Source organism: Actinomycetospora chibensis, assembly GCF_028737215.1.
Taxonomy (GTDB): Bacteria; Actinomycetota; Actinomycetes; order Mycobacteriales; family Pseudonocardiaceae; genus Actinomycetospora; species Actinomycetospora chibensis.
Window position 1 is genome coordinate 1 of record NZ_JAQZAM010000026.1, and the last position, 56406, is coordinate 56406.

Annotated in this window: 55 protein-coding genes and 2 pseudogenes (1 of these 57 only partly in view); 23 read left to right on the forward strand and 34 right to left on the reverse strand. The window is 72.7% G+C overall.

Annotated features, from left to right (window positions below):
* Positions 1–48: 48 nt before the first annotated feature.
* Positions 49–438 (reverse strand): MarR family transcriptional regulator, encoded by a 390-nt coding sequence (locus PH189_RS27050; protein ID WP_274192022.1) that lies wholly within the window; start codon positions 436–438, stop codon positions 49–51.
* On the opposite strand from PH189_RS27050, the pseudogene PH189_RS30570 reads away from it, so the two are divergent.
* Positions 365–664 (forward strand): annotated as a pseudogene (locus tag PH189_RS30570) (tryptophan-rich sensory protein); the annotation flags it as partial. The gene PH189_RS27050 and the pseudogene PH189_RS30570 overlap by 74 nt on opposite strands.
* 97 nt (positions 665–761) lie before the next feature.
* On the opposite strand, the gene PH189_RS27055 reads toward PH189_RS30570, so the two are convergent.
* On the reverse strand, positions 762–1355 hold the full coding sequence (locus PH189_RS27055; protein ID WP_274191966.1) for a TetR/AcrR family transcriptional regulator: 594 nt from the start codon (positions 1353–1355) through the stop codon (positions 762–764).
* A gap of 72 nt (positions 1356–1427) precedes the next feature.
* On the opposite strand from PH189_RS27055, the gene PH189_RS27060 reads away from it, so the two are divergent.
* The 3 genes from PH189_RS27060 to PH189_RS27070 all read left to right on the forward strand — a co-directional run bounded on the left by PH189_RS27060 (position 1428) and on the right by PH189_RS27070 (position 3729).
* Positions 1428–2021 carry a hypothetical protein gene (locus tag PH189_RS27060; protein ID WP_274191967.1) on the forward strand — a complete coding sequence of 198 codons (594 nt, stop codon included), beginning with the start codon at positions 1428–1430 and terminating at the stop codon, positions 2019–2021.
* Between the two features lie 259 nt (positions 2022–2280).
* A complete protein-coding gene (locus PH189_RS27065; protein WP_274191968.1) occupies positions 2281–3318 on the forward strand; it encodes a TerC family protein in 1038 nt (345 codons plus the stop codon).
* Positions 3319–3414: 96 nt separating this feature from the next.
* Positions 3415–3729: an AsnC family transcriptional regulator gene (locus PH189_RS27070; RefSeq protein ID WP_274191969.1), complete on the forward strand. Its 315-nt coding sequence runs from the start codon at positions 3415–3417 to the stop codon at positions 3727–3729.
* An 84-nt stretch (positions 3730–3813) separates the two neighbouring features.
* Here PH189_RS27070 and PH189_RS27075 read toward each other — a convergent pair whose 3' ends face one another.
* The 3 genes from PH189_RS27075 to PH189_RS27085 are packed head-to-tail and all read right to left on the reverse strand — an operon-like array spanning position 3814 to position 7025.
* Entirely contained in the window at positions 3814–5226 is a 1413-nt protein-coding gene (locus tag PH189_RS27075; RefSeq protein WP_274191970.1) for a wax ester/triacylglycerol synthase domain-containing protein, read from the reverse strand.
* Positions 5227–5266: 40 nt separating this feature from the next.
* On the reverse strand, positions 5267–5479 hold the full coding sequence (locus PH189_RS27080; RefSeq protein ID WP_274191971.1) for a hypothetical protein: 213 nt from the start codon (positions 5477–5479) through the stop codon (positions 5267–5269).
* Positions 5480–5486: 7 nt separating this feature from the next.
* Positions 5487–7025: an AMP-binding protein gene (locus PH189_RS27085; protein WP_274191972.1), complete on the reverse strand. Its 1539-nt coding sequence runs from the start codon at positions 7023–7025 to the stop codon at positions 5487–5489.
* Positions 7026–7586: 561 nt separating this feature from the next.
* Here PH189_RS27085 and PH189_RS27090 point away from each other — a divergent pair.
* Positions 7587–9749: a malate synthase G gene (locus PH189_RS27090; protein WP_274191973.1), complete on the forward strand. Its 2163-nt coding sequence runs from the start codon at positions 7587–7589 to the stop codon at positions 9747–9749.
* Between the two features lie 51 nt (positions 9750–9800).
* Here PH189_RS27090 and PH189_RS27095 read toward each other — a convergent pair whose 3' ends face one another.
* The 11 genes from PH189_RS27095 to PH189_RS27145 all read right to left on the reverse strand — a co-directional run bounded on the left by PH189_RS27095 (position 9801) and on the right by PH189_RS27145 (position 22781).
* Positions 9801–12452: an ATP-binding protein gene (locus PH189_RS27095; RefSeq protein ID WP_274191974.1), complete on the reverse strand. Its 2652-nt coding sequence runs from the start codon at positions 12450–12452 to the stop codon at positions 9801–9803.
* 211 nt (positions 12453–12663) lie between these two features.
* A complete protein-coding gene (locus tag PH189_RS27100) occupies positions 12664–13299 on the reverse strand; it encodes a Dps family protein (protein ID WP_274191975.1) in 636 nt (211 codons plus the stop codon).
* Between the two features lie 54 nt (positions 13300–13353).
* Positions 13354–15078 (reverse strand): FAD-dependent oxidoreductase, encoded by a 1725-nt coding sequence (locus PH189_RS27105; protein ID WP_274191976.1) that lies wholly within the window; start codon positions 15076–15078, stop codon positions 13354–13356.
* Positions 15075–15338: a UBP-type zinc finger domain-containing protein gene (locus PH189_RS27110; RefSeq protein WP_274191977.1), complete on the reverse strand. Its 264-nt coding sequence runs from the start codon at positions 15336–15338 to the stop codon at positions 15075–15077. Before PH189_RS27110 ends, PH189_RS27105 begins: the two co-directional genes overlap by 4 nt.
* Complete coding sequence (trxA, locus tag PH189_RS27115; protein ID WP_274191978.1) at positions 15335–15817, reverse strand: thioredoxin; 483 nt, start codon at positions 15815–15817, stop codon at positions 15335–15337. Before trxA ends, PH189_RS27110 begins: the two co-directional genes overlap by 4 nt.
* A complete protein-coding gene (gene clpB / locus PH189_RS27120) occupies positions 15814–18444 on the reverse strand; it encodes an ATP-dependent chaperone ClpB (protein WP_274191979.1) in 2631 nt (876 codons plus the stop codon). Before clpB ends, trxA begins: the two co-directional genes overlap by 4 nt.
* Positions 18445–18777 (reverse strand): chaperone modulator CbpM, encoded by a 333-nt coding sequence (locus PH189_RS27125; protein ID WP_274191980.1) that lies wholly within the window; start codon positions 18775–18777, stop codon positions 18445–18447. It abuts the gene before it with no gap.
* The gene (locus PH189_RS27130) at positions 18777–19802 is read right to left on the reverse strand and encodes a J domain-containing protein (RefSeq protein WP_274191981.1); all 1026 of its coding nucleotides are present in this window, start codon (positions 19800–19802) and stop codon (positions 18777–18779) included. Before PH189_RS27130 ends, PH189_RS27125 begins: the two co-directional genes overlap by 1 nt.
* Before the next feature lie 3 nt (positions 19803–19805).
* A complete protein-coding gene (locus PH189_RS27135) occupies positions 19806–20360 on the reverse strand; it encodes a nucleotide exchange factor GrpE (protein ID WP_274191982.1) in 555 nt (184 codons plus the stop codon).
* Between the two features lie 10 nt (positions 20361–20370).
* Entirely contained in the window at positions 20371–22275 is a 1905-nt protein-coding gene (gene dnaK, locus PH189_RS27140) for a molecular chaperone DnaK (RefSeq protein WP_274191983.1), read from the reverse strand.
* The gene (locus PH189_RS27145; protein ID WP_274191984.1) at positions 22275–22781 is read right to left on the reverse strand and encodes a YflT domain-containing protein; all 507 of its coding nucleotides are present in this window, start codon (positions 22779–22781) and stop codon (positions 22275–22277) included. Before PH189_RS27145 ends, dnaK begins: the two co-directional genes overlap by 1 nt.
* Positions 22782–23053: 272 nt before the next feature.
* Here PH189_RS27145 and PH189_RS27150 point away from each other — a divergent pair, with 272 nt between their 5' ends.
* Complete coding sequence (locus PH189_RS27150) at positions 23054–23506, forward strand: DUF1931 family protein (protein ID WP_274191985.1); 453 nt, start codon at positions 23054–23056, stop codon at positions 23504–23506.
* A 25-nt stretch (positions 23507–23531) separates the two neighbouring features.
* On the opposite strand, the gene PH189_RS27155 is transcribed toward PH189_RS27150, so the two are convergent.
* Positions 23532–24293 (reverse strand): hypothetical protein, encoded by a 762-nt coding sequence (locus tag PH189_RS27155; protein ID WP_274191986.1) that lies wholly within the window; start codon positions 24291–24293, stop codon positions 23532–23534.
* Positions 24294–24321: 28 nt separating this feature from the next.
* Positions 24322–24915, reverse strand: a complete 594-nt coding sequence (locus PH189_RS27160) for an STAS domain-containing protein (RefSeq protein WP_274191987.1) — start codon at positions 24913–24915, stop codon at positions 24322–24324.
* 275 nt (positions 24916–25190) lie between these two features.
* On the opposite strand from PH189_RS27160, the gene PH189_RS27165 reads away from it, so the two are divergent.
* The 4 genes from PH189_RS27165 (at position 25191) to PH189_RS27180 (ending at position 29641) form a co-directional block, all read left to right on the forward strand.
* A complete protein-coding gene (locus PH189_RS27165; RefSeq protein WP_337994198.1) occupies positions 25191–25622 on the forward strand; it encodes an Hsp20/alpha crystallin family protein in 432 nt (143 codons plus the stop codon).
* A 193-nt stretch (positions 25623–25815) separates the two neighbouring features.
* The gene (locus PH189_RS27170) at positions 25816–27009 is read left to right on the forward strand and encodes a hypothetical protein (RefSeq protein ID WP_274191989.1); all 1194 of its coding nucleotides are present in this window, start codon (positions 25816–25818) and stop codon (positions 27007–27009) included.
* Between the two features lie 812 nt (positions 27010–27821).
* Positions 27822–28049, forward strand: coding sequence for an ANTAR domain-containing protein (locus PH189_RS27175; RefSeq protein WP_274191990.1), 228 nt, complete (start codon positions 27822–27824; stop codon positions 28047–28049).
* Between the two features lie 173 nt (positions 28050–28222).
* Entirely contained in the window at positions 28223–29641 is a 1419-nt protein-coding gene (locus PH189_RS27180; protein ID WP_274191991.1) for a PucR family transcriptional regulator, read from the forward strand.
* A gap of 261 nt (positions 29642–29902) precedes the next feature.
* Here PH189_RS27180 and PH189_RS30370 read toward each other — a convergent pair.
* The 3 genes and pseudogenes from PH189_RS30370 to PH189_RS27190 all read right to left on the reverse strand — a co-directional run.
* Positions 29903–30181, reverse strand: a pseudogene (locus tag PH189_RS30370) (hypothetical protein); the annotation flags it as partial.
* Positions 30182–30293: 112 nt separating this feature from the next.
* Positions 30294–30560, reverse strand: a complete 267-nt coding sequence (locus tag PH189_RS27185) for a GlsB/YeaQ/YmgE family stress response membrane protein (protein ID WP_274191992.1) — start codon at positions 30558–30560, stop codon at positions 30294–30296.
* A 221-nt stretch (positions 30561–30781) separates the two neighbouring features.
* A complete protein-coding gene (locus tag PH189_RS27190) occupies positions 30782–31177 on the reverse strand; it encodes a DUF5997 family protein (RefSeq protein WP_274191993.1) in 396 nt (131 codons plus the stop codon).
* A 42-nt stretch (positions 31178–31219) separates the two neighbouring features.
* Here PH189_RS27190 and PH189_RS27195 point away from each other — a divergent pair, with 42 nt between their 5' ends.
* The 3 genes from PH189_RS27195 to PH189_RS27205 all read left to right on the forward strand — a co-directional run bounded on the left by PH189_RS27195 (position 31220) and on the right by PH189_RS27205 (position 33940).
* Positions 31220–31915 carry a LysR family substrate-binding domain-containing protein gene (locus PH189_RS27195; RefSeq protein WP_274191994.1) on the forward strand — a complete coding sequence of 232 codons (696 nt, stop codon included), beginning with the start codon at positions 31220–31222 and terminating at the stop codon, positions 31913–31915.
* Positions 31916–31974: 59 nt separating this feature from the next.
* The gene (locus tag PH189_RS27200) at positions 31975–32454 is read left to right on the forward strand and encodes a cupin domain-containing protein (protein WP_274191995.1); all 480 of its coding nucleotides are present in this window, start codon (positions 31975–31977) and stop codon (positions 32452–32454) included.
* Between the two features lie 253 nt (positions 32455–32707).
* Complete coding sequence (locus PH189_RS27205; protein ID WP_274191996.1) at positions 32708–33940, forward strand: L,D-transpeptidase; 1233 nt, start codon at positions 32708–32710, stop codon at positions 33938–33940.
* A gap of 30 nt (positions 33941–33970) precedes the next feature.
* On the opposite strand, the gene PH189_RS27210 is transcribed toward PH189_RS27205, so the two are convergent.
* Complete coding sequence (locus PH189_RS27210) at positions 33971–35605, reverse strand: GGDEF domain-containing protein (protein WP_274191997.1); 1635 nt, start codon at positions 35603–35605, stop codon at positions 33971–33973.
* A 246-nt stretch (positions 35606–35851) separates the two neighbouring features.
* On the opposite strand from PH189_RS27210, the gene PH189_RS27215 reads away from it, so the two are divergent.
* From PH189_RS27215 to PH189_RS27225, 3 genes are all read left to right on the forward strand, one after another.
* The gene (locus tag PH189_RS27215) at positions 35852–36913 is read left to right on the forward strand and encodes a TauD/TfdA family dioxygenase (RefSeq protein ID WP_274191998.1); all 1062 of its coding nucleotides are present in this window, start codon (positions 35852–35854) and stop codon (positions 36911–36913) included.
* Positions 36914–37340: 427 nt separating this feature from the next.
* A complete protein-coding gene (locus PH189_RS27220) occupies positions 37341–37583 on the forward strand; it encodes a hypothetical protein (RefSeq protein ID WP_274191999.1) in 243 nt (80 codons plus the stop codon).
* 146 nt (positions 37584–37729) lie between these two features.
* Positions 37730–38098, forward strand: a complete 369-nt coding sequence (locus tag PH189_RS27225) for a hypothetical protein (protein ID WP_274192000.1) — start codon at positions 37730–37732, stop codon at positions 38096–38098.
* A 31-nt stretch (positions 38099–38129) separates the two neighbouring features.
* Here the strand turns inward: PH189_RS27225 and PH189_RS27230 are convergent, their stop codons facing one another.
* Positions 38130–38669, reverse strand: coding sequence for a TetR/AcrR family transcriptional regulator (locus tag PH189_RS27230; RefSeq protein WP_274192001.1), 540 nt, complete (start codon positions 38667–38669; stop codon positions 38130–38132).
* A gap of 65 nt (positions 38670–38734) precedes the next feature.
* Here PH189_RS27230 and PH189_RS27235 point away from each other — a divergent pair, with 65 nt between their 5' ends.
* Both PH189_RS27235 and PH189_RS27240 read left to right on the forward strand, forming a co-directional pair.
* On the forward strand, positions 38735–39610 hold the full coding sequence (locus tag PH189_RS27235; RefSeq protein ID WP_274192002.1) for an alpha/beta fold hydrolase: 876 nt from the start codon (positions 38735–38737) through the stop codon (positions 39608–39610).
* Between the two features lie 54 nt (positions 39611–39664).
* Complete coding sequence (locus tag PH189_RS27240) at positions 39665–40528, forward strand: NmrA family NAD(P)-binding protein (RefSeq protein WP_274192003.1); 864 nt, start codon at positions 39665–39667, stop codon at positions 40526–40528.
* 43 nt (positions 40529–40571) lie between these two features.
* Here PH189_RS27240 and PH189_RS27245 read toward each other — a convergent pair whose 3' ends face one another.
* The gene (locus PH189_RS27245; protein ID WP_274192004.1) at positions 40572–41165 is read right to left on the reverse strand and encodes a TetR/AcrR family transcriptional regulator; all 594 of its coding nucleotides are present in this window, start codon (positions 41163–41165) and stop codon (positions 40572–40574) included.
* Positions 41166–41226: 61 nt separating this feature from the next.
* Here PH189_RS27245 and PH189_RS27250 point away from each other — a divergent pair, with 61 nt between their 5' ends.
* Positions 41227–42426: a cytochrome P450 family protein gene (locus PH189_RS27250; RefSeq protein WP_274192005.1), complete on the forward strand. Its 1200-nt coding sequence runs from the start codon at positions 41227–41229 to the stop codon at positions 42424–42426.
* Between the two features lie 188 nt (positions 42427–42614).
* Here PH189_RS27250 and xylA read toward each other — a convergent pair whose 3' ends face one another.
* The 8 genes from xylA to PH189_RS27290 form a co-directional block, all read right to left on the reverse strand.
* A complete protein-coding gene (gene xylA, locus PH189_RS27255; protein ID WP_274192006.1) occupies positions 42615–43799 on the reverse strand; it encodes a xylose isomerase in 1185 nt (394 codons plus the stop codon).
* 60 nt (positions 43800–43859) lie between these two features.
* The gene (gene ligD / locus PH189_RS27260) at positions 43860–44870 is read right to left on the reverse strand and encodes a non-homologous end-joining DNA ligase (protein WP_274192007.1); all 1011 of its coding nucleotides are present in this window, start codon (positions 44868–44870) and stop codon (positions 43860–43862) included.
* Between the two features lie 60 nt (positions 44871–44930).
* Positions 44931–45380, reverse strand: a complete 450-nt coding sequence (locus PH189_RS27265; protein ID WP_274192008.1) for an SRPBCC family protein — start codon at positions 45378–45380, stop codon at positions 44931–44933.
* An 87-nt stretch (positions 45381–45467) separates the two neighbouring features.
* Entirely contained in the window at positions 45468–46439 is a 972-nt protein-coding gene (locus PH189_RS27270; protein WP_274192009.1) for an AraC-like ligand-binding domain-containing protein, read from the reverse strand.
* A gap of 436 nt (positions 46440–46875) precedes the next feature.
* A complete protein-coding gene (locus PH189_RS27275) occupies positions 46876–47574 on the reverse strand; it encodes an alpha/beta fold hydrolase (RefSeq protein ID WP_274192023.1) in 699 nt (232 codons plus the stop codon).
* A gap of 139 nt (positions 47575–47713) precedes the next feature.
* Positions 47714–49102 (reverse strand): MFS transporter, encoded by a 1389-nt coding sequence (locus PH189_RS27280; protein ID WP_274192010.1) that lies wholly within the window; start codon positions 49100–49102, stop codon positions 47714–47716.
* Positions 49103–49150: 48 nt separating this feature from the next.
* Positions 49151–49795, reverse strand: coding sequence for a dihydrofolate reductase family protein (locus PH189_RS27285; protein WP_274192011.1), 645 nt, complete (start codon positions 49793–49795; stop codon positions 49151–49153).
* An 85-nt stretch (positions 49796–49880) separates the two neighbouring features.
* Positions 49881–51119 (reverse strand): FAD-dependent monooxygenase, encoded by a 1239-nt coding sequence (locus PH189_RS27290; protein WP_274192024.1) that lies wholly within the window; start codon positions 51117–51119, stop codon positions 49881–49883.
* A 387-nt stretch (positions 51120–51506) separates the two neighbouring features.
* Between PH189_RS27290 and PH189_RS27295 the strand changes: the two genes are divergently transcribed.
* Together PH189_RS27295 and PH189_RS27300 are read left to right on the forward strand one after the other, a co-directional pair.
* On the forward strand, positions 51507–51752 hold the full coding sequence (locus tag PH189_RS27295; protein ID WP_274192012.1) for a PASTA domain-containing protein: 246 nt from the start codon (positions 51507–51509) through the stop codon (positions 51750–51752).
* A 57-nt stretch (positions 51753–51809) separates the two neighbouring features.
* On the forward strand, positions 51810–52079 hold the full coding sequence (locus PH189_RS27300) for a DUF2277 domain-containing protein (RefSeq protein WP_274192013.1): 270 nt from the start codon (positions 51810–51812) through the stop codon (positions 52077–52079).
* 57 nt (positions 52080–52136) lie between these two features.
* Here PH189_RS27300 and PH189_RS27305 read toward each other — a convergent pair whose 3' ends face one another.
* Positions 52137–53195 carry an SEC-C domain-containing protein gene (locus PH189_RS27305; protein ID WP_274192014.1) on the reverse strand — a complete coding sequence of 353 codons (1059 nt, stop codon included), beginning with the start codon at positions 53193–53195 and terminating at the stop codon, positions 52137–52139.
* Between the two features lie 168 nt (positions 53196–53363).
* On the opposite strand from PH189_RS27305, the gene PH189_RS27310 reads away from it, so the two are divergent.
* Entirely contained in the window at positions 53364–54308 is a 945-nt protein-coding gene (locus PH189_RS27310; protein WP_274192025.1) for a slipin family protein, read from the forward strand.
* 123 nt (positions 54309–54431) lie between these two features.
* On the forward strand, positions 54432–54848 hold the full coding sequence (locus PH189_RS27315; RefSeq protein WP_274192015.1) for a hypothetical protein: 417 nt from the start codon (positions 54432–54434) through the stop codon (positions 54846–54848).
* 12 nt (positions 54849–54860) lie between these two features.
* Here the strand turns inward: PH189_RS27315 and PH189_RS27320 are convergent, their stop codons facing one another.
* A protein-coding gene (locus PH189_RS27320; RefSeq protein WP_274192016.1) for an AMP-binding protein crosses the window boundary here: on the reverse strand, positions 54861–56406 show its 3' portion. The gene runs 65 nt beyond the window's last position; only the last 1546 of its 1611 coding nucleotides appear in the window; the start codon falls outside the window, past its right edge — the gene reads right to left on this strand; the stop codon is at positions 54861–54863.

The window sequence follows — 56406 nt, forward strand, 5'->3', positions numbered from 1 at the left end:
CGGCGACCCGCGCCAACTTACGAGCGGGGCGCCGGGCCTCCATACGGTCTAGACGTACGACGACCCTGCAAGGTCCGAACGCGCGAAGTGCCGCATGCGCTCGGCGACGAGGCGCAGGTAGCGCCCCATGACCGCGAGCTCGGCCTCGGTGAACTGCTCGGCCGCGTCGTCGACGGCCGCGAACAGCGGTGCGAGCTCGCCGAGGACGCGCGTCAGGGTCTCCTCCCCGAGGTAGAGGGCTACGCGGCGCCGGTCGTGCCCGTCACGCCGGCGCTCGAGATGACCGGCGCGCTCGAGCCGAGCGACGAGCTCGGTCGCCGAGCCGCTGCTGATGCCGAGCCGATGGCCCAGCTCGAAGAGCCCGATGGGGGGCTCGGCGGTGAGCACGTGGTTCACCGCGGTGTGGTCGACGGCGCGGAGCCCGAGCCGCTGTGCCAGTGCGAGTCGACTCGTCGGCCGCGCGGTTGACGTCCCGCAGGGCCCAGGAGAGCTGTTCGCCGCCTTCGCCCCGCTCTACTTCGGCCTGCGCAGTCCTGCGCTGGGCGCCGCCAACACCGTGGTCGGACTGGCCACCACCACCCACGCCGTCGTCACGACCGCCCGGCTCGACACGCGGGCCGCCCGGGCCCTCGCACCCCGACTCGCCTGGCTCACCCTCGCCTCCTACGTCTCGGTCCCGACGGCCGTGCGGTGGGCGGCGCACCGGGCGCTGACCGTCCTGACGTTTGGACGACCCGGCAGGACCCGGGGGCGGTCGGTGGTCAGTCGCCCTGCTCGGAGCTGTGGACGAGCGTGGCGAGATGCGCACGGAGCACCTCGCGCAGATGCTCCGGCGGATAGCGCTCCGGCCAGGTCGCGCCGTGCAGGGCGAGCCCGTCGACGAGGTGGTACGTGGCCAGGCCGGCGGAGGGCATCACGGCGCCGTCCCCGAGCACGAGTCGGACGGCGTCGGCGACGGTCGCGGCGACGAGCACCTCGGCCTGGTCGCGGACGAGGCGCAGCGCGGGGTCGGTGGCGCTGCGGGCGACGAGCGCGAGATAGACCTGGACCTCCTCGGTGCGCTCGGTGTCCAGCGGCAGCAGCTCCTCCAGGATGCGGACGCCGAGCCTCGGGCCGGCCAGGCTCTGGGACAGACGGGCGAACCGGGCGGCGGCGCGGTCGACGACGGCCCGCAGCGCGAAGCCGAGCAGCTCGTCCTGGCTGGCGAAGTAGTGGCGCAGCGCGCCGGGTGAGGTGCCGGCTTCGTCGGCGACGGTGCGCACCGAGACTTCGTGGACCCCGTCGCGGCGCACGACGCGCCACAGCGCTTCCGCAATCTCCTGCCGGCGGGCGGCGTGATCGACGAGCCGAGGCACGGGGATGTTTTAGCACAGTTGTGCTGATACCTTGACGACACAGCTGTACTACAAGGGCGGTGGGAGGTCATCGTGCTCGTCGCGGCGATCGTGGTGTGCGAGGTCGGCTTCTGGGTCGTCCTGGCCGCCGGCCTCCTGGCCCGGTACGGCCTGCACCGGCCGCGCCTCGGGGCGGCTCTGTTGATCTGCGTGCCCCTCGTGGACCTCGCACTGCTCGCGTTCACCGCCGCCGATCTCCGCGCCGGCGGTGCACCGTCCCCTGCCCACGGTCTCGCCGCGGTCTACCTGGGCTTCTCCGTGGTCTTCGGCCACCGGATGGTGCGATGGGCCGACGTCCGGGCGGCCCATCGCTGGGCCGACGGCCCGCCGCCCGAGCCAGCGCCGGCCCACGGGACGTCGGCGCGGGTCCGCCTTGCCTGGCAGGAGTGGGCCCGCGCGACGCTCGCGGCGGGGATCGCCGTCGTCCTCCTGATCACGGCGATCGCGATGGTCGGCGACCCCGGTCGCACCGGCGAGCTCTGGGCCTGGGTCGGACGCATGGGCTGGCTCGTCGCCCTGTGGCTGCTGGCCGGTCCCCTGTGGGAACAGGCGCGGACCTCCTGGCGCTCGCGACGACGCACGTCCGGGCCCCGCTCCCAGGCTGCATGGAGACCACCGGCCCCGTGACCTTCTCCGGTCCCGCGCCGCTCGGGCCGGCCCCACGGACGCGCCGAAAGCCGGCGTCGCGCCCACACTGCTGTTGCTATGAATCGCGAACTGTGCTTCGCTTGTTCTCGGTGGAGGGGAGTATCCCCCGCGTCCCGGGTCGTCATCACGGCGCGCAGCAGATGGCGTGACCCTGCTGTGCTCGCCCGGCCGGGACGGGCCCGAACGTCGGGTCGGGAGAGACCTCCGAGCAGGCCGGCGTGTCGACTCGGAGGTGTGCATGAACGTGTCGTTGTGGATGTGGCTGGCGGTGCTGGCCGGGATCGTGGCCATGCTGGCCGTGGACCTGGTCGCCCACCGCAGCGCCCACGTGATCGGGGTCCGCGAGGCCGCGGCGTGGTCCGCGGTCTGGGTCGCGATCGGCGTCGGCTTCGGCGTCCTCGTCTGGGTCGTCTGGGGCGCCGAGTTCGGTCAGCAGTACTTCGCCGGCTATCTCATCGAGAAGTCGCTCGCCGTCGACAACGTGTTCGTGTGGGCGGTGATCTTCAGCTTCTTCGCCGTACCACCCCAGTTCCAGCACCGGGTGCTCTTCCTCGGCGTGCTCGGAGCCCTGGTGCTGCGGGGCGCGTTCATCGCCGCCGGCGCGGTCCTCATCGCGAACTTCTCCTGGGTGCTCTACCTGTTCGCCGCGTTCCTCGTCGTCACCGGCATCAAGATGGCCGTTCAGCGCGACAGTCACATCGACCCCTCGACCTCCCGGACGCTCACGCTGTTCCGGCGTCTGGTGCCGATGACCGACGCGTATCACGGGCAACGCTTCCTGATCCGCCGCCGCGGGGTCCTGCTCGCCACGCCGCTGCTGGCGGTACTGGTCCTGGTCGAGGTCACCGACGTGGTCTTCGCCGTCGACTCGATCCCCGCGATCTTCGCCGTGACCGACGAGCCGTTCCTGGTGTTCACGGCCAACGCCTTCGCCCTGCTCGGGCTACGGGCGATGTACTTCCTGCTCGCCGACCTGGTGCACCGCTTCCGCTACCTCAAGCTCGGCCTGGCGCTGGTGCTCGTGTGGGTCGGCATCAAGATGGCTCTCAAGGTCGACATCGCCTACATCCCCACGCCCATCAGCCTGGCCGTCATCACCACCATTCTCACCGTGGCCATCGCCGCCAGCTGGTGGACCAGCCGGGGAGAGAGCGGCCACGCTCCTGCGCCCGCCGGGGTCTCCCCGTTCCGCCAGGCCACCGACGCCGAACTCGCCGACCTCGAGCCTCTGTGGAGCCGGCGCCGCCCCTCGCATCGCGCCCGCGCACGGAGGTGAAGCCTCGCTCGGCGGCGCAGGCCCACCTGCGCCGTCGAGCCCGGCCCGTCGAGGCGGCCATCTACGATGCCTGATACACGAACTGTGGGTGAGGCGATGATGGCGGCGGACGACAGCCAGCGGCCCGGCTGGACGTTCCTGACGAACCACGCCCACGTCTTCATCGCTCTGGCCAGGGATCCCGAGCGACGGCTGCGCGAGGTCGCCGTCGAGGTCGGCATCACCGAGCGCTCCACGCAGTCCATCGTGGCCGACCTCGAAGCGGCCGGGTACTTGCGTCGGTTGAGGGTCGGTCGCCGCAACCGCTACGAGGTCCATCCCGACCTCCCGCTCCGCCATCCCGCCGAGCGTGACCACTCCGTCGGGGAGCTGCTCGGGGTGTTCACCACGCGTCACACAGGCGCGCCCTGATCGAGCTCTGGCTCCCGCGGCGCGAGCCCGCCGGACCTCGACCAGGAGCCGGGCGCGGTCTGACGGACGCCCGGCAGGAGCGGGTCAGCGCGCGGGCGCGAGGGCGAGGACTTCGTCGAAGCCGGCCCGCAGGTCCTCGACGAACGCGTCGGGGTCGGTGATGGCCGCGGGATCGAGGGTCACCGCGACGCAGCACGTGTCGCCGTGGGAGGTCAGCGTGATCATCGTGGCGCCTCCCGGCAGCGGCGCGAACGCGTAGCTGCGCACGATCTGCGCGCCCGCCAGGTACGCCGGCCCCGTCATGCCCCGGACGTTGCTGGCCTGCAGGTCGTTCGCGCTCGTCGCCCCGCCCTGGATCAGCGCGAGCAGCGGTGGGGGCAGCACGGCCAGGAGCGGGGCGATGAGCCCGAGGCCGTCGACCACCCGCTCGCCGGTGGTCCGCCGGACGACCTCCCGGACGTGTCGGATGCGCGCGACCGGGTCGGCGTCGCCCAGGGGCGCCGCGAAGCGCGTGCCGGCCCAGTGGTTCCCGCCGACGGGGTCGTCGCGGTCCCGGGTGTTCACCGGCATGCCCATCGCGAGGTGCTCGGGGATCGCGCCGAACCGCCGGTGGTAGCGCCGCATCCCGCCGAGCAGGGCGGCGAGGTACGCGTCGTTGAGCGACCCGCCCGCTGCTCGCCCGGCGGCCTTGAGCGCGCCGAGGTCGACGTCGAGCGCCTCGAAGCGGCGCTCCAGGCTCCGGCCGCGCAGCAGCGGCGATCGGGGCACGACCGGCCCGACGGCGGCCCGCAGCGCCGACCCGAGGAACGCGGAGCCGTCGGACACCGTCGCCAGGGGCCGCGTGACGAGACGCCCGAGCAGCCCCGCGCCGGCGGACACCACGCCCGCCGCCCGCGTCGGCACGCCCACGACGGCCCGCGCCGCCTGCGTCACGGTGAGCCCCCATCGCGAGGGGCCGTGGCGGTCGGGCTCAGGGTGGTCGGGGTGGTCGGTGTGCTCGCGCACCCCGCTGTGCAGCATGCGCAGGATCTGCACCAGCCCCAGGCCGTCGGCGACGCTGTGGTGCACCTTGAGGATGTAGGCCGCCCGTCCGCCCTCGAGCCCGGTGACGATCCTCGCCTCCCACGGCGGGCGCTCGCGGTCGAACGGGGTCAGGGCCATCGACGCGGCGAGGTCGAGGAGCTCACGCCACCCGCCGGCGCAGGTCACCTTCTCGCGGCCGAGGTGGTTCGGGAGCGCGAAGTCCGGGTCGGGCACCCAGGCCGGCGTGCCCCAGTCGCCCCACGGCTCCAGGACGCGTTCGCGCAGGCGAGGCACGAAGCGCGTCGCCCACTCGTGGGACGCGACGACCCGGTCCCAGTCCGGGGCGGTGTCCAGGAGGTCGAGGATGATGACCGGCGACCGCAGGCGCGGGTCGACCTCGGCGCGCCACATCATGGTCTCGAGCGGATTCATCTCGCTCGGAGTGCTGCCCAGCTCGCCGGTCCCGGTCGTCATGCTGTCCTCTCCGGGCCCGACCGCCGCGGGCCGGACCAGCCTAGGCCCCGCGGCGGAGGCCCTCGCGGGTCACCGCCCGGGCGACGTGGCCCCGTGGATCGGCACGAGGATCCGGCCGGTCGAGCGGGGTGATGTCGGCGGGCGTCGCCATGCCGCAGTCGTCGTCGTAGGGCACGGTGCCCGCGCGGCGGGTGGTGGCCAGTGGGACGGGCCGGCGGGTGATCGCCGTCCTCGTCGTGCCCGTCGGCCACAACGCAGGCCTAGTTCACGCCGCGTTGTCGACCGGCCCAGTACGGCTCGCGAAGCCTGAACTTCTGCACCTTGCCGGTTGCCGTGCGAGGGATGGCGTCGCGGAATTCCACTGTTGTCGGGGCCTTGAACCCGGCCAGACGTTGTCTGCAGTGGGCGACGATGTCCTGCTCGCCGATCTCGGCGCCAGGGGTTCGGACAACGAGTGCCTTGATCGTCTCGCCCCACTTCTCGTCGGGCACGCCGATCACGGCCACTTCAGTGACCTCGGCCAGCTGGGAGATGCAGTCCTCGACCTCGATCGACGACACGTTCTCCCCGCCGGTGATGATCACATCCTTCTTCCGGTCCGAGATCGTCAGGTAGCCCTCGTCGTCGATCGTGCCGCCGTCGCCGGTGTGGAACCACCCGCTCGCCAACGCCTCGGAGGTGGCGTCGGGATTCGCCCAATAGCGGTCCAGTACGACGTTCGAACGGACGAGCACCTCCCCGAGGTCGGAGATCTTCACCTGCACGCCGAGGGCCGGCGCACCGGCGCGTCCCAACCGGCGTGCGCGTTCCCGGGCGGGAAGTGCGGTGTCGGCTGCCCGCGCCCGGTTGAAGGTGACGATCGGCGATGTCTCGGTCAGCCCATAGATCTGAAGGAACTCCCAGCCCAGTTCCTCGTCGATGCGCTGGATCATCCGCGTCGGCGGCGGCGCGCCGGCGCACACGATCCGTACGCGTCCCCGGCCCGGGACGTCACCGTCCCATGTGGCGGCCGCGTCGAGCACCGCGTTCCACACCGCGGGGGCTCCGCACATCACCGTGACACCGTGCTCGTCCACGCGCCGAAGAACCTCGGCGCCGTCCACCTTGCGCAACACCACCTGCTTGGCGCCGAGCCCAGCCAAGGGGTAGGGCAACCCCCATCCGTTGGCGTGGAACATGGGAAGCGTGTGCAGGTAGACGTCCCGTTCCCAGAGGCGAAGGTGTATGCCGAGACTCATGGCGTTGACCCAGATGTTGCGGTGGGTGATCTGAACGCCCTTCGGACGAGCCGTCGTTCCCGAGGTGTAGTTGATCGTCGCCGTCGCGTCTTCCTGCGGGTCCGACCACGTGCGGGGCGCGACGTCGAACCGCATGACGTGCTCGTCGGTCTCCCCGCCCAGCACGAACCGATGCCGGGCCTGGACCGTCTTGAGCGGCTCGTCGAGCTCCGGATCGACGAACAGCGCCGACGCTCCAGAGTGCCGGACGATGTAGCCGACCTCCTCGGCGCGCAGGCGGAAGTTCACGGGAACGCAGATCCGCCCGCTCGACGGCACCGCGTACATCAGCTCGAGCAGCCTTGCGGCGTTGTGGCTCACCACGGCGACCCGCTCGCCCTCGCCGACGCCGAGCGCGTCCAGCCCGGCCTGCCAGGCCCGGATGCGCATGAGCAGGTCGGCGTATGTCGTCGTCTGCACGGGAGCCCCGGGCTGGGAGGGCTCGTCGACGACAGCGACGGCGTTCGCGTTGACGGCCTCCGCCCGGTACAGGAAGTCGTTGACCGTCAATGGCACACGCATGGCTGGCCTCCGTGTCGAGCCGAGTCCACGGGTGAGGCAGCCGGTCGGCTCGCCAGGTGTCCCGTCCCGTTCTGCGTGGTCACCGTCCTAGGCGAACGGACACCCTGCGGGCACAGCGGCGTCACCGACCGGTTGCTGTCTCGGGTCCGGACGCCGCCATCACCGCCTCCTGAGGCCGCGACAGCGGGCAGCGGCGAGCGGTCTCGCCCAAGCGTCGGACTCCCTCGCCAAGCTCGACTCCGGGCAGTCTGCCGTGGCAGTTCGGCGCTGCCGCCGCAGCCATCGGCTGGTCCAGGCGTGCCCGTGGATGCCACCAAGCCGTACCGCAGCCCCGTCCGCAGCTCCTCCGGCGACGAGACCCTTCATGTGGCCCCACGTCGGCACCACGGCGCGCGATGTCGTCCTCGGGCTCGTGTCTGCGCCCGCGCTCGCGAAGACTTAGGGTTGCCCTCCCGAGTCGTCCTCAGAGCAACGCGAGAGCACGAGACCCGACGCCGACGCCCACGTCGCGTCGTCGCGGGAGTCCCGAGGGGTCCAGCAGGTGAGAGAGGCGGTCCGCCAGTGTCCGAGACGTCCGAGCGGTCCGGGCTGCAGGTCGACGAGCACCTGCGAGCGTTCGTCGAGGACGAGCTGCTCGCGCAGGTCGAGCTCACCGGCGAGGAGTTCTGGTCGATCCTGGCCCGCCTGCAGGAGCGGTTCGCTCCCCGCATCGCGGCGGCGCTGGACGAGCGCGACGACCTCCAGGGCAAGATCGACGCCTGGCACGCCGAGCACGGCGCGGGCTCGCGGGACGACTACGAGAAGCTGCTGACCGATCTCGGCTACCTGGCGCCGGAACCGTCGGACGTCCCGACGATCGACGTCGACCGGGTCGACCCGGAGATCGCCGAGGTCCCCGGCCCGCAGCTGGTGGTGCCGTCCACGAACGCCCGCTTCTCACTCAACGCCGCCAACGCCCGCTGGGGCTCGCTCTTCGACGCGTTCTACGGCACCGACGCGCTCCCGCAGGACCACGAGCTCGCGAAGGGCTACGACGAGAAGCGCGGCGCCCAGGTCATCGCCGCCGCTGACGAGCTGCTCGACGAGCTGTTCCCGCTCGAGCGCGGGAGCCACGCCGACGTCACCGCCTACCGCCCCTCGACCGATGGGCTGGCCGCCGACACGGCCGACGGCGCCGTCGGCCTCGCCGACACGTCGGCGTTCGCCGGGTTCACCACCCCGGACGCCGACGGCAAGGGCCACGTGCTGCTCGTCCGCCACGGCCTGCACGTCGACCTGGTGCTCGATCCGTCGACCCAGGTGGGTCGTCAGCATCATGCGGACGTCAGCGACGTCGTGCTCGAGTCGGCGGTGACCACGATCGTCGACCTCGAGGACTCGGTCGCGACGGTCGACGGCGAGGACAAGGCCCTGGCCTACCGCACGTGGCTCGGTCTGATGACCGGCGACCTGACCTCGGAGTTCACGAAGGGCGGCGAGACCGTCACCCGGCGGGTCAACCCGGACCGCGAGTACACCGCCGCCGACGGCTCGGAGCTGACGCTGCCGGGTCGCTCGCTGATGCTGGTCCGCACCTGCGGACACCACATGACCACGAACGCGGTGCTCACCGCGGACGGTCAGGAGACCAACGAGGGCGTGCTCGACGCGCTCGTGTGCGCCGTCGCCGGCCTGTACGACCTGCGCGGCCTCGGACCGCACACCAACTCCCGCGCCGGGAGCCTCTACGTCGTCAAGCCCAAGCAGCACGGGCCGGACGAGGTCGCGCTGACCGTCGAGCTGTTCGCGGCGATCGAGGAGGCCCTCGGCCTCGAGGCCAACACGCTCAAGATCGGCATCATGGACGAGGAGAAGCGGACGACGGTCAACCTGTCGGCCTGCATCGGCGCGGCCGCGAACCGCGTCATCTTCGTCAACACCGGGTTCCTCGACCGGACCGGCGACGAGATCCACACCTGCTTCGCCGCCGGGCCGGTGCTGCGCAAGGGCGACATGAAGTCGACGGTCTGGCTGCAGACCTACGAGGACCGCAACGTCGACGTCGCCCTGGCGGCCGGCTTCGAGCACCACGCGCAGGTCGGCAAGGGGATGTGGGCCAAGCCCGCCGCGATGGCCGAGATGCTCGAGCAGAAGATCGGGCACCCGAAGGCGGGCGCGAACACGGCCTGGGTGCCCTCGCCGACCGCCGCGACGCTGCACGCGCTGCACTACCTGCGCATCGACGTGCACGCCGTCCAGGAGGAGATCTCGAAGCGGGACACGGCCGACCGCCGTCACCTGCTGGAGCTCCCGCTCACCGACCCGAGCACCCTGTCGGACTCCGACGTGCGCCGCGAGCTGGAGACCAACGCCCAGTCGATCCTCGGCTACGTCGTGCGCTGGGTGGGGATGGGCATCGGCTGTTCGACGGTGCCCGACCTCGACGGGGTCGGGTTGATGGAGGACCGCGCGACCCTGCGGATCTCCAGCCAGCTCATCGCGAACTGGCTGGAGCACGGCGTCGTCGACGCCGACACCGTGCGCGAGACGTTCGCGCGCATGGCCGCGCTGGTCGACGAGCAGAACGAGGGCCAGGACGGCTACCCGCCGATGGCGCCGGACCTGGAGGGCAGCGAGTCGTTCCAGGCCGCCCTGGAGCTCGTGTTCACGGGCGGCAGCGAGCCCAACGGCTACACCGAGCGCGCCCTCACGCAGTGGCGGCGCAAGGCGAAGGCCCGCGCCTGAAGGCGCGAGCCCCGGGACCGAGCCGTCGATGCGGGACGATCGGGCGGTCGCCTACGGGCGCGGGGTGAGAGGAGCCTCCGTGGCCTCGTCGCGGGACGCGTGGCGGCGCTCCTGGACGACGCCCAGGACCCGGGCCGCGGCGGCGGCCTCGCGGCGGGTGCGGACGTCCAGCTTCGTCAGGATCGCCGAGACGTGGTGGTCGGCGGTCTTCTCCGAGATGACCAGGCGCGCGGCGATCTCGGCGTTCGTGAGGCCCTCGGCGAGCAGGCGCACCACGTCGACCTGCCGGGACGTCAGGCCCGCGGGGTTGGCGCGGGTGCTCGTCCGGGGCCGCGCGGGGATCCGGGTGACGCCGCGCCGGCGCAGATTCCGGCGGACCCTCGCCGCGATGGCGTCGGCGCCGAGGTGGTCGAGGATCTCCAGCGCCGCGAAGATCGCCGCGAGCTCGCCGGAGTCGACCATCGCGAGCGCCTGCTCGTAGGGGCAGCCCAGCGCCTCCCAGCACGCGGCCGCGGCGGAGGACCGCCCGTCGAGCAGCAGACGGAAGGGCGGGGCGACGCGGAGGGACGAGGTGTCGACCTCCCGGCCGAGGCGCACGAGCCACACCGCGAGGTCGCCCGCCGACCACTCGGTGCCGGGAAGGGACGCGGCCGAGAGCAGCGTGGTCGCGTGATCGAGGCGGGTGTCGGCCGTCCCGGTCGTCCAGCACCGCTCGGCGAGCGCGGCGGCGGCCGGCAACAGCCGCAGCGGTTCGCCGAAGCGCTGCGCGAGCTCCCAGCCCCGCTCGAGGTGCTCGCCGGCGCCGGCCCGACCGCTGCGCAGCGCGACCAGGCCGCGGACCAGGCACGGCCACGTGTGGGTCACCGCCGAGCGACTCCCGGCGAGCACCGTCGACGCATCGCGGCTCGCGTCGTCCCAGGCCCCGCGCAGCAGGTGCAGCCGGGCCCGGACACCGAGCTGGAGGCCGTGCGCTATCCGGACGTCGCGTTCCGCGGTCAGCGGCAGGCTGTGCGCGAGGATCTCCTCCGCGTCGTCGAGCCGGCGCTGCTCGACGTCGAGCTCGACGAGGCTGCTGGAGACGGTGGAACGAGCCTCCTCGTCGAACCGGTCGCGCGCCTGCTCGAGGACGTCGAGGAGCCGGTCGCGGGCACCGTCGTCCCCGGACATCACGGCGACCACCGACTCGATCACGCCGAGCCGGATCTCGAACGCGCGGTCCCCGACGCCCTCGGCGACCTCGCGGGCCCGCGCACACCGCTCCCGGGCGCTCACCAGGTCGCTCATCTGCATGGCGAGGAACGCCTGGATGGAGTACGCGTGCCCGAGCGCCGCGCTCTCGCGCGGGGCAGGGTCCGGCCGGGCTTCGAGGACGTCGACGGCCGCGGCCGCGTGCTCCTCGGCGCGGCGTCGGTCGCCGAGGTACCACTCGAGCACGGCCAGCAGCCGACGGCCCGCGCTGACGCCGCCGAGGTCGCCCTCCGTCTGGCGCAGCGAGACGGCTCGGCGGCCGGCGGCGATCGCCTCGCCGAGACGGTCGGTGAGGTAGAGCTCGACGGCGAGCAGCTCGGCAAGCTCGGCGCGGGCGCCGGGGGTGGCGCTCGGGGCCGCGTCCAGGGCGGTCCGGAAGAACCGGACGGCCTCGGTGTGGGCTCCCGACCCGGCCGCAGCGCGCCCGGCGCGGTCGGCGTAGGAGAACACGCGCTCGTCGTCGCCGGCGGCGATCGCATGGTGCACCAGCACCGCGGGGTCCGGGTGAGACTGCGTCTCGAACGCCGCCAGCATCCGCCGGTGCAGGGCCACCTCGCCGCCCGGGGGGATGGCGTCGGCGACGGCGAGCCGGCAGATGTCGTGCCGGTAGGTGATCCCGCGGCGGTCGCGGGCGACCAGCCCGGAGTCGTCGAGCGCGCGCAGGGGGCCGCTCCCGACGCCGAGCGCGGGCAGGAGGACGTCCGGGATCCCGGTGGGCGCGCAGGCGACCAGCTCAGCCAGGTCGCGGGCGGCGGCGTCGAGCCCGGTGGCGCGGGCGAGGACGGCGTCACGCACCGTGGTGGGCAGGACCTCCCCGTCCTGGCTGACGATCTCGGTGACGAAGAAGGAGTTGCCGCGGGTGAGCCGGTGCAGGTGCGCCGGGTCGATGTCGCGCGCCCCGACCATCGTCGTGACCGCCTCGACGCTCAGCGGCGCGAGGTCGAGGCGGGTGGCCGCGGGCGTGCGGGCCACGTCACCGAGCAGCCACCGCAGCGCGTGCTGGTGGTCGAGATCGTCGGCGCGATAGGTGGCCAGCACCAGCGACCGGGTCCCGGAGATCCGGCGCAGCAGGAAGCGCAGCAGGTCGACGGTGGCCTCGTCGGCCCACTGCAGGTCGTCGACGACCAGCAGCACAGGCCCGGACTTCAGGAGGCGCAGGACCTCACCGGAGATCTCGTGGAGCGGAGCGCCGTCGGCCAGCAGCCGGGCGAGGGAGTCACCGAGGTCGGCCGCGACGTCGTGCAGCGGGCCGAGCGGGCGTGGTACGCCCAGCGGGTCGCACATGCCCCACAGGACCTGGCCGTCGTCGAGCCCGTCGACGAACACCCGGGCGAGCTGGGTCTTGCCGATGCCGGACTCGCCGGCCAGGAGGACGATCGACCCCGATCCGGCGAGCGCGTCGTCCCAGGCCCGACGGAGGCACCGCAGCTGGTGGTCGCGCTCCAGCAGGTGCACGGCGATCACGTTACGTGATCGCTTCTCGGTGCGGAACGCCCGATCGGACCACCGGTGACCGGCGTAGATTGAATCGGTGGCGGTAGGACCGGCTGAGTTCCTCTCGTTCCGAGAGCACGACCTCGACGGCGCCAAGGCCGCGGTGGAGCAGGACTTCTTCACGACGTCCATGGACCTCGTGGACCGCCGATCTCGAGGTGCCTCGACCTCGTCACCCGGAGATCGACTGACCTCCCGACTCGTCTCTCGTCGCTTCGTCGCGCTCGCGACCGGTGCCGACGAGGGGTGTGTCGACCAGGTGCTCGGCGAGGAACCACGCCTGCAGTTCCCCGGTGCGGACCACCTCGGAGACGAGGAGATCGTTGCTGCCGTCGTCGCCCAGGGCCGCGACCCGGGTGGCGGCATCGCGGGCCTCGATGAGGATCGTCTCGTGCGCGTCCACCAGGCGCGAGAACATCGCCGGTACGGGCTCGACCCCGTTCGGGGCGCGCGGGATACGGGTGATCTCGGCGATGTGCCTCGGATCGCCCACGGCGACACCACCGAGCGTCTGGACCCGCTCGGCCACCGAGTCGATGACCTGGAGCTGTTCGCCGGCGTGCTTGTCGAGCAGCAGGTGGAGTGAGGAGAAGGTCGGCCCGCGCACGAGCCAGTGGTGCTTCTTGTAGAGCGCATAGAGGATCTGGGAGTCGGCCAGCACACGGTTGAGGCGTTGGCAGGAGTAGAGCCGCGCGTCGCGGGCCAGCCCGAGCGGGAAGTGCCGGACGGTGCCGAACGCCTGCACCTCCCCACCGTGTTCGTGCAGCCGGGGTTGTGAACCGGTCTGGCGGCCGGAGGTGGCGGTCATGGGCCCTCCCGGGCTCGTGGGGACGTTCGGTCCGGTGGTCGGTGGGTGCGTCCGTCAGGTGCCGGCGTGCACGTCCGCGGCGAGGCCCCGGAGATGCTCGTGCACCAGCCGGACGGCCATCGCGCCCTCGCCGACCGCCGAGGCGACCCTCTGGACCGACCCGCTGCGCACGTCCCCGACGGCGAAGACTCCGGGCGCACTGCTCTCCAGCGGCAGCGGGGCACGGCCGATCTCGGAGAACGCCTCGGCACCGGACTCGGCCGCCGAGGGACCGGTCTGCACGTACCCGCCGGAGTCGAGGCCGACGGCGTCGGCCAGCCATCCGGTGCACGGGGCGGCGCCGATGAACACCATGAGCTCCCGGGCCTCCAGACGTCGACGTTCCCCGCTCGCGGTGTCCTCGACGACGACGGCTTCCAGCACCCCTCGCTCGCCGTGGAGTTCCCGCACCTCGGTGTGCACCAGCACCTCGATGCGTCCGTCCGCCAGGATCCGGTCGGCGAGGTAACTGGACATGAACTCGTCGAGCGTGCTCTCCCGGACCACCATCCGGACCGTGCGGGCGTGGTCGGCGAGGAAGAGGCCGGCCTGGCCGGCCGAGTTCCCGCCACCGACCACCACGACGGGGTCGTCGGCGCAGATCTGGGCCTCGAGCGGGGTGGCCGCGTAGAACACGCTGCTCTCCTCGAACTCCTCGAGCCGTGGGACCGGGAGCTTCCGGTACCGGGCGCCGGTCGCGACGATCACGGCGCGCGCCGTGGCCTGTCCACCGTCGTCGAGTCGCACGACGTAGCGGCCGTCGGCGCGCTCCAGCGCGGTCGCGGTCGCCGGGATCCGCGTGCGCGCGCCGAACTTGTCGGCCTGGATCACGGCCCGCTCGGCCAGCTCCCCGCCGGAGATCCCGGCCGGGAAACCGAGGTAGTTCTCGATCCGGGACGACGTCGCCGCCTGACCGCCCGCCGCCACCGCGTCGAGCACGACGGTGCGCAGGCCTTCCGAGGCGCCGTAGACACCGGCCGCCAGACCGGCCGGTCCCGCGCCGACGACGAGCAGGTCGCACGTGGAGGGCGCGTCGTCGGCCGACGCGGGGAGACCGATGGCCGCGGCCAGCTCGGCGTTGCTCGGGTTGCGCAACAGGTGATGCCGCCACACGACCAGCGGGGTGTCGCTCGGGCCGATGCCCAGCTGTCGCAACGTGCGGTCGGCCTCGACGTCCGTCTCCAGGTCGATGCACCGGTGCGGGAGCCGGTTGCGACTGGCGAAGTCACGCAGTCGCGCGGTGTCCGCGGAGAACCGGGAGCCGAGGATCCGGAAGCCGGCCCCGAGCCCGATCGCGAGGCTCCGCCGCAGCAGGTAGGCCCGCAGGATCACGTCGCCGAGGACCGAGTCCTGGGCGACCAGCCGGCGCACCTCCTCCACCGGCACGGCGAGCACCTCACCCGCGACCGCGGCGACATCGGTGAAGAACGAGACCTGGCCGGTCAGCAGGCCCAGCTCGCCGAGGAAGCGGCCGGGACCGTGGACCCGGACCACCTGCTCGTCCGGGGTCTGGTAGCCCTCCAGCACGGCGACCTTGCCCCTCAGGACGACGAAGAACGCCGGGTCCGGCTCACCCTCCACGATCAGGATCTCACCCGGGAGGACGGGGCGGCGGTCGCCGTGCCCGGCCAGCATCTCGATCTGGTCCGGCTCCAGCCGGGGGAAGGCCCCGGAGAGGTCCGGCGTCTCGGCCGGCGCTTCCCCGGTGTGGAGCGACCGGGTCGAGCGTGACGGGCTCATGTCATCCTCTCGTCGACGAAGCACCAGCGCCACGACTCGCCGGGCTCGAAGGACCGGACGATCGGATGGCCGTCCGCACCGGCGTGCGCGCGGGCGTGCCGGCGCGGCGAGGAGTCGCAGCAACCCACGTGGCCGCAGGTGAGGCAGAGCCGCAGGTGGAGCCAGGGCGAGCCGATCCGGAGGCAGTCCTCGCACCCCTGGGTGGTGTGCGGCTCCACGGGGCGGACGTAGGCCAGGTGCGGGTCGGGGGGCAGGGTCATGTCCGCTCCTCGGGCCGCTCGGGTCCATCGGGCGCGGGCGGCAGCGCCCCGTGCACCCATTCGCGCAGGGCGGCGAGCGGCATCGCACCGGGCTGGCGAGCCAGGACCTCGCCGTCACGCTGGACGATCAGTGTGGGCACCGCCTGAACGGCGAACCGCGCCGCGACCCTGGGCGACTGATCGACGTCGACCTTGACCAGCTTCATCCGGCCGGCGAGCTCGGAGGCGAGCTGTTCGAGGGCAGGGCTGACCATCCGGCACGGCCCGCACCACGGCGCCCAGAGGTCCACCAGGATCGGGACGGACGCACGGTCGGCGACCTGGGTGAAGTCGTCGTCGCCGGCGTCGGTGATCCAGGGCAGCGGACGGTGGCAGTGGCCGCAGCTCGGGCTGCCCTCCGCGGCCGCCGGCACGCGGTTGGTTCTCCCGCAGTGCGGGCAGCGGACCGTCGAGGTGCGCTGCTCGGCCGGGGCGCTCATGCCTGGCTCCCCGCCGGCTGCTCGGCGTGCGTGACGACGAGCTGTCCCTCGCGCGCCTCGACGCGGACCACCGCTCCGTCCGGCACCGCGTCGCGCAGGAGCGCCCTGGCGATCCGGGTCTCCACCTCGCGGGCGATGAACCGGCGCAACGGGCGGGCGCCGTAGACCGGGTCGTAGCCCTCGCGGGCGATGAGGTGACGCGCCTCCTCGCTGATCTCGAGCACGACGTCGCGGTCGGCGAGACGACGGCCCAGGTCCTGCACCATCAGCGCGACGATCCGCTCGATCTCGTCGAGGGCGAGCGGCGTGAAGAGCACGGTCTCGTCCACCCGGTTGAGGAACTCGGGCCGGAAGTGCGCGCGCAGCTCACCCATGACCAGCTCGCGGGCGTCGGGTTTGAGCTGGCCGTCCGGGGTGACGCCGTCGAGGAGGTACTGCGACCCGATGTTCGAGGTCATGATGATCACGGTGTTGCGGAAGTTCACCGTGCGCCCCTGCGCGTCGGTGAGCCGGCCGTCGTCGAGGACCTGGAGCAGCGTGTTGAACACGTCGGGGTGCGCCTTCTCGATCTCGTCGAAGAGCACCACGGCGTAGGGCCGCCGGCGCACCGCCTCGGTGAGCTGCCCGCCCTCGTCGTACCCGACGTAGCCGGGGGGCGCGCCGACCAGCCGGGACACCGTGTGCCGCTCCTGGTACTCGCTCATGTCGATGCGCACGATGTTGTCCTCGGAGTCGAAGAGCGCCTCGGCGAGCGTCCTCGCCAGCTCCGTCTTCCCGACGCCGGTGGGCCCCAGGAAGATGAACGATCCGGTGGGCCGCCGCGGGTCCTTCACGCCGGACCGTGCGCGGATGATCGCGTCCGCGACCACCTGGACGGCCTCGTCCTGGCCGACGACCCGCTCGTGCAGCACCTCGTCGAGGCGCAGCAGCTTGTCGCGCTCGCCCTCGGTCAGCCGCGTCACCGGAATACCGGTCCAGAGCGAGACGATCTCCGCGATCTCGTCGGCGGTGACCTCCTCGCGCAGCAGGCGGTTCCCCGACTGCTTGCCGGCGAGATGCTGTTGCTCGGCGTCGAGCCTGCGTTCCAGCTCGGTCAGCAGGCCGTAGCGCAGCTCGGCCGCGCGGTTGAGGTCGTACCGGCGCTCGGCGTCGGCGATGTCGTGACGGGCCTGCTCCAGCTCGGCGCGGAGATCCTGGACGCGGCGGATGGCCTGCCGTTCGGCCTCCCACTGGGCGCGCATCGCGTCGGCCTCCGCACGCAGGTCGACGAGCTCGCGACGCAGCTGGTCGAGGCGGGCCACACTCGGCGGGTCGTCCTCCTTGGCGAGGGCGGCCTCCTCGATCTCCAGGCGCATCACCTTGCGGGTGATCTCGTCCAGCTCCGCGGGCATCGAGTCGATCTCGGTCCGCAGGCGGGCGCAGGCCTCGTCGACCAGGTCGATCGCCTTGTCCGGCAGGAACCGCTCGGTGAGGTACCGATGGCTCAGGGTGGCGGCCGCGATGAGCGCGTTGTCCTGGATACGGACGCCGTGGAACACCTCGAGCCGCTCGCGGAGCCCGCGCAGGATCGAGATCGTGTCCTCGAGCGTCGGCTCGTCGATGTACACGGGCTGGAACCGACGCTCGAGCGCGGCGTCCTTCTCGACGTGCTTGCGGTACTCGTCGAGCGTGGTGGCGCCGATCATGTGCAGCTCACCGCGGGCGAGCATCGGCTTGAGCATGTTGCTGGCGTCCATCGAGCCCTCGGCCGCGCCCGCCCCGACCACGGTGTGCATCTCGTCGACGAACAGCAGGATCCGACCCTCGGCGGCCTTGATCTCGGACAGCACGGCCTGGAGCCGCTCCTCGAACTCCCCCCGGTACTTCGCGCCCGCCACCAGCAGGCCCATGTCCAGGGCGAAGATCGTGCGGTCGCGCTGACCCTCGGGCACGTCGCCGTTGACGATGCGCTGCGCCAGGCCCTCCACGATCGCGGTCTTGCCGACGCCGGGATCGCCGATCAGCACCGGGTTGTTCTTGGACTTGCGCGACAGGATCTGCACCACGCGACGGATCTCGGCGTCCCGCCCGATGACCGGGTCCATCCGACCGGCCCGCGCCGCGGCCACCAGGTCCTGGCCGTACTTCGTCAAGGCCTCGTAGGCGCCTTCCGGAGTGGCGGAGGTGACGCGCTGGTTGCCGCGCACACTGGTCAGCTCCGCCAGCAACCGGTCCCGGCTCACGCCGTACCGGTCCAGGACCCGCCCGGCCGCGGTGCTCTGTGCCTCATCGGTGAACGCGACGAGCAGGTGCTCGACCGACACGTACTCGTCGGAGAGACGTTTGGCCTCCCGCTCGGCGCCCTGCAACAGCCGGGCGAGTCGCTGGGTCATCGACACCTGGCCGGGTCGGGTGGCCGGTCGGGTGGTCCGGGGCTTGTTCTGCAGCTCGACCTCGAGGTCCCCCCGCAGCCCGTCCAGGTCGACCCCGAGACCGGTCAGCAGGCGGGGCACCAGCCCCTCGGGTTGATCGACGAGCGCGAGCAGCAGGTGCTCGCCGTCGACCTCCGTGTGCCCAGCCCGGGTCGCCAGGTCCTGGGCGTCCGACAGGGCTTGCTGGGACTTCTGGGTCAGTCGGTCGAGGTCCATTCACGCACTCCGTCCAGCGTCGCTCCGGTCCGGGCCGGTGGGGGGCCGCTTGCGCAGCTCGTCCTCGAGGGCACGGATCTGGTCCAGCAGCTCGATCACCACGCCGAGCGCCGCGTAGTTCAGGGACAGGCCGCAGCGGAGCCGCTCGATACGGGCCACGGCGGCGAGCTCGCTCGGCGGGAACCACAGCCGACCGCCGGTGTCCCGCTCCGCCCGCAGGAGTCCGAGCGCGACGAACCGACGCAACAGGTCGGGGTGGAGCCCGCTCCCGCGGGCGAGCGCGTCGATGCTGAGCCGGCGGTGTGGCCGAAGGACCGGCAGGTAGCGGGCCATCACCGCGTCGCCCCCCGTCTCGGGTTCTCGTCCGAGCTGTCGGCGCCGCGAGTGGTGACGGGGTCGCGGCGCGGGTCGAACGTGGACGTCTCGGACAGTTCCGCGAACAGCTCCCGCTCCCGGGACGTCAACCTCGGCGGAACCATGATCTTGACTTCGGCGTACAGGTCGCCCGGCACGCCTCTCGGGTTGGGCATGCCCTCTCCGCGCAGCCGCAGGCGCCGCCCGGTCGAGGAACCGGCCGGCACCGTCACCTTCGTCTCGCCACCCGGGGTGGTCACCGGCACCGTGGCGCCCAGCGCGGCCTCCCACGGTGCGAGGGACAGGGCGACGGTGATGTCGCGACCGTCCACCCGGAAGCGCGGGTGCGGCAGGATGCGGACCACCAGATAGAGGTCGCCGGCCGCGCCGGAGCCCCGTCCCTGCCCGCCCTCACCGGCGAGCCGGATGCGCTGCCCGTCGGTCACCCCCGGCGGGATGGTGACGGTGTAGGTGCGGGGCCCGGCGGTGCCGCTCAGGGTGATCGGCCGCTGGCCACCGCGGTACGCCTCCTCGACACTCAGCGGTAGCTCGGCCTCCTGGTCCGCCCCGGCGATCGGCCCGGACCGCCCGCTCCCGAACATGCCGCCGAGCAGGTCCTCCAGATCGATCCCGCCACCGGCACCACCGAAACCGCCGAAGTCCGCGAAGTCGGCGAAGTCGCCGTCCGTGGTGTAGACGGTGCGGCCGCCGCGGCCAGGTCGACCCGCCCCGGCGCCCGCCCGGGCACCGCCGGCCCGCACGCGCTGCTCCCAGTCCTCCGGCACCTGACGGAAGTCCTCGCCGAACCGGTCGTACCGTGCGCGGAGCTGTGGATCGGACAGCACGTGGTACGCCTCGTTGACCTCCTTGAACCGCTCCTCGGCCGCGGGATCCCGGTTGATGTCGGGGTGGTTGTCCCGGGCCAGCTTCCGGTAGGCCTGCTGGAGCTCGTCGGCGTCCGCGTTCCGCGGGACGCCGAGGACCTCGTAGTAGTCGCGGGCCACCGGTCAGCTCTCCGGGTCATGAGCGACGGTCACCATCGCGGGCCGCAGCGACCGCTCCGAGCCGTAGCCGGGGCGCACCACCTCCACGACCGCCCCCGGCTCGGAGCCCTCCTCCGTCGGGACGACGGCCACCACCTCGTGGCGAGCCGGATCGAACGGCCTCCCGACCTCGTCCTGACGGGGAAAGCCGAGTTGGGCGAGCACCGCGAGCGCCTGCTCCCGGATGGCCCGCACGCCGTCGACGATCGCCCCGGGCGCCGCGTCCGCGTGCTGCAGCGCCAGGTCGATGTTGTCGATCACGGGGAGGAAGGCCGCGGCCACCCGTTCCCGTTCCGCGGCTCGCTCCCGGGACAGCTCGCGGCTGTACCGCTTGCGGAGGTTGTCGAGATCGGCGAGAGCCCGCCGCCACCGGTCCTCGAGCTCGGCGACGTCGGAGCCGTCGCGCTCCGTTCTCCCGTCGGCCGGCGCTGCGTCCGCACCGTTCTGGCGCCCCTCCTGGCCCGGATCGCTCCGCTGCCCCTCGCCCTCGCCCTCGGCCTCGACATCGCGCTGAGTCATCGTGGGTGCCTCAGCCGCGATGGAACTCGGCGTCGATCACGTCGTCCTCGACGCCGGAACCCGTCGACCCGGCGTCGCCCCGCGTCCCTGCGGTGGGACCACCGTCGGTGCCCGCCCCCGAGGTGGAGACCGCCCGCAACCCACTGAGAACCCCCTGGAGCTCGGTCGTGAGCTCACGGGTCCGCTCGAGCGGCGCCTGGTCGGCCACGGCCTGACGTGCGTCGGTCACGAGCATCTCGGCACGGGCCCGCTCGTGGGAGGGAGCTGAGTCCCCGAGCTCGTCCAGGCGACGTTGGACCTGGTAGGCCGTCGCGTCGAGCTCGTTGCGGGCGTCGACCTCCGCACGGAGCGACACGTCCGCCGCCCGATTGCTCTCGGCCTCCTGGACCATCCGATCCACCTCGGACTGATCCAGGGTGGACGTCTCGGAGATGGTGATGCTCTGTTCGGCGCCGGTGTCCTTGTCCCGGGCGGTGACGTTCAGGATCCCGTTGGCGTCGATGTCGAAGGTCACCTCGACCTGCGGCTCACCTCGTGGTGCCGGCCGGATGTCGGTGAGCTGGAAGCGGGCCAGGACCCGGTTGTCGGCCGCGCGTTCCCGCTCGCCCTGCAGCACCACGACATCGACCGCCGGTTGGTTGTCCGCCGCGGTGGAGAAGGTCTCGCTGCGGCGGACCGGGATCGTCGTGTTGCGCTCGACGACGCGGGTCATCACCCCGCCCTGCGTCTCCACGCCGAGGGACAGGGGCGTGACGTCCAGGAGCAGGACGTCCGAGACCTCGCCCGTGAGCACGCCCGCCTGGATGCCGGCGCCGACCGCGACGACCTCGTCCGGGTTGACGGTCATGTTCGGCTCGGTCCCGCCGGTGAGGCCGCGGACCAGCTGCTGCACCGCGGGGATGCGGGTGGAGCCGCCGACCAGGATGACCTCGTCGACGTCGTTCTCACCGACCTTGGCGTCCGCCATCGCCTGCTCGACCGGACCCCGGGTGCGCTCCACCAGGTCCGCGGTGATCTGATCGAAGGTCGAGCGCATGATCGTCGTGGTGAGGTGCTTCGGCCCGTTCGCGTCCGCGGTGATGAACGGCAGGCTGACCTGTGTCTGGCTGACCGAGCTGAGCTCGACCTTCGCCCTCTCCGCGGCCTCGAACAGTCGCTGCAGCGCCTGGGCGTCGGCCCGCAGGTCGATACCGTTCTCCTTCTGGAACGCGTCGGCGAGGTGGTCGACGATGCGACGGTCGAAGTCGTCGCCGCCGAGGTGGGTGTCGCCCGCCGTGGCCCGCACCTCCACGACACCGTCGCCGACGTCCAGGACGCTGACGTCGAAGGTGCCACCGCCGAGGTCGAAGACCAGGACGGTCTCGTGCTCGCGCTTGTCCATCCCGTAGGCGAGGGCGGCCGCCGTCGGCTCGTTGATGATCCGCAGCACCTCCAGGCCGGCGATCTTGCCGGCGTCCCTGGTGGCGGTCCGCTGCGCGTCGTTGAAGTACGCGGGGACGGTGATCACGGCCTGGGTGACCTTCTCGCCGAGGCCCCGCCCGGCGTCGTCGGCGAGCTTGCGCAGGATCATCGCGCTGATCTCTTCGGGCGCGTGCAACCTGCCGCGGACCTCGATCCGCGCATTGCCGTCCTCGTCGGGCACGACGTCGTAGGTGACCTGTCCGGCCTCCTCCTCGACCTCCTCGAACTTGCGCCCGATGAACCGCTTGACGGAGTAGACGGTCCCCTTGGGATTGAGGATCGCCTGCCGGCGGGCGAGCTGTCCGACGAGCCGCTCGCCGGTGTCGGTGAACGCGACGAACGACGGGGTCGTGCGCCCGCCCTCCGCGTTGGGGATGACGGACGGCTCGCCGGCCTCGTAGACCGCGATCGCCGAGTTGGTGGTGCCGAGGTCGATGCCCACTGCCTTGGCCATCAGTGATCCCACCCCAGGGTCCGGACGGCGTCGGCGGCCACGTCCTCGTCGACCATCAGCTCGTAGGTCCGGGGGCGCATGGCGGTGGCGGAGGCGAAGTCGCGTCGACCTCCCTGCAACGCGTGGACCAGCACTCCGAACAGGGCACCGACGATCGCCCCGAAGATGAGGCCGTAGACCATGAGCAGGAGCCAGCCGATCACCGGGATGATCCAGCTGAGCAGTCCGAACAACCACCCGATCAGCGCGCCGGTGACGGCGCCGCCGGCCGCGCCGCGCAGCGCCGCCCGCGGGTAGTCCAGGCGACCGGTGACCTGCTCGACGAGCTCGAGGTCGCGCCCGACGATGGCGACCCGATGGACGGGGAAGCCGCGATCGGAGAGAGCGTCGACGGCCTGCTCGGCGTCCGCGTAGTTCCGGAAGCTGGCGATGGACCGGCGCGACGGTGCGCTCGGCACCGCGGGCCGCGTCGGCGGCGCCGTGACACGGGAAGCGTTCTCGCTCATCGTCCTCTGTCCTCGATTCGTCGTGCTGGGCGTGGGATCGGGCGCCGGGTGGCGTCGGACGAGGAGCGAGGACCACCCGCGCGGCCCGCCGGAAACGACGTGCGTCAGCACCGTCACACCCGCGCGGAGGTGACGCATCGACATCCGAGCGGCAAGACGGCCGTCCCCGCTCACCCCGTCGGGTCCAACAGCGCGTCGATACGGAAGTCCGGCCGGCCGGGGATGCGAAGGTGCGGCCCTCACGCACCGCGATGCCGGAGGAGGTGACCGGGGTGACACATCCTGCCGGGATCCGGATCCTCCAGCGGATGTTCCGGTCGGCGGCGGGCGTCGACGTCGACAAGCAGGACATCCGGCGCTACCGCGAGTTCGTCGACGCGATGATCGACGACATCGCGATCACGGGCCGCAACTCGGCCTCGTGGAACGGGCGGGACGTCATCGCCCCGGCCGACCTCCCGATCACCAAGGGGCTCCACGAGCGGATGCGCGAGTTCGACGAGCTCGACGTGGCCGCCGAGGTCCGCGCGCTGCTCCGGAACGACCTGCGGCGACCACCGGGCGACGTCACGTTCTCGGAGGAGACAGAGGATCTGCTGCCCGAGGTGTTCGGTGGCCTGAGCGTCGTCCTGGCGCGGTCCTTCAAGGTGATCGACCCGGACCTGACCAACCCGAGAACGGAGCACTGGGAGCGTGCCTTCACGCTCTTCCGCCTGATGATGTGACGCCCCTGAGGGTGTGACGCCGGGGTCAACCGTAGGGCTCGTGCCTGCTCCACCCGTCCTCACGGGACCAGAGGAACACCACCTGCCCGAGGACCGGGGCCAACCACAGGTGCGAGAGCCAGTCGTGCTCCGGCGGAGGGGCCGGCGGCACGCCGGGGGCCCGCACCAGGGAAGCGAACGCGTCCGCCGGGAGTCCCGTACAGCCCACCGTCAGGTAGAGCTGACGTTCGTCCGCCTCACGCCGCTGCAGGGCGCGCAGTGCCCGCGCCGCCGGCCCGCCCGCCAGTGCCTCTCGCAGGGCGGGCACCACACTGCCCATCGGCTGGTCCGCGACGCTGCCCGGGCACAGGGTCACCGTGGCGGGGAGACCCAGCGAGTCGGCGTGGCCGCGCAGCCGCGCGGGTCCGGTGTGCACCAGCCAGTGCAGGTCGGGCACCGCCGAGATCAGTGGCGCAGGGAGGTGGCAGGGGCTGGGGACGCCATGGGCCTCGCACATGCGGGCCACCACCGGGAAGACTTCCCGCACCCGGGGCAACCGGCGCACGTCGTTGATCGTCACCTGCCACCACCAGCGCGCCGGCGCGGTCCACTGCATGTCCGAGTCGCGGCGCAGGTGCGCGAGGAGGAGCTCCTCCCGCTCGCCGAGGACGGCCTCCTCGAGTGCGGCCCGCCGGCCGTCCGGATGGATCAGGCTCATCTCGTGGGCGTCGGGCGAGCGCTCGACGCGCGCACCGAGGACCCGGGCCGCCACCTCACCCGCCGCCACCTCGCCCGCGGTCGGGGTCATCGACGGTCGGGATCGCGGATCCCGCTCGTCAGGCACCGGTGTCGATGATCGCGCGGTGCCGGGCCGCCGTGTGGGGTTCGGCCACCTCGTCGAGCCCACCCGGGCATCGGACGTCGGCCCAGGACAGCTCCGGCGGGTGGGCGCGCTCGAACGCGGCCCGGTGCAGCGCGAACACGCGGTCGAGCGGATCGTCGTCCATGCCATGCAGGACCCTGGGGGTGAGCCCGGTCACCTCGAGCACGCCGCCCCGGGCGGCCATTCTCGCCTCCACCCTGCGCAGCAGCGCGAGGAGGCGGTCGTCCCACCGTCCGACACGCGAGAGGTCGATGACGAGGTGGCGAGCCCCGGCATCGAGCTGGCCGCGCAGGTGCGCGCAGACCGCTCCCATCGCCGAGGCCTCGACCGGGCCACCGAGCACCATGGCGGAGTACTGATCACCACGCTGCGCCGACGCGATCGTGATCGGGCTGGCGGCCTCGGCGAGGGTACTGACGATCGCCGCCCGGAGGGTGCGCTCCAGCTCGGCGAGCTCCGCCTCACGCGCCGGCCGAGGGCGCGCCACGACGGCGGAGAAGATGCCGCTGTCCGCCGCGGTCGGCGTGCTCGTCCTTCTGGTCGACATGGGCGTCACGGTCCACCGTGTCCGGGTCGAGGGCTTCGCCCTGCCGTCCGCAACGTGGCCCTCCCGCACCGACATGCCGGGACAGGGTTCGCCGTCGGCATCCGGAACGGCCGAACCTCCGTCGACCCGTAGCCCCGTGGGGCCGAGGGTGTCCCGCCGGGTTGACTCCCCCGGGCCGATCCGGTGCGGCACCGGCCCGGCCACGCTGACGCTGGTCCGACGGGCGGCGACGCCCGCCCACCCCGTCCGGCACCAGGAGGCGACCGGTGACTCTCATGCGATTCGACCCGTTCCGTGAGTTCGAGCGGATCATGGAACAGAACTTCACGTCCGGGGCGCGGATGCCTCGGAGCATGCCGATGACCGCTCGGCGCCGCGGCGAGAGGTTCTTCGTCGAGCTCGACGTGCCCGGCGTGCGCATGGATGACGTCGATCTGACCGTGGAACGCAACGTCGTCACGATCCGCGCGCGTCGATCCGGCGATCGCGAGGAGGGTGACGAAGTGATCGTCGACGAGCGGCCGTACGGCGAGTACTCGCGCCAGCTCTTCCTCGGCGACAACCTCGACCCGGACGGACTGACCGCCGAGCTGCACGACGGTGTCCTGCAGCTGACCATCCCCGTCAGCGAGGCGAGCAAGCCCCGCCAGATCCCGCTCGGTTCCTCCTCCGGCTCCTCCGCCAGCTCCACCTCCGGCTCCACCTAGGACCGCCGGCCAGGACTGATGAGTCGTGGGGACGGGCCGCCGACCGTGGCGACGCGGCCCGTCCTGCACCACCACGCCGACAGTGGCGGACGGGAGGTGCGGGGGTCGGGCGGGGTTTGCGGTACGGGTTGCACCGTTCACCCTTCCCCCCCACGCCGGGAGAGTCCCGCAGGGTGTGTGGCGAGGAGGACCGATGACCGACCTCGAGCAGCAACGGAGAGCGAGGTCGGCGGCCGAGGGTCGCCGCACCCTGGTCGTGGGCCTCCTCGCCGACCCCGACACCCCCGCGGAGGTGGCCGCAAGACTGGTCGACGATCTCCCCGACGTGCTCGGGGACCGCGTCGACAGCACGATCACCTGGGACGTCCGCACGATGACCGACCCGGTCACCGCCTCGGTGCAGGACCCCGAGGAGGTCCTCCGCGCGGTCGCCGACCAGACCGCTCACACCGAGTGGGACATCGGGATCTACCTCACCGACCTGCCGATGCAGCACGGCGAGCAGCCGATCCTGGCCGACCTCGACCACGACCGGTGCGTCGCCGGGCTCTCCCTGCCCGGGTTCGGCCCGTTCCTGCAGCACCACAAGGTGCGCAACGCGGTCGTCCGCCTGGTCGCCGACCTCGCCGGCGTCAGCGACGCCGGCCTCGAGCACGGCCGGCACCACCCGATCCGGCTCGGGCGCGCCGCCGCGCGATTCCTGCAACCGGTCCGCGTCGTGCGCGCCGGGCGGAGCCGGCACACGCGTCGTTACGTCACGACCCCGGGGCGCGGTCGCGTCCGGCTGCTGGCCGGCATGGTGCGCACCAACGAGCCCTGGCGCCTCGTGCTCGGCATGCGCACCGCGCTGGCCGCCGTCCTGGGCACCAGCGCCTACCTGACCATCAACTCCACGATCTGGCTGCTCGCCACTCGCCTCGGCGCCGCCAAGCTCGCCCTCACCCTGCTGGTGGCGGTCGCGTTGATGGTCGCCTGGATCATCGGCGCCCACCACCTCTGGGAACGCGCCCGCGACGAGGGCGAGCGCGAGGAGACCGTCCTCTACAACGCGTCCACCGTGCTGACCTTGAGCATCGGGGTGATGGTCATGTCCGCCACGGTGTTCGTGCTCACCCTGTTCGGCTCCCTGTTCTTCCTCGAGCCCTCCGTCATGGCCCCCACCCTCGGTCGCCCACCCACGCTCGGCGACCACCTCGTGCTCGCCTGGCTGGCCACCGGCCTGGCCACCGTCGCCGGCGCCCTGGGCTCCGGACTCGACAGCGAGGACGCCGTGCGCCGCGCCGCCTACGGGTACCGCGAGCGCCAACGCCGCGACGAGATCGGGGAGGACGACGAGGACGACCAGGGCGAGGACCGCGACGAGCGAGCCTCTCTGTCGTCGAGCTAGGACCGTAGGGCGCGGTGGACGAGGACGAGCGCGGAAGACGGGCCGCGCCGTCACGGCGTGGGGACCACCTTCTCGCTTCCGGGACGCCAGGACCTCGGACGGACGAATCTCGTGCTCGCAGGTGGATGTCACGCCGACGAGCCCGTCCGACGGGTCGAGGGGCTGTCGGGGCGTTCCCGTCGAGGCTCGTCCCCTCAGGCGAGGCCCGGCCCGCAGGTTGTGACCGGCGGGGCCGATGCCCCGGCGGTAGCCCGGCGTACATGGTGTCGGACGGACGGTCACCGACGGGCGGAGGTGCCAGGTGACGAGGTACGCGGAGAACCCGGCGGCGGTGTGGTCGTCCGAAGCGGAGGACGAGGGGGACGAGCTCCTGACGGCACTGCTGGCGTCGGCGCGCGGCATCGCCGGAGCGAGGCGGGTCGCGGACGCGCTCCCCCTGGTCGCGCACGGTGCCGTGGCGATGGTGCCGGACGTACGCGACGCCGGTGTCGCGGTGCGCGCCCACCGCGGGCTGCTGGCCTGTGGTGGGCACACCACGGAGACGGCGGCGCGGGTCGACCAGGCCCAGATCGGGATGGGCGAGGGTCCGTGCATCGACGCGGTCGCCGGCGCCGACACCGTGATCCTCTCCAACGCGGGCGACCGAGACGCGGTGGCCGCGGTTCGTCCGGGAGGCGGTCCGCCACGGCGTGCGGGCCAGCGTGTCGGTGCGTCTGACGAGCGCCTGTCCGGTGGGTGCGCTGAACCTGCACGTGACGCGACACGCCCTCGACGACCCCTCGGCGCGGAGACGGACCCAACAGTGTGCTCGGTTGTTCGTCGCACACGCCTCGCTCGCTCTCGCCGGCACCGACCGGGTGGAGAACCTGGAGAAGGCTCTCGTCCGGCGTGACGTCATCGGACAGGCCAAGGGCATCCTCATGAACCGCTACGACGTGGACGCCGACGAGGCGTTCGCACGCCTGCGGCGGGCCTCCCAGCACACCAACACCAAGCTCCACGACGTCGCCGCCTGGCTCGTCGCCTGCCGGAACCCCTGATCCGGGTCACCCCGTCGCCGCCGTCGGGAGTCGGTGCGTCCGCATGCGGAGCAACCAGTCCACTATCCGTATCGCGAAACGGGGTCTGTTCACCAGGGCTTGACCGGCCAAGACCGTTTTGGTCCCGTGAGCAGGTGAAGGGTGACGATCGCTCGACGGACAGGTCCGCCGACGTGGACGCCCGCACCGACCGCGAGGTCCGGACCGAGGTCGAGGCCGCCCTGGCTCGTGAGTACCGCTTCCAGGAGCAGCTCAGCCAGGCCCTGATCACGGACCTCCCGGAACAGGGGATCGCCGACGTGCTCCACGGCCACCTGGGCCTGGGCGTGACCGTGGAGGACCCGTTCGGCCGCGTCCTCGCCCGGGCGGGGGCGCACGGCCGGGAGCCGTTCCCGCGACTGACCCGCGCACAACGGGACCGGCTGGTCGACGCGGCGCGGAGGGTGTCGGGTCCCCTGCGGGCCCGGCACCAGCTGGCGAGCGTGGCCGCGTCCCACGGCATCGTGCTCGGTCTGCTCGTCGTCCTCGATCCGGAGTCCTCGCTCGAACCCTCCGACGGCAGGACACCGGAGTCCGACGCGCGCGCGGGGAGCCACCGGGCCGGCGCCCTGCACGCGATCGGTCTCGCGACGAGTGCGCTCACCCTGCACCTGCTGCACCGCCGTCACCTGGCGAGGACCGAACTGCGGCTGCGCCACGATCTCGTGGAGATGGTGCTGCTCGAGCCCGCGGAGGATGACCTCGCGGCCGAGATCGACCGCCGGGTGGGGCGCGCGTCGGCGCTGAGCCACGACCTCACCGGTCCCCACCGCGTGATGGCTCTCCAGCCCTGCGACGGGCGCTGGCCCGACGGCGAAGCCGTGGGTGACCTGGTCGAGCGCGCCGCGCGCGACCTCGACATGCCCTACCTGGGCACCCTGCGGGGTCAGATCGCGATCCTCGTGTGCGGGACCCCCAGCGCGTGGCTCGACGGTGGCGGCAACGCGATGACCCCGTGGTCGGACCGTGGCGACTCCGGGGGCAGGCGCGGCGACGATCGGGCCGCGCGACGCGACTCGCGCTCCCGGGCGGCCTGGCGGGTCGTCTACGACGCCTTCATACGGGTGCTGCGCCAGGCTCCAGCCCTCGGGGTCGGCGGCTTCGTCGATCGCCCCGAGCACCTCCCCCGCTCGTACCGCGAGGCGATGCAGGCGCTCACGGTCCGGCTGCGCCATGACGATCCGCGGGGGCTGGTCACGTTCGAGGACCTCGGGCTCTACCGGCTGCTGGCCACCCCGCAGGGCCGCCGCGAGGCGCACGCCTACGTCGAGGACTGGCTCGGCGCCCTCCTCGCCTACGACGCGGACCGACAGGCCGACCTCGTGCACACGCTGGAGAGCTACCTCGACCACAGCGGCAACTACGACGACACCGCCGCCGCGCTGCACATCCACCGCTCCACGCTGCGATACCGCCTCCAGCGCATCCGGGAACTCTCGGGGCACGACCTCGCGCACGCCGACACCCGGCTGAACCTGCACGTCGCCGTACGTGCCGCCGTGGTGGCCGACCCACCCGGCGCGGGCCCGTCGGAGCACCTGACGCCGCAGTGAGCCGGCCGTCCCGGCGAACGATCACCCGGGCCGGAAGACCGCCCGAACGCAGCCGTCCTCCTTGTTCTTGAACATGTCGTAGCCGCGCGAGTGCTGATCTCGCCCCGGGCGACGCGGTCGAGCAGCTCGGGGACGTAGCGCTGACCGTGCTGCTGGGCGCCCCGCAGGGTCAGGCCCTTGTTCCTCAGCGCCCCGAGCGGGAACTTGTCGACCAGCCCGGCGAACACCCCGTCGGCGCGGCGCACGGGGTCCCCACGGTGGTCACCGCGCACGGGCCGGTGCACGACGACATGGGTCCACCGGGTCGTCCAGGTCGCACGTCCGGGTACGAGGACCGTGCCGGAACGTCGTGCCCGTCGTGGCCGGTTCCCCGGCACCGACCACACGCATCTGCGAGCGGTGCGGCGAGGACGACAGCACGAAGGTCATCGCGTGCTCGTCGTCCTCGAGCGCGACCCGCGGACGAGTGTCCACGCTCCAGCCGGACACCACGCGGGTGTCGTCGACGAAGAGCCCCTGCACCCGGCCCGGGACGACGTCCCCGCCTGTCGCCGCTGACCCGTGGAGGAGCCTCCCCCGGAGACGCCGACGCCCGCCGAGCCCGGCGTCACCGACCGGGCGTCGTCCGCGGACTCGGACCGGCCGACCCCCGTCACGTCCGGGCGCGCCGTCGCGTGACGAGGCGGTAGATGCCGAGCACGATCAGCGAACCGACGAGGGCGAGCACCCACGTCCGGAGGTCGAAGAACTCGCCGAGACCTGTCCCGAACAACGCGCCGCCGATGAACCCGCCGAGGAGGGCGCCGACGACCCCCAGGAGGCCGGTCACGACGACACCACCGGGGTCGTCACCAGGCATGATCAACTTGGCCAGCGCACCCACCACGAGCCCCAGCACGATCCATCCGAGAATTCCCATGGTCCGCTCCCCTCGCCCGCGATCCCGATCCGTCCGCCGGCGCCCGCGTGACCCGGTCGGGTAGGCCCGCGGAGCCGTTCCGCGAGGCGCACCCACGATGCGCCGGCGCGCGGTTGGTCGTCCCGGTCACGTCGGGTCGAGGCCGAGGGGCGCTCCTCGACCTGACGTGCGAGGCCCCGCTGCGCGAGGGAGGGGTCGCGAGAAACCAGGCGGTCGCCGGTCTACGACCCGGCGCCCCCGTTGCCGGACCGCTCGGCGCGCAGTCGTGCTTCCTCGCGCTGGACCTCGGCGCGGAGGCTGCGTTCGCGGCGCAGCCACTCCGGCTGTTCCTCCTTGAGCGCCGTGATCTGCGCGGTGGTCAGCGGCTCGGTGATCTCGGCCCGGGCCAGACCGGAGATCGACACGCCGAGCCGGTCCGCCACGACGGGGCGCGGGTGCGGGCCGTCGCGGCGCAGCTCGCGAAGCCACGCGGGCGGGTCGGCCTGGAGGGCGTCGAGCTCGTCGCGGGAGACCACGCCGTCGCGGAACTCGACGGGCGTCGCGTCGAGGTGCACGCCCAGCTTCTTCGCCGCCGTCGCGGGCTTCATCGTCTGCGTCGCCCTCTGCCGCCGCGTCATCGGCCCAGATTATCGGGCCCGACCGGCCGCTAGCCTGGGCCCGTGACCGAGCCGGGCGGGACCGCGTCCTTCCGGCTCGGCTACGTCCCGGGTGTCACGCCGGGCAAGTGGGCGCGAATCTGGGCCGAGCGTCGTCCCGACGTCCCCCTCGAGCTCCTCGGCGCGACCACGGACGAGGTGGTGCGTCGGATCCGGGACGGCGCGGTGGACGCCGGCCTGGTCCGGCTGCCCATCGACCGGGCCGGGTTGCACGCGATCCCGCTCTACACCGAGACCACCGTGGCCGTCGTGCCGAAGGAGCACGTGCTCACGGCGGTCGACGAGGCCGGGCTCGACGATCTGGCCGACGAGATCGTTCTCCGTCCCCGGGACGACACCCTCCCCTGGCCCGGAGACCTCCCGGGCCGCGCCGCGGCGTCCGAGGTCACGACCACGGCCGGGGCGATCGAGCTCGTCGCCGCAGGTGTCGGGCTGCTGGTCCTGCCCCAGTCGCTGGCGCGCCTGCACCACCGCCGGGACCTCGCGCACCGACCCGTGAGCGACGCGCCGCAGTCCAGCGTCGTGCTCACCTGGCCGGATGCGGAGAACACCGAGCTGATGGAGGAGTTCATCGGCATCGTCCGCGGACGCACCGCCCACAGTTCCCGCACCCCCCGCCGTCGAGACGACCCGCCATCGGGCGCCCCCACCCCCGCGACGAGGGGACGTACCCGGCGGCGAGCGTCCCGGCGTCGGTGACCAGCGGCGCCACGACGAGCATCTGGTGACCGACGCCGTCCGGACACTACGGTCCGGCCATGTTCGACGGCGACGAGATCGTGCTGGGTCCCCTGCCCAAGGGCATCGTGCGCGCCGGGGAGGGTCAGCACGGGCGGGTGTGGAACGTGCTCGGCCACACCTACTGGGCGAGGGCCGTCAGCGAGTCCAGCTTCGCGTTCGAGACCCTCGATCCGCCCGGCACCGGCGTGCCGCCGCACGTCCACCCCACCCAGGATGAGCACATCCACGTCCTCGACGGGGTCTTCACGCTCTACCTCGACGGGCAGTGGGAGAAGGCGGGCCCCGGAGACACGGTGCTGATGCCGCGCGGCCTCCCGCACGCCTACTACAACCGCAGCGAGGCCGACACCCGAGCCCTGTTCTGGGTGAGTCCGGCCGGCAAGCTGGCCCACCTGTTCGACCAGCTGCACGACCTCTCCGACCCCGCCGAGGTCGTCCGGCAGTCCGCACTCCACGACGTCGAGTTCCTCCCACCAGGCTCGGTTCCCGGCGCCTGACCGGCGCGACCTCCAGGCGCCGGGCCGACGACCTCGTCGGAGCTCCCGACGAGGGGCGTCGACGTCGCCGCGCGCGGTCGGAGACCCCCGTCGGCCGGGTGCCGGAGCGCAGTGACGCCGGCCGACGGTTGCCTCGTGGTGACGAGAACCTGACCTCGATGGACGACCTCTGTGGTCGCGGTGGAGATTCTGCGCCGACCTCGGGCGGCGGACGCTTGTCTGATCACCGCCTCACGGCCCGAGGGAGTCCGCGATGATCACGATCGAACCGCCACAGCGCCGCCGGACGGGGCCGGGTCGGGGGCTCGAGCGGGCGTGGGCGGCGCCCGTCGTGGCGGTGCTCGCGCTGCTCGTCGTCCTGGGTGGCTGCAGCGCCGTCCCCGGATCGCTGTTCGCGCCTGCGGCCCCGCCGCCTCCGTTCTCCCTCGCCGCGTCCGTTCCTCCGGGCGCGGTGGATGTCGCGCCGGCCGAGCCTCTCGTCGTGTCGGCGGCGGGCGGGCGGCTGACCTCGGTCACCGTCACCCCGGCGGGCGCGCCCGCGCTCACCGGCACCCTCGACCCCACCGGCACCCGCTGGACCAGCGCCACGCTGGCCTACCGCACCCAGTACCGGGTGCAGGCCGCCGGCGTCGACGAACGCGGCGCCCCCGGCGCCCCGCTCGACCAGACCTTCACCACCGTCGAGCCCGAACAGACCCTCGAGATCGCCAGCATCCGGCCCACCGACGGCCAGACCGTCGGCGTCGCCATGCCGATCTCGATCACCTTCGACGCACCCGTCACCGACCGCGCCGCGGTCGAACGGCGCGTCGCGGTCACCACCTCGGTGCCCACCGAGGGCTCCTTCCGGTGGATGTCCGACGAGCAGCTCAACTGGCGCCCGAAGGACTACTGGCGCCCCGGCACCCAGGTCAGCGTCGACGCGCGCCTGTTCGGCGTCCACAGCGGCGGGGGCCTGTTCGGTGCCGAGGACCGCTCGTTCTCCTTCACCGTCGGCCGCGACCAGCGCGCCCGCGGCGACGTCAACGCCCACACCCTGGTGCTCTACCAGGACGGCCAGGAGCTGCGGAGCCTGCCCGCGTCCTACGGCCGCGACATCTACCCCACCCAGTACGGCGTGCACGTGGCGTTCGAGAAGCACGAGATCAAGCGCATGCGCTCCGAATCGTGGGGCGGTCCCGCCGCGGGCACGCCGGGCTTCTACGACGAGGAACTGCCCTTCGCGGTGCGCATCTCGAACAACGGCGAGTTCGTGCACGTCAACGCGGCGACCGTGTCCCAGCAGGGCCGCAGCAACGTCTCGCACGGCTGCGCGAACCTCTCCCCGGCCGACGGCGAGTTCTTCTACCACTGGGTGCAGATGGGCGACCCGGTCGAGATCGTCGGCTCCAGCCGCCCGCTGACCACCCGCGACGGCGACATCGCCGACTGGACCATCCCCTGGGAGGAGTACCGGCAGGGCTCGGCGCTCTCCGGCGGGGCCTGAGGCAGGCTCCCGCCGGCGCGGCCGAGGATCTCAGGGCCGACGACCCGCCTGGTGGCCGGCGGGGTTCGCCCCGGTGGACGAGGGCTCCACGGGACCGCGGTCGACGACGGCGGCGTAGATGAGGTCCGGGTCGGGCCCCACGAGTGGAGCCGCGCCGGCCGCGACGACGCGTCCGCGGCCGCTGACCTTCGCGACCCGGAGGGCGTCGTCGGCGGCGCGGTAGAGCTCCTCGAAGTCCGTGCCGTCGGGCCCCTGCTCGGCCACGCCGGCGCTGGCCCCCACGCTCAGGCGTTTCCCGTCCACCTCCTGTGGAGTGTCGGCGAAGGCCCGGAGCACACCCGCCAGGCGTGCGACCGCGTCCTCCCGACCCGTGCCCAGCATCGCCACCACGAACTCCTCCCCGCCGATCCGCGCGACCGCGTCCTCGCCGCGGAAGGCCTCCTGCAGGTGGGCGGCCACCCGGCGGAGAATCTCGTCGCCGACCCCGTGGCCGTGACGGTCGTTGATTCCCTTGAAGTGGTCGAGGTCCACCACCGAGAGCGACAGCGTCGTGCGGTAGCGCACCGCGAGCAGCTGCAGGCGGTCGAGATCCCGTTCCAGACGACGGCGATTCGGCAGCCCCGTGAGGGGATCGGTCTCGGCGAGGTGCGCGAGACCCCGCCGCAACGCGAGGTTGTCCCCCGAGAGCACGCCCTGGCGCACGCCGAAGATCGCCAGCAGGACCACACCGAGCACGATGTCGAGCCAGTGCCCGATGCCCGTCCAGACGGCGGTGACCACCGCCAGGCACACGACGAGGTTGACCAGCACGTCACCGAGACGGCTGTCGGCGGCCGGGCGCAGGACGCCGGTACCCGGCGCCCGGGCCGAGAACGTCAGGGCGGCGAGGGCGATCAGGAGGTAGCCCCCGATCCACCCCAGGTCGAACGGCGTCCCCGTGAGGAACGCGCCGCGGGCCTGCAGCAGGGCGTAGGCCGTGTCCTCGACCGCGTAGACCAGGAGCCCGCACGCCAGGAGCACCAGGTCCGCCCGCCGGCCACCGGGGCTCCGGGTCAGGAGCAGCAGGGCGAGGCTGGCCAGCAGCACGTCGCCCAGGGGGTAGACCGCGAGCAGGAGGGCACCGAGCCCCGGACCCAGCCGGGCGAACATCTCCTGGAGGACCAGGACGCTGCTCAGGAACAGCACCGAGCAGCCGATCAGGAGGCCGTCCAGGAGCAGACGCACGCGGTCGTTCTTGACCCGCCTCCCCGCCGGGAACCGCAGCAGGCCCGCAGCCGCCAGGAGGAGCGCGATCACGAAGAACAGGTCGCTGACAGTCGGGAACGGTTTCACGGGTTGGAGGCTCTGGACGAACCACACGACGTTGCCGACCGTCCACGCCGCACCCATGGCGGCGAAGAGCGCCCACGCCCGTCGCAGGGCTCCCGTGGTCCTCCACGTGGTGTAGAGGCAGCACAAGGCCGCGGCCGACCCACTCACCAGGAACAACCAGTTGCTGACCAGCAACTTCTCCCGGACGCCGGTCCAGCTCACCGTCAGCAGGATCGCCCCGGTCGCGAACAGGACGAGCGCGACGACGACGGCGGCGCCGAAGGCGCGCCGCCGGCCCGCCCCGGCGGACCCGAGTCGGAGGGGGACCCCGTTCTCCTTCGACGTCGCGCTCATCAACCCCTCCGGAGCGCCCGTTGTGGGGGACACGGGGTGGACCCGGAGCGCATCATGATAATGCGGTATTGCGCTCCTGGTGTCACCGTCACACGGGTGGGACCTCGCATCCCCTCGAGAGGACCCCGTTGTGCCCCAGGCCCGGAATCACCCCGCGAACCCGTCGCTCGTCGAGGGCGTCGTCGGACTCTTCCCGTCCCACCTGACGGTGGTACTCGACGGCGTGGTGCGCAGCTTCCACTACGTATGGCTGCGCGACAACAGCTGGGCCTCCGAGGACAGGGTGCCCAGAGCAGCGAGCGCAAGCTGTTCACCGCCGACATCCACGAGGCCGTGGCACCGGTCTCGGTGGGCTACGACCCGGAGCTGGGGCTGGACGTCTTCTGGAACGACGGGCGTGCGTGCACCTACGCACCGGCGTGGTTGCGCCGCCACGACTACTCCGACGAGCCCACCCGACGGGCCCGCCGGTTCTCCCCGACGCTGTGGGACGAGAAGGCCTCGGAACCACCGCGTGTCGGCCACACCGACGTGGTCGCCACCACGACCGGGCAGCTGGCCTACCTCGACGCCCTCCGCGAGTTCGGCGCCGTGATCGTGACCGGGGTCCCGTCCCTCGACGGCGAGGTCGAGCGGTTCGCCGAGGTCTTCGGACCTGTCCGCGAGCTCGCGTTCGAGCGGGTGCACAACGTCCGACTCGATCCCGGCGGGTACAACGTCGCGCACACCTCGGGCGAGCTGAAGCCCCACACCGACTTCCCCAGCTACGCGTGGCCGCCGTCGGTCCAGCTGCTGCACTTCCGGGCCAACCGGACCACCGGCGGGGAATCGAACCTCGTCGACGGGTGGGCCGCGATCGCGGAACTGCGCCGCACCCACCCCGAGCACTTCGCCGTCCTGACCCGTGTCCCGGTGCCCTATCAGCTGTTCAGCGAGCACGAGGACACGGCCGCCGAGGCCCCGATGATCGAGCTCGACCCGTCCGGCGACGTGCGACTGTGTCGCTTCTCGAACCAGCTCGCCCAACCGCTCCGCGCCCCGTTCGACCAGGTCGAGGCCTTCTACGCGGCCTATCGGACCCTCGGCCGCATCATCGACTCCGGCCGCTACCGCGCCACCTTCAAGTCCGCCGACGGTGACCTCCTCACCGTGCACGCCCACCGGGTGCTGCACGGCCGGCTGGCGTACGACCCCGCCAGCGGCGCCCGTCATCTCCAGAACGTCTACATGGAGTTCGACGATCTGACGGCGCGGCGCCGCGTGCTGCGCGGCGAGCACAAGCCTCTCCCCGCCCAGCCCCTCCGATAGGGCGGCCGACGAGGCACAGCTCGTGCGCTCGATTAGTACATAGAGTAGTCGCATTCCCGGTCTTGTTGGGCCGAACAGGTGACGTACTCGCCCGCCGGCCGTGTGTCGCCGGCAGGTGTGGTTACTATCTGCACATAGTCCTCGTCGAGGACATCACCAGCTGCCAGGGCCACATCATGGCCCCAGAACCGGCACACGGGGGCGTCTGCCACCCCCGACGACTCCTGCTCCGCGCTCGGTCGACGACAGACCGAGGCGCGCAGCCATCGGCGTGCGCCCCGAGGAGTCCCGACGTGCCGGCATCACCGGCCGACCGGCCGGCTCGTGGCGTCGATCGCCAGGACCACCTGGCGCAGCTCGGCCCGTGGCCCTTCGCGCCCCTCGCGACACGTCGTCCCTCGATCGCCCCGATGACGGGAGTCATGTCATGCACGACCATCCCGAGCACCTCACGGACCGGCTGATCGAGCGGCTCGCCGAGCTCGACGCCTGCGACGGCTACGTCGTCCTGGTCCGCGACGCGCAGACCGGCGAGACCGACGCCCACGGGCCCTTCGACGGCCTCGACGCCCTCTGCGCGGCGGATCGCACACGAGTCCGGTTCGACCTCGACGAGCTCGACGACATCGAGGTCACCATCGCTCGCCTGCACTACCAGGCCGTCCCGTGAGCGGAGCTGGTCGACGGAGCAGGAGGCCGTCACGTGCTGCCTCGAGCCGGGTCTCCGACGCGTGCGCGAGAGGTGCCGCGCCTGATGCCCATCCGGACGAGGACGGCAGGTCCGGCCCCGGCCTGGATGACCTCATCCGAGCCGGCATGCACGAGCGCGGATGGTCCTACAGCGACCTGGAGCGCGCGTCCGACCGCGCCCTGACCCGCGGACGGTGGCAGCAGTTGGGCTCGGGCGTTCCGCAGCGGAAGTTCCCGGAGCCGGGGTCGCTCACGGTCATCGCCCAGGTCCTGGAGCTCGACATGACGACCGTCGTCCTCGCCGCCGCCCGATCCCTCGGTCTCGGAGTCGGTCGTCGAGGGACGGAGCTGGCACAGTTGCTGCCCGTGCACGCCGACCGGATCTCGGAGCCCATGCGCGACGCGATCGTGGCCCTGATCCGCTCCGCGGTCGCCGAAGCGCCCGATGACCACGGTCTCGACGTCTCGCGGTCGGGCTCCCTGAGAACGGGTTGAGCTCGCCGACGAGGCGGCGCGGCCGAAGGGTTCACGTCGTCACGCCCAGCCGACGGGCGGCGCGGTCCGCCGCGGCGGCGCCGCCGAGCTGACGGAGCAGCAGCAGGCCGTCGATGAGCGCGATCGCCGCCTCGGCCTCGGCGCGACGGGTGTCGGCGTCCCCCTCGAGCAGCTCCGCGGCCCAGTCGATCCAGGCCTCCACGAGCTGCGGCACGACCCGGCCGTAGGGCGCGAGACCGGTGGCGGCGAGGCCGTTCGCCTCGAAGAACAGCGCGAAGACGGGGTCGGCGTCGGGCCGGGCGAGGACGGGCCAGGCCGCGCGGGCGAGCGCGCGGTGATCACCCATGTGTGCGGTGACGACGGGTGCCAGTGTCTCGCGGAGCTGGGCGCCCAGCGCGAGCAGGACCTCGGAAGCGAGCTCGTCCTTGGTCGCGAAGTAGTAGACGACGATGCGGTCGTGGATTCCCAGGCGTTTCGCGACCCGGCCGAAGCTCAGCCGGCTCAGTCCGTCGACGAACGCCGTCGCCAGCGCCCCTTCGAGGATCTCCTCCCGGGAGTGCTTGTGACCCACGGCTTGATCGTAGTGGTCACTGCGATCTATCGTTTCGCAGTAACCACTACAAACTGGAGACGGCAATGACGACGATGACGACCACCGCGGCGGCCGACCTGTTCCGCCGCCCGCCGGATCGGTTCCTCGACGTCGGTGCCGGGCAGGCCGCCTACCGGCGGGTCGGGGCGGGACCCGACGTGCTGTTCGTCCACGGCTGGCCGGTCAGCAGCGCCACCTTCCGCACGCTGCTGCCCCACCTCGTCGACCACGTCACCTGTCACCTCGTCGACCTGCCCGGCGCCGGCTCCAGCCGCTTCGACGCCGGCACGCATCTCAGCGTCGAGCAGCACATCCGCACGGTCCGGGCGCTTCTCGGGCTGCTCGACCTCGAGGACGTCGCTGTGGTCGGTCACGACAGCGGCGGACTCATCGCCCGCCACGCCCTGGTCGGTGACCCGCGCCTGCGGGCGATGGCACTGCTCGACACCGAGCAGCCCGCGGGTCTCGGTCTCCGATTCCGGTCCTTCCTCACCGCCCGCCACCTTCCCGGTTTCGGCGCCGGCCTGGGCTGGGCTCTCTCGCGACCGCGCGTCCGGCGCCTGCCGTTCGTGCTCGGAGGCGCGTTCGCCGATCCGAGCCTGCTGGAGGGGGAGTTCGACGAGTTCTTCCTGCGGCCCCTCCACCAGGACGCCGCACGACGAGACGCGGCCGTGCGGCTGCTGCGCAGCTTCGATCCGCAGCACGTCCGCGACCTCGCCGACGTGCACGGGCGCCTCGACGTCCCGGTCCAGCTCATCTGGGGCGCCCAGGACGCGTTCTTCCCGCTGCGATGGGCCGAGCAGATGGTCGCGACTTTCCCCCGTGCCCGCCTCGACGTCGTGCCCGAGGCCGGGCTCTTCGTCCACGAGGAACGGCCGCACGAGGTGGCGGCCGCGCTCCTCCGGGCCGTCACGACCTGAGCCTGTCGCGACGGGCGGCCCTCGAGCACGCGATACTGCGCAGGTGACGCACCCGTGAGCGCGATCGTGGTCACCGGTGCGACCGGCACCGTGGGACGGCACGTCGTCGTCTCGCTCCTCGAGGCCGGCGCGTCCGTCCGTGCACTGGCCCGCCATCCGCCTGCCGGCGACGAGCCCGACCTGCTGCGCAGGACGCGGTTCTCCTACACCGACCCCGATACCTGGACCGACGCGTTCGCCGGGGCCGAGGCCCTGTTCGTGGTGCGGCCCCCCGAGGTGGTCGACGTCGCCCGTGACCTGCTCCCCGCTCTCGACGCGGCCCGCGCCTCGGGCATCAGGCGGGTGGTCTTCCTGTCGGTGCTGGGGGCCGAGCGCAATCCGCTGCTGCCACACCGGCGGGTCGAACGGTGGCTGGAGACCTCCGGCATGGCCAGTACCTCACTGCGGGCCGCGAACTTCATGCAGAACCTCGCCGGAGTGCACGCCGCCGACATCCGCGACCGCGACCAGCTCGTCGTTCCCGCAGGCGATGCGGCCATGTCGTACGTCGACGCCCGTGACGTCGCCGAGGTCGCGGCCCGCTGCCTGCTCGCCCTCGCACCGACACGTGGAGCGTGGGACGTCACCGGTCCCGAGGCCATCACCCATCATCAGGTGGCGAGCGCGCTCAGCCACGCCCTCGCCCGGCCGATCCGCTACACGCGGCCCAGCCTGGCCCGCTACTGGGCCCACGCCCATCGCACCGGCATGCCTGCGGGGCTGATCGCGGCCACCTCGGTGCTGTACACCCTGGCCCGGGCAGGGATCGGCGCCCGCGTCAGCGACGACGTCGAGGAGCTCCTGGGGCGCCCGGCCCGCGACATCCTCCGCTTCGCGCAGGACCACCGCTCGACGTGGACCTCCACACCGTCGCCCTGACACGTCTCACGGACCACCGGCTCCGCCTCGATCCGCGACCGGGTCAGTCGTCCCCCGGACGCGGGAGCAGCCCCGTCACCGTGAGGTCGACGACGCCCTCCAGCCAGGCTCCGGTGGGGTCGGCGCCCTCGAGCAGCACCCGGTGCATGATCGCGCCGACCAGCACGAGGACCACCTGGCCCGGGTCCACACCCGGTCGCCACTGACCGCGTGCGGCGGCTCGCGCGGCCAGACCCGGGATCGGTCTCACGCCGGCCTCGAGGCGCCGTGTGGCGAGCCGGGCCACCTCGCCGGGGCCCTGCGCCACGGCGGCACGCAACAGCGCCGCGCCGTCGGGACGAGCGGCGAGCTCGGCGATGGGAGTGACCAGCGCGAGCAGGTCGGAGCGGACGTCACCGTGGTCAGGATCGGTGGACAGGTCGTCGAGCAGGCCCTCCATGGCCGCGACGACCAGAGCCTCGCGGGTCGGCCAGCGGCGGTAGACGCTCGTCTTGTTGACCTCGGCGCGCGCGGCGACCCGCTCCACGCTCAGACCCTCCGCGCCCCGCTCGGCGAGCTCGGCACGCACGGCGGCCAGCACGGCGTCGACCACCGGCGCACCCCGCGGGCGCCCGGCGTCCCTCCTCCGGACGGTCACGCCGCCATCCTGCCCGACCGACGTTGTGCGACACCGCGCCACGGGTCTACTTTGCAACAGTATGTTGCAAAGAGCTGACATCACCTCCGCGGACTTCGTCGCCGACCCGTTCCCGACGCTGCGCCGCCTGCGCGACGACGGTCCGGTGCACCCGGTGCGCTGGGCCCGGGGGCAGACCGCGTGGCTGGTGACGCGCCACCACGACGTCGACGCAGCGCTGCGGGACCCGCGCCTGCGCAAGAACCGTGCCGAGGCCCTGTCCCCCGCGCAGCGCGACGCCGGACCCCGGGTCCCGGCGGTGTTCGCGAGCCTGCAGCGGGGACTCCTCAACCTCGACGGGACCGACCACGACCGACTCCGACGACTGGTCCATCAGGCGTTCACGCCCCGCCGTGTCGAGGCCCTCCGCGCCGACGTGTCGATCCTGGCCGACGAGCTGCTCGACGCCGCCGTCCGACGCGGGACCATGGACCTCGTCGCCGACTACGCGCTGCCGCTGCCGCTCACCGTCATCGCACGCCTGATCGGGGTGCCGCCGGAGGACGCCGCGCGATTCCGCGCATGGACCCGGGCCCTCACCGGCGTCGCCCAACGGCCGTTGCGCGGCACCGTGGGTGTCCTGCGTTTCGTCCGCTACCTGCGCCGCCTGGTCACCGCGCGGACCCGTGAGCCACGCGACGACCTCATCACTGCCCTGGTCACGGCCCGCGACGAGGACGACCGCCTCGACACCGACGAGATCGTCGCCATGCTGCTCCTGCTCCTGACCGCCGGCCACGAGACGACCGTCAATCTCCTCGGGATCGGTGTACTCGAGCTGCTGCGCCACCCCGAGCAGACCGGCCGGTGGCGCGCCGACGAGTCGATCACCCACCTCGCGGTCGAGGAACTGCTGCGCTACTCCTCACCGGTCGCCACCGCCACGGAGCGCTGGACCCCCGCCGAGGTCGAGCTCGCCGGAGTCACGATCCCGCAGGGCTCCCTCGTCCTCGCCGGGCTGGCCTCCGCGCACCGCGACCCGGCCGTATTCGAGGCGCCGGACACCCTCGATCTCACCCGCACCCCCAACCCGCATCTCGCCTTCGGCAAGGGGGTGCACTACTGCCTCGGCGCCCCACTGGCCCGGCTCGAGGCCCAGGTCGCGATTCCCGCCCTGCTGCGGCGGGCGCCGTCGCTGCGCCTCCTCAGGCCGGACGCGGCACCGGCCTGGCGGGGCGGCGTGATCGTCCGAGGCCTCGACTCCCTCCCGGTCGTCCTGTAACTCATGGACGCTGACCCCCCGGCGTCACGAGCGGAGAGTAAGTAAGGCACCATGCCGATCGGTTGACTCAAGCAGCCGCAGCACGACGGCCCCGCGACGGCGGGTGGCTCTTCCCGAGCGGGGCCGTCCGCTGCGGCGCATGCCCCTTCACGGGCCCCCGAGAGCGACTCACCTCGGCCCGGGCACGATCACCGCACTCCGAGCAGGTGCTCGACGGCGAGGCGCTGCACGCGCGCAAAGCCGTAGCCCTGGGTGCGGGCGCGGTCGATGTCGAAGTCCTCGTACGCGCTGCGATCCGCCAGCAGGTCGGCGTAGCTCTCCTCCTCGCCGAGGGTGGACCGGGCGAGCTCGGGAACCCACGCGGCCCCGAGCGCCTCCTGCACCTCGGGGTCCGCGCGGAACGCCCGTGCCTTCGTCCGCAGAGCGAGGTAGGTCTCCATGTTCGCCAGAGCCGACTCCCACACGCCCTCCATGCTCTCGGTGCGCAGCGGCTTGTAGTCGAAGTGGCGGGGGCCGTCGTAGCCCGGCCCGCCGCCCGGGGAGCCGTTGTCGAGCAGGTCGACGGTGGAGAACGCCTGGAGCAGGTCGCCGTAGCCGAAGACGAGGTCCTGGTCGTAGCGCGGGCCCTTCTGCCCGTTGAGGTCGATGTGGAACAGCTTGCCGGCCCACAGCGCCTGCGCGATGCCGTGCGTGTAGTTGAGGGTCGCCATCTGCTCGTGCCCGGTCTCGGGGTTGATCCCGACCATGTCGGCGTGCTCGAGCTCGTGGATGAACGCCAGGGCGTGGCCGATCGTGGGGAGCAGGATGTCGCCGCGGGGCTCGTTGGGTTTGGGCTCGAGCGCGAACCGCATGCCGTAGTCGTTGTCGATCACGTATTGCGCGAGGGTGTCGATCGCCTCGCGGTAGCGGTCCAGCGCGGCGCGGACGTCCTTGCCGAAGTCGACCTCCGAGCCCACCCCCCCCCCCCAGAACACGTAGGTGTGGGCCCCGAACTCGGCGGCCAGGTCGAGGTTGCGCATGACCTTGCGGATCGCGTACCGGCGGACGCTGCGGTCGTTGCTGGTGAACCCGCCGTCCTTGAACACCGGGTCGCCGAACAGGTTCGTGGTGGCCATCGGCACCACCAGCCCGGTCTCGTCGAGCGCGCGCCGGAACTCCCGGACGACCTTCGCTCGCTCGTCGGTGCTGCTGCCCGGCGGGATGAGGTCGTCGTCGTGGAAGGTGATGCCGTAGGCGCCGAGCTCGCTGAGACGGTGCACCGCCTCCACGGCGGCGAGCACCGGGCGGGTGGCCTCACCGAACAGGTCGCGGGCCTGCCAGCCCACCGTCCACAGCCCGAAGCTGAACCTGTCCTCGCGGGTCGGCGCGGCCATGAGCCCTCCCCTCTCTCGGCGTCGAGGGCAGGATCTCGCCGCGACACCGACCCGGCAACCTCACCGGGAGAGCTCGGTGGGGTCCCGGTCGGGCCGCAGACCTCGCCAGCTCGGGTGGCGCAGGTGCCCGTCGTCGGTCCAGCTGCGGAAGCGGGCCTCGCCCACGTGCTGCGGCGCGCACCACCGCGCGGCACGCTCCTCGGGGACGACGCCGGTGAACGGGCTGTCGGCGACGGCGTCGGCGACGAGCAGGTCACGGAGGCGGTCGCGGGCCGCGTCGGTGAAGCCGGTGCCGACGTGCCCGAGGTAGCGCAGCCGCCCGTCCGGCTCGGGACGCCCGAGCAGCACCGCGCCCAGGCTGGCCTCGTACCGACCACGCCCCTGTGCCCAGCCCCCGATGACGGCCTCGACCGTGCGCCAGATCGGCGTCTTGACCCACAGGTGGGAACGACCCGGGCGGTAGGGCGCGTCACGGCGCTTGGCCACCACCCCTTCCATGCCGTGGGCCTCGGCGAGAGCGAGGGCGCCGCCCGGCTCGACGCCGTCGAGGCGGGGCGACGTCGTCAGGCGCGGATGAGCATCGAGCCCGAGCCCCTCGAGCAGGCGCCGACGCTCCTCCCAGGGCCGGTCGGTCACCGGTTCGCCGTCGAGGGCGAGCAGGTCGAAGGCCACGAAGGTCACCGGCACCTGCGCCCGCAGCGCCGAGGACGGACGGGCCACGCCCATCCGCAGCTGCAGCCGGTCGAAGCTCGGCCGCGCCGGCGCGCCGGGCGACGCCACCGACAGGGCCACGACCTCACCGTCGAGGACCACCTGCCGCGCACCGAGGGTCTCGGCCAGCGCCCGCGCGATCTCCGGGAAGGATCCGGTGACCTGCCGTTGGTTCCGGCTCACCACCGTCACGCGCTCGGGCTCCGCCCCCTCCACATACACGAGGGCGCGCATCCCGTCCCACTTGAGCTCCAGCGCCCACTCGGGACCGAGGGGCACCGGGCCCGCGGTCGCGAGCATCGGCGTCACCCGTGCGAGCCCCGGCCCGACCTGGCGGCCGGTGGCGCGGGGACGGGGCATCACCCGGGTCTACCACCGCTCGCCGGAGGCGCGCCCTGCCACGACGGGGCCACTCAACCCTCACCCGTGGTGTCGGTTCACCGCGAGATCGCGGAGGCGGCTCAGGCACTCGGTGTTGCGTGCATGGATGGCGGGAGCCTGGAGGGCCGTCGGCACGAACCATCCTGGGCCGCTGTCCGCGTACTCGTACATGGTCACCTCGCACCGATCATCGCCGAGCGGTTCCACGGTGATCTCCACCCGAGCCGAACCGACCACGAACGCGCGCGCCTCGAGGAGCAGGCGGCTCCCCGGGTCGACCTCGAGCACCTCCGTGTCGTCACTGATCTGCAGAGGCCAGATCCCGGCGCTGTGGTGCAACCTCGTCCCGACCTGCGGCCATCCCTCGTCGACCGCACGCATGTGGGTCGCGCCGACCACCCACAGCGGATAGAGCCAGCCGTCGGCCAGGACCGCCCACACCTGCTCGCGGGCGCACGGCATCACCACGCTGGCTTCCGGTCGGAACACGACGACCTCCCCCGACACCGGGACGTTCGGACCCGACAGATACCTGAACCCCGAGCGGGAGAAACGTCCGGGACGGCGCCGGGGGCGCTACGAGTCACCGGCGTCGGTGCCGGCCGACCGACGCCACTCGGACGGCGTGACCCCGAAGGTCTGCCGGAAGGTCCGGGCGAAGTGGGACGGGTCGACGAATCCCCAGTGCCGACCGACGGTGGCGATGGCCTGGTGGGCGTGGCGCGGGTCCCTCAGCTCCCGACGGCATGCCTCGAGCCGTTGCTCCTGGATCGTCGTCCGCAAGCTGATGCCGGAGTCGGCCAGGACGGCGTAGAGGTGCCGGACGGAGACGTGATGCGCGGAGGCGACGCGTTGCGGAGTGAGGTCGCGCTCGTGGAGGTGGTCGTGCACGTACTGCCGGACCCGCAGGACGAGGGAGCCCTCCAGCGACTCCCGGGCGGCCTCGTCGGCGCCGCCGTGGACTGCCAGCAGAGCCCGGACCAGCTCGATGCCCGGCTCGGCGACCAGTCGAGCGGCCTCGGGATGGTCGAGCGCCGACGAGGTGGCCAGGGCGCCGAAGAACGACCCCACGGCCGGTGCCAGCGAATTGGTGTCGGCTCCGATCCGTACCGCGAGCAGGGGGTCGAGGCGGGGCGCGGGCAGGGCCAGCGCCTCCCGGGGGATGCGGAAGTAGTGCAGCTCGGTGAGCTCGCGGTTCTCGACGCGGTACGGGCGGGTGCTGTCGTAGACCGCCATGTCGCCGGGCTGCAGCACGGCCTGGCTCCCGGCCTGCTCGACGACCGTCGTGCCGGCGACCTGGAGGGCGAGGAAGACCTGCGGCTCGTGGTCGCGACGCACGAGCGCCGGGGTGCGGTGCAGGGCGTTGGCGCTCGAGCGCGCCGAGGAGAAATTGACCCGCCCCGCCTGTCCCACCCGGAACCGGACGTCGATCTCCGACGGGTCCGGCGAGAACGTCATCTCGACGGGAAGGACGCTGGACCAGATCGTCTCGTAGAGGAGGTCGACGCGGTCTCGTGCGGGCGTGTCCGCGATGCTCAGCGACAGCACGTGACCAGCTCCTGACGGGGTGTGGAGGTCCCGGCCGCCGACGCGTCGCACGGGCTGTGTCCTGCACGGATCGCACAGCGGCGTGCAGGGCCAGTCCACTCCGGTGCCCGTCGGATGTCCATGGTCGACTGTCCGTGGTCGACGCGGGGCGAGCGGCAGGAGATCGATCGCGCGAACGCATCGGTCAGCAGCCGGTGGTGGTCGTGCACGGACCGTGGGCTGCGCGAAAGGCGAAACACCTAGCCGGATGAGGACGGCCGGTCGCCGGCGAAACTTGACCCGAGGCCAGTTTGTGGCGAACCGTGGCGGGGCCTGGCTCGTCGAGCACGGACCGTCGCCCCCCAGCTCAGGTCCGTGCAGGAGCCGAGTGGGGGCGCCCAGACCCCGTCATCCCCCCGACGCTGGTCTGGGTTGCCTTCCCACGCCGGCCTCGTGATCAACGGGCCGTCGCGCGGGCGGCCTCCCCGATCAGGTCCGCGACGGCGTCGGGCTGCGACACCGTGACCGCGTGGGACGCCGTGATCTCCACGGTGTGCGCCCCCGCCCGCTCGCCCATGAACCGCATCGAGGCGGCCGGAATGGCGAGGTCCTCGGTGGTGACGAGGTTCCAGGACGGGATGGTCCTCCAGGCGGCCCTGGTGGCCGGCTCGTCCAGCGCCGCCGAGGTGATCGGCCGCTGGGTGGCCGCCATCAGGGCCGTGACGTCCTCCGGGACGTCGGCGGCGAACACCGTCCGGAACTCCTCCTGCCTGATGTAGAGATCGTTACCGGTGCCTCCGTCGGGGAGGGGGAACGGCACGGGGTCGAGGGCGGCACCCAGCTCGGCGCCCGGGAACCTGCCGGCCAGGTCCGAGGTGCTCTCCCCCTCCTCCAGGATGAAGCTGGCGACGTACACGAGCGCCCTGACGCCGGGGTGACCGTCGGCCGCCTCGCTCATCACCGACCCTCCGTAGGAGTGGCCGGCCAGCACGACCGGGCCGGCCACGCTGTCCAGGACGCTTCGCACGTACGCGGCGTCGGCGTGCAGGCCGCGCAGCGGGTTGGCGACGGCGACGACGTGGTGGCCGCGGCCCTCGAGGTTCCGGATCACGCCGTTCCAGCTGGAGGAGTCGGCGAACGCCCCGTGGACCAGCACCACCGTCGGCCTCACGTCCGATGCGGGCTGCTCGTCCGCCGAGCTCCGGGTGCCGTCGCTCCGATCATCTGTACTCATGACCTCACGCTCCGGTCTCCCCCTGGGAGAGGGTCAAGAACGCAGACGGACGGCAGGCGGTCTACCGCTGCCGAACGGGGACGCTGACCACGGTGAGGACCGCGGCGAGGAGGTAGCCGGCGGCGCCGACGGCCATGAACGTGGTGACGCCGGCGGGCAGCCCGGCTGCGGCGACGAGCGACCCGGCGATCGCGACGCCCGCGGCGGACCCGGTCTGGCGGGCCGTGTTGAGGGTCGCCGACGCCGTCCCGGCGTAGTCGGCCGGGGCGGCACCCATGACCGTCGACGTCGCCCCGGTCAGGGTGAACGAGGTGCCGAAGCCGCAGGCCACCATGGCGATGACGAGGACCGCGTAGCTCGCCGCCTCGCCCACCACGGCCCACAGCGTCAGACCGAGGCATGCCGTCAGGAGGCCGACGAGCATGAGGCGCTGGTGCGGGTAGCGGTCGGCCAACCGCCCCGACAGGCCGGAGGCCACCATCGTCACGGCCACGGCGGGCAACAGGGCGACCCCGGCCAGCGCGGCGCTGAAGCCCTCGTGCTGCTGGAAGTAGACGCTGGCGGCGAAGATCATGCCGTAGAAGCCGAAGTTGAACAGGAGCCCGATCGCGGTCCCGCCCAACAGCGGGCGGGATCCCACCAGGGGTCTCGGCAGTGGTGGGTGGGCGCCGTAGCGCTCGCGCAGGACGAACACGCCGGCGGCCACGGCGGCGACGAGGACGCCCGCGACGACCGCGGGTCCTCGGATGCCCTGGCGACCCACCTCGTTGAGGGCGGCGATCAGGGCGGCCACGGTGACCACCACGGCGGCCTGTCCGAGGGGATCGATGACACGGCGGGGGTCGCGCGGCGACGGTCCGACCGTCGCGAGCGTGGCCGCCAGGCACAGCAGTCCCACCGGCAGGTTGATGACGAAGACCCAGCGCCAGCCGACCGTCGAGGTCAGGACCCCGCCCACGAGCGGGCCGGCGGTGGCCGCGACACCCGCGATCGCGCCCCACAGCCCGAACGCGCGTGCCCGGGCCTCCGGCGTCGGATGGACCTGTTGCAGCAGCGCCAGCGAGGCCGGCACCAGCAGCGCCGCGCCGCAGCCCTCGACGAGACGGAACACCGTCAGGGTGAGGGCGTCCCCCGCGACGACGCAGCCGAGGGACGCCCCCGTGAACACGGACACCCCGAGGCAGAACACGCGGCGGTGCCCCCAGCGGTCGCCCAGCGCCCCACCGAGCAGCAGCAGGCCCGCGAACGCGACCGAGTAGCCGTCCACGATCCACTGCAGGTCGGTCAACGAGGTGGCGAGCTCGCGCCCGATCGCGGGCGCCGCCACGTTCACGATGGTCACGTCGAGGATGACCATGAAGTAGCCACTGCAGACCGCGAGCAGAGGCGCCAGCGCGACCCCGGCACCCGGCTCGGCAGGGCCACCCACGGGGCCCCGGCTCGCCGTCACATCGGCATCATCCCCGAGCGCGCGGATCAGGGCTGCTGACAGACGGGTTCAGCTCGCCCGGCCGGTCGGCGGCTGTTCAGCGGTGGGCCCGTCGACACGGCGGTAGCGGATGTGCGTCGCGAGCGGTGAGTGGAGCACCTCGACGGGCTCGAAATCGAAGGTCGCGACGCCGTCGAACATGCGCTCACCGGCGCCGAGCAGGGTGGGGGCGATGTCGAGGGTGAACTCGTCGATGACGCCGGCGTTCAACGCCTGCCGGACGGTGGAGGCTCCCCCGGCGATGTCCACGCCCTTGTCGCCCGCGGTCTCGGACGCCTGGGCGTACGCCGCATCGAAGCCCTCGGTGACGAAGTGGAACGTCGTCCCACCCTCCATCTCGATCGGCTCGTGGGCGTGATGGGTGAGCACGAACACCGGAGCGTGGTACGGCGGTTCGGCGCCCCACCAGCCGCGCCAGTCCTCGTCCCACTCTCCGCGGATCGGCCCGAACATGTTCCGGCCCATGACGTAGGCCCCGCGGGGACGCATGAGCCACCCGGTCGCGATCTCGTCGGCCTCGTTCGCCCGCGGGTCCCCGATGTGCCACCCGTGCACCTCGATGCCGCGCTTCCCGAGGGGGTCGTCGCGGCTCTGGTCCGGACCGGCGACGAAGCCGTCGAGTGAGATCGCCATGTGGCAGGTGGTGTCCGACATCAGCACTCCCGAGTGATTGCGAGTTGCAACCGGTCAGGCCACGGTAGCAGCTCGGAGCCCGCGAGCTGGTGACCACCGCGGGGTTCTACGCGATGGTCCCGGGTGTGCTCGACGCGCTGCGCGTGCCGATCGAGGAGGAGCCGTCACCGGTCCGGGGCCCGGAGTCCGGCACCCCGGGGTGGTCGGGCAGCTCGGGGCCGGTGACCGCACGCTCGATGAGCTCGCTGAACCAGTCGGAGGTGAAGTCCGGGAGCGGTTCGGCGTCCGGCCCGGGGACGTCGCGGGTGCGCGCGTTCAGCCGGCCGATCTCCTGGTTGGCCTCGACGAACGAGCGCATCCGCGCCTCGTACCCGGCGAACCCGGCCTCCGGATCCCACCCGGCGGCGGCCAGCTCCCCGGCGAGCATGTAGGCCCCGACCAGGGCCAGCCCGGTGCCCTGGCCGGACATCGGGGACGAGCTGAACGCCGCGTCCCCGAGCAGCCCCACCCGCCCGCTCGACCAGCGGTCCATCACCACCTGGGCGACCTGGTCGAGGTAGAAGTCGGGGGTGTCGTCCAGGTGCTCGAGGATGCGCGGGGTCCACCAGCCGTACCCGGCCATCCGCTCCCGCAGCAGGCGCTTCTGGGCCGCGACGTCGCGGTGGTCGACCTCGTGGTCGGCCGCGGGGAAGGAGAACATCGCCATGGCCTCGTCGGCCTCGTGGATGGGCCGCAGGCCGGCGGAGCGCCCGTTGTCCTGGTACTCGATCAGCCAGCGGTCCAGGCCGAACTCGTTGGGCACGCTGTAGAAGGCCAGCACGTGGCCGAGGTGGCGGACGAACCGCTCGCGCGGCCCGAAGACCATCGCCCGCAGCGCCGAGTGCAGGCCGTCCGCCCCGACCACCAGGTCGAAGCGCCGCCGGTCGCCGCCCGCGAAGGCCACGTCGACCCCGTCCGCGTCCTGGCCGAGCTCGACGACCCGGTCGCCGAAGACGTACTCGACGTCGTCCCGGGTGTCGTCGTACAGCACCCGGGACAGGTCCCCGCGCAGGATCTCGATCTCCGCGATGAACCCGTCGCCGCCGTCGTCCTCCGCGCTGAAGGTCTCCAGCACGTTCCCGTCCGCGTCCACGCTGCGGGCGCCGGCGGTCACGGTGCGGGCGGCGCGCACCTGCGCGTCGAGCCCCATGCGCCGGATGACCTCCTTGGCCACCCCGCGCGCGTCCACCGCCTGCCCGCCGGGGCGCAGCCCGGGGGCCCGCTCCACGACGGTGACCTCGGCCCCTCGCCGACGTAGCCAGTGGGCCAGCGCGGGCCCCGCGATGCTCGCCCCTGCCACCAACACCCTGGTACCGCTCACCGCGCCCCCTGCTCGTCCGCCCGGACCCCGGTCCGGACCATACGGTGGCCCCCGGACACAGCGATCCCGTGCGACGGCGGCCCGGACGTGGTCCGAGAGGGTTGGCACGTGAATGCCCGCGCGCCTGCGGGCCGCCGGGTTCGTCGACGTCCTGGTCGACAGCACGGGCGACCGTTTCCGGTTCCGGGCCGCGGCCCCCTGACGCCGGTCCGGGATCCCGTCGCCTCAATCCTCCCGGCACGGTGAGATTCGGCCGACCGGGCCGGGGATGACGGTGCCGCGCGCCGACGTTGTAGCGCACATCGGGCCCGGGTCCCATGCAGTCCCCCGGTCCCCTGTCCGACCGGCACCACCGGTCAGGAGGAGCACCACATGACCGACGTCAGCCCCGCCAGCACCGAGCCCACCACCGGCAGCGTCCGCACCGTGCGGGTGCCCGAGCTCGTCGGGGTGCCGGCCATCGACGCCCACGACCGCGCCCTCGACGCCGGTGTGCTCGCCGTCGCGGAGAACGCGACCCACACCGCGAGCGGCCGCAGCCTCATCCACCGTCAGGACCCCGACCCGGGTGCCGAGGTCGAGCACGGGGCGATCGTGCGGATCTGGGTCAGCTCCTGACCCGGTAGGCACGGCAGGGCCTCGAACCGCGCCGCCCGGTGCGGCACGATTCGCAGCATGTGCCGCAACATCCGGGTCCTGCACAACTTCGAGCCCCCGGCCACCGACGCCGAGGTGCACGAGGCCGCCCTCCAGTACGTGCGCAAGATCAGCGGGGCGGCGCGGCCCTCGAAGGCCAACGAGGACGCCTTCGCGAGGGCCGTCGCCGAGGTCACCGCCAGCACCCGCGTGCTCCTCGACCAGCTGGTCACCACCGCCCCGCCGAAGGACCGCGAGGTCGAGGCGGACAAGGCGCGGGAGCGGGCCCGCGAGCGCTACGCCCGCTGATCAGCCCGCTGATCAGCCCGCTGATGACCTCGAGGACCAGCTTCTCGAGGACGCTTCTCAGCGCGCCCTGGTCCGCGGGCCGGAGCGGCGCTGGATGACGCGTTCCGACGACGGCGGCGCCGCGCTCGGCGTGGCACCGGCGGTCGGGGTGGGCTCGGGCTCGGTTGTCGCCGCGGGCGGCGGCGCGTCGTCGACCCGGTCGCGTCCGCGGGGCAGACAGCATTTCTTGTACTTCGCCCGCGAGCCGCACCAGCACGGGTCGTTGCGGCCCGGGGGCCACGGCAGGCGGGGACCGGCCTCCGGAGCGGTGGCGGCGTCGTCGTCCGACAGCATCGCGGCGAGCAGCTCCGGGGTCGCGACCTCGACCTCGAGGACCTCGCCCTCGGCGTCGGCGGCCTGCAGCTCGCCCTCGACGATCGCGCGGTGGGCGTCCCAGTCGCGCCCGAACTCGTCGGCCGTCTCCGGCTGGGCGGCCAGGAGCTGGGTGAACGCAGCCTCCGGGAAGAACACCAGGTCCGGCGCGGCGTCCAGGTCGTCGGCGAGCGTGTCGTACTCGTCGGGGACGCGACCGAGCCCGGCGCGGACGTCGCGGCGGGTCCTGACCAGCTCGTCCACCAACGCCGCCACCTCGAGCTGCTCGTCGGACCCGTCGGTCGTCCGGTCCTCGCGCTCCATCGCGGTGAGCATGGCGGCCGTGACCCACTGCTCGGCGAGCTCGGCGCGCCCGGTCTCGGTGAGCGCCTCGACGACCGGCCCCACGGCGTCGACGTCGCGGTGCAGGAGCGGCCGCAGCGCCGCGAGCGCGGTCATCCCCTCGTCCTCGCGTCCGAGACGCAGCAGGCGCTCCGCATGGATCGCCTGCAGCCACGTCGCGTCGACCGTCCCTTCGCCCGTCGTGGCCGCCCGGGCCGAGAGGGCGAGGGCCTCCTCGTGGTCCCCGGCGAGCTCGCGGGCCTCGGCGGCGAGGCTCAGCGCGTAGCCGGCGTCCTCGGGGTCGGCCAGCCTGCCCCCCTCGACCGCGTCGACCAGCTCGACGGCGTAGGGCCGGGGGTCGCGCGCGGCCTGCGCGTCGGCACCGATGCCGTCGAGATCGTCCGCGGTCAGGAGAGAGGCCACCGGCGCAACGTAGCCCCGACCCGCCTCGTCGCGCTGCTGGCGGACACCTGGGCGCCCACGCCCGCGGGACAGGGCCGGTCGGCGTAGGGTCGAACCCACCGGCGGAGTTGGCCCCGGACCTCGGCAGGCCCCGTCCCGTTCTCGTTGGGCGGAGTTCCCGTGAGTGCCTTGTTGATCTCCCTCGTCGTCGTCGTCCTGGTCCTGCTGGTGCTCGTCTCGGCGAGCGTGCGGCTCGTGCAGCAGTACGAGCGGGGTGTCGTGCTGAGGTTCGGCCGTCTCCTGCCGGACATCCGTCAGCCGGGCCTGCGCCTGCTGGTGCCGTTCGTCGACCGGATGTCCAAGCTCTCGGTGCAGACCGTCGTCCTCGACGTGCCGTCGCAGAGCACCATCACCCGGGACAACGTCACCATCGGCGTCGACGCCGTCGTCTACTTCCGCGTGCACGACCCGGTCCGCGCCGTGATCAACGTCCAGAACTACCTGCAGGCGACCTCCCAGGTGGCCCAGACCTCGCTGCGCTCGGTCATCGGGCGCGCCGACCTGGACACGCTGCTCTCGGACCGCAACCGGATCAACGGCGAGCTCAAGGACGTCATCGACGCCCCCACCGAGGAGTGGGGCATCAGCATCGACCGCGTCGAGATCAAGGACATCTCGCTCCCCGAGGGTATGCGGCGGTCGATGTCGCGGCAGGCCGAGGCCGAGCGCGACCGGCGGGCCCGAGTGATCAACGCCGACGGTGAGCTGCAGGCCTCGAGCAAGCTGTCCCAGGCCGCCGCGGCGATGGGCGAGACGCCGGGCGCGCTGCAGCTGCGCCTGCTGCAGACCGTGGCCGACGTGGCGTCGGAGAAGAACAGCACGCTGGTGATGCCGTTCCCGGTCGAGCTGCTGCGCTTCTTCGAGAACCGCAGCGGCGACCCCGCGCCGACCAGCACCGCGACGCCGTCACCGGTCCCCGCGCCGGCCGAGGTGGACGCCTCGGCGGCCCTCGGGACCGCGGCCACGGCGGACGTGCCGAGCAACGGCGCCGTCGTCCCGTCCCACGGCTCCGGCTCCGGCTCCGGCTCCGGCTCCGGCTCCGGCTCCGACATCCCGGACGAGGGTGACCGCTGACGGCTCGACGCGTCGAGCGCGATCCGTGCGCCCGTCGGCGCGCCCGTCTCCGCGGGAGACGGGCCGACCGGCCCTGCCGTCCCGGTGGCCCGCGTGGGCAGCGTGGGAGGCGAGGAGGTGGCCATGACCACGCTGTTGGAGGCTCGACGAGTCGACACCTCGACCCGGGCAGCACTCGTCGTCCTGGAGGGACTGCTCGGGCTGAGCGCGCTCTACGGAGCGTTCGGCCTGCTCACGGGCACCCTGGGAATGTCCGACGCCTGGCTGCTGGGCACCCCGTTCGCCACGTGGACCGTCCCCGCGGTCGCTCTGCTGCTCGTGGTGGCGACCCCGATGCTCGCAGCGGCGGTGCTGGAACTGCGCCGGCACCGGCTCGCCCCGGCCGTCTCCGTGCTGGCCGGCGTGGGGCAGGTCGGCTGGATCGCGGTGCAGCTGCTGGTCTTCCAGCGCTACTTCGTCCTGCAACCGGTCGTCCTCATCGTGGCTGCGGTGATCCTGCTGCTGGCGGGCCTGCGCCGCCCGGTCGACGGCAGGGCATGACGCCGCCGGGGGTCAGTCCTCCCGCAGCGCGCGGCGCAGGATCTTGCCCGTGGTGGTGCGGGGCAGCTCGTCCAGGAACTCGATCTCCCGTGGGACCTCGTGGGCGGCCAGGCGCGCCCGGACGTGACCACGCAGCTGGTCGGCGAGCTCCGCGGAGGCGGTGACACCGGGGCGCAGCACGACGAACGCCTTGGGCACCTGCCCGCGCCGCTCGTCCGGCACGCCGACGACCGCGGCCATCGCGACGGCCTCGTGCCCGCCGAGGCTCTGCTCGATCTCGCCGGGACCGATCCGGTAGCCGGCCGAGTTGATCACGTCGTCCTTGCGGGACTCGAACCAGACGTAGCCGTCCGCGTCCTGGCGGGCCAGGTCGCCGGTGAGCAGCCAGTTCCCGAGGAACTTGGCCTCGGTCGCCTCCGGGTTGCGCCAGTACTCCAGCATCGTTGAGGGCGTCCGGCGGTCGAGGGCGAGCTCGCCGACCGTGTCGATCACGGGCGCGCCGGCGTCGTCGAGCACGACGGCGGTGAACCCCGGCAGCGCCTTGCCCAGCGATCCCGGACGGACCGGATACACCGACGCGCAGTTGCCGATGCAGGCGTTGAGCTCGGTCTGCCCGTAGCCCTCGTTGACGGTCGCGCCGAAGAACTCCTCGCTCCATTTCAGCAGGTCGGCGCCGAGCGCCTCGCCACCGGACGCGACCGAGCGGAACACGAACCCCTCACCGTCGACCCCGGACGCGCGGATCACCCGCAGCGCGGTGGCCGGCAGCAGCGTCAGCGTCACGCCGAACTCGCGCATCAGCCACACCGACCGCTCGGCGGTGAACGCCGGCTCGCGGTCGACCACCACGGGCAGACCGTGGAACCAGGCCGGGACCAGGATGTCCATGATCCCCGCAATCCACGCCCAGTCGGCCGGCGACCAGAGCACGTCGTGGGCCTTCGGGTAGAACTCGAAGATCGCCTCGAAGGCGGGCAGGTGCCCGAACACGATGCGGTGCGCGTGCAGCGCACCCTTGGGGTCGCCGGTCGTGCCCGAGGTGTAGATCAGGAACGCCGGGTCCTCCGCGGCCGTGTCCACCGGTGTGAACTCCGGCGACGCGGCGGCCAGCGCGTCCTCGTACGACTCGGCACCGGTACCGCCGATCACCAGCAGCGGCACCTGCTCGCCGCCGTCGTCGAGCGCCTCGCGCACCCGGTCCGCGTTCGCCGCGGCCGTCACCACAGCCTTCGCGCCGGCGTTGCGCAGCCGGTAGCGCAGCGCGTCCGGGCCGAACAGCGACGACAGGGGCAGCGCGATCGCGCCCATCCGGAACATCGCGACGAAGCCGACGCCGGTCTCGAACGAGGCCGGGCTGACCAGCCCGACGACGTCGCCCCGCCCGACCCCGAGCGCGGCCAGCGCGTTCGCGAGCCGGTTCGAGGACTCGGTCACCTCGCCGAACGTGTGGTCCCGTGAGCTCCGGTCCACGTCGACGACCGTGAGCGCCCGCGCGCCCGGGTCCTGCCGGTCGGCGCACGCCACCCCGAGGTTGAACCGCTCCGGGATGTCCATCGTG

Coding starts and splice junctions, on each gene's coding strand:
- PH189_RS27065 (WP_274191968.1), top strand. CDS start 2,281: ATGAACGTGTCGTTGTGGATGTGGCTGGCGGTGCTGGCCGGGATCGTG.
- PH189_RS27070 (WP_274191969.1), top strand. CDS start 3,415: ATGATGGCGGCGGACGACAGCCAGCGGCCCGGCTGGACGTTCCTGACG.
- PH189_RS27075 (WP_274191970.1), bottom strand. CDS start 5,226: ATGACGACCGGGACCGGCGAGCTGGGCAGCACTCCGAGCGAGATGAAT.
- PH189_RS27085 (WP_274191972.1), bottom strand. CDS start 7,025: ATGCGTGTGCCATTGACGGTCAACGACTTCCTGTACCGGGCGGAGGCC.
- PH189_RS27100 (WP_274191975.1), bottom strand. CDS start 13,299: ATGACCGCCACCTCCGGCCGCCAGACCGGTTCACAACCCCGGCTGCAC.
- PH189_RS27105 (WP_274191976.1), bottom strand. CDS start 15,078: ATGAGCCCGTCACGCTCGACCCGGTCGCTCCACACCGGGGAAGCGCCG.
- PH189_RS27110 (WP_274191977.1), bottom strand. CDS start 15,338: ATGACCCTGCCCCCCGACCCGCACCTGGCCTACGTCCGCCCCGTGGAG.
- trxA (WP_274191978.1), bottom strand. CDS start 15,817: ATGAGCGCCCCGGCCGAGCAGCGCACCTCGACGGTCCGCTGCCCGCAC.
- clpB (WP_274191979.1), bottom strand. CDS start 18,444: ATGGACCTCGACCGACTGACCCAGAAGTCCCAGCAAGCCCTGTCGGAC.
- PH189_RS27125 (WP_274191980.1), bottom strand. CDS start 18,777: ATGGCCCGCTACCTGCCGGTCCTTCGGCCACACCGCCGGCTCAGCATC.
- PH189_RS27135 (WP_274191982.1), bottom strand. CDS start 20,360: ATGACTCAGCGCGATGTCGAGGCCGAGGGCGAGGGCGAGGGGCAGCGG.
- dnaK (WP_274191983.1), bottom strand. CDS start 22,275: ATGGCCAAGGCAGTGGGCATCGACCTCGGCACCACCAACTCGGCGATC.
- PH189_RS27145 (WP_274191984.1), bottom strand. CDS start 22,781: ATGAGCGAGAACGCTTCCCGTGTCACGGCGCCGCCGACGCGGCCCGCG.
- PH189_RS27155 (WP_274191986.1), bottom strand. CDS start 24,293: ATGACCCCGACCGCGGGCGAGGTGGCGGCGGGTGAGGTGGCGGCCCGG.
- PH189_RS27160 (WP_274191987.1), bottom strand. CDS start 24,915: ATGTCGACCAGAAGGACGAGCACGCCGACCGCGGCGGACAGCGGCATC.
- PH189_RS27165 (WP_337994198.1), top strand. CDS start 25,191: ATGCGATTCGACCCGTTCCGTGAGTTCGAGCGGATCATGGAACAGAAC.
- PH189_RS27170 (WP_274191989.1), top strand. CDS start 25,816: ATGACCGACCTCGAGCAGCAACGGAGAGCGAGGTCGGCGGCCGAGGGT.
- PH189_RS27185 (WP_274191992.1), bottom strand. CDS start 30,560: ATGGGAATTCTCGGATGGATCGTGCTGGGGCTCGTGGTGGGTGCGCTG.
- PH189_RS27190 (WP_274191993.1), bottom strand. CDS start 31,177: ATGACGCGGCGGCAGAGGGCGACGCAGACGATGAAGCCCGCGACGGCG.
- PH189_RS27200 (WP_274191995.1), top strand. CDS start 31,975: ATGTTCGACGGCGACGAGATCGTGCTGGGTCCCCTGCCCAAGGGCATC.
- PH189_RS27205 (WP_274191996.1), top strand. CDS start 32,708: ATGATCACGATCGAACCGCCACAGCGCCGCCGGACGGGGCCGGGTCGG.
- PH189_RS27210 (WP_274191997.1), bottom strand. CDS start 35,605: ATGAGCGCGACGTCGAAGGAGAACGGGGTCCCCCTCCGACTCGGGTCC.
- PH189_RS27215 (WP_274191998.1), top strand. CDS start 35,852: ATGGCTGCGCGACAACAGCTGGGCCTCCGAGGACAGGGTGCCCAGAGC.
- PH189_RS27220 (WP_274191999.1), top strand. CDS start 37,341: ATGCACGACCATCCCGAGCACCTCACGGACCGGCTGATCGAGCGGCTC.
- PH189_RS27225 (WP_274192000.1), top strand. CDS start 37,730: ATGCACGAGCGCGGATGGTCCTACAGCGACCTGGAGCGCGCGTCCGAC.
- PH189_RS27235 (WP_274192002.1), top strand. CDS start 38,735: ATGACGACGATGACGACCACCGCGGCGGCCGACCTGTTCCGCCGCCCG.
- PH189_RS27250 (WP_274192005.1), top strand. CDS start 41,227: ATGTTGCAAAGAGCTGACATCACCTCCGCGGACTTCGTCGCCGACCCG.
- xylA (WP_274192006.1), bottom strand. CDS start 43,799: ATGGCCGCGCCGACCCGCGAGGACAGGTTCAGCTTCGGGCTGTGGACG.
- ligD (WP_274192007.1), bottom strand. CDS start 44,870: ATGCCCCGTCCCCGCGCCACCGGCCGCCAGGTCGGGCCGGGGCTCGCA.
- PH189_RS27285 (WP_274192011.1), bottom strand. CDS start 49,795: ATGTCGGACACCACCTGCCACATGGCGATCTCACTCGACGGCTTCGTC.
- PH189_RS27295 (WP_274192012.1), top strand. CDS start 51,507: ATGACCGACGTCAGCCCCGCCAGCACCGAGCCCACCACCGGCAGCGTC.
- PH189_RS27300 (WP_274192013.1), top strand. CDS start 51,810: ATGTGCCGCAACATCCGGGTCCTGCACAACTTCGAGCCCCCGGCCACC.
- PH189_RS27315 (WP_274192015.1), top strand. CDS start 54,432: ATGACCACGCTGTTGGAGGCTCGACGAGTCGACACCTCGACCCGGGCA.